A 57,671-nucleotide genomic window follows, 5' to 3' on the forward strand; every position below is an offset into this window, starting at 1 on the left:
TGGGGTATCGCCAAGCGGTAAGGCACCAGGTTTTGATCCTGGCATCCCCAGGTTCGAATCCTGGTACCCCAGCCATCCTTCTCTCTCTTCCTGATATAATTTTTTCAATTCTCTTATTTTGATTATCACTTTTATTGATAAATTAAACCAAGTTTAAAAAATTAGGTGATAAATCCATTTTTTTTACTGAATCCCATTTTTTTGCACAGTTATTTGCATGTTTATGCATATTTTCAGTCGAAACGCACCCTTTATTAGTACTTTTTATTTTATTAAATCCCGCGCTTACTAATTAACCAGTAGCTTAATCGTTTAAAATGTTAACCATGCAACATTTCACCTATAAAATTTACCTTTACATAACTTTTCTATTAAATCTGTGACTTTAATCATTTCTATTTAACTGTTGAAAGTGGTAATCTGCGCTCGAATTGTAGTTAGGTATGATTGGTGGCTAAAAGGTTTATACACTTAAGTCGCCAGAAAACTCACTCCCATCTTCCGTTCCATTAATTAGTTCTCAAAAACTCAAATAAAAGTTTTAAACCTAATAATTATAAATTGCCAAAACGCAACATTTTTACAGAGAAAATTTATGCGAAACATGATAAAGCAACCAATATATAAAATCTTATATGTTCAGGTCATCGTAGCCATCGCCTTAGGTATCGCGCTAGGCCACTTTTTCCCAGACATCGGAGAATCATTAAAACCACTTGGTGATGCATTCATCAAAATCGTTAAAATGATTATCGCGCCTGTTATCTTCTTAACTGTGGTAACGGGTATTTCAGGCATGTCAAATATGAAGGCTGTGGGTAGCGTTGCGGGTAAAGCAATGCTTTATTTCATTACCTTCTCAACTATTGCACTCATCATTGGTCTCATCGTGGCGAACGTTATTCGTCCCGGTGATGGCTTAAATATAGACCCTGCAACCCTTGATAGTGCCAAGGTAGCAGGTTACGTTGCCAAAGCACACGAATCTTCTATTGTTGGCTTCTTGATGAATATCATCCCTGATACCGTCATTAGCCCATTGGTAAACGGTAACATTCTTCAAGTTCTGTTCATTGCGGTTATCTTCGGATTAGCATTAGCAGCAACAGGCAAGCACGGCGAGCCAATTGTTAAGTTACTGCAAAACTTCTCTGAGCCCGTCTTCAAAATGGTTGCGATGTTAATGAAACTCGCACCAATCGGGGCATTCGGTGCAATGGCGTTTACCATTGGTAAATATGGAATTTCATCTATCGGTAACTTAATGATGCTGATAATGACGTTCTATATTACCTCTCTCCTGTTTGTCATTTTAGTCTTAGGCGCAGTTGCGAAATATAACGGCTTCTCAATCATTGAATTGATTAAATACATCAAAGATGAGTTGTGGTTAGTTTTAGGTACCTCTTCTTCTGAAGCGGCACTGCCAAGCTTAATGAGAAAAATGGAGCACGCAGGGTGTGAAAAATCCGTTGTGGGCTTAGTGATCCCAACCGGTTATTCATTCAACCTTGATGGTACCAACATCTATATGACTATGGCGGCACTGTTTATCGCACAAGCCACCAATATTGAGCTCACCATTTGGGAACAAATCTCCTTGCTGCTCGTTGCCATGATCAGTTCAAAAGGTGCCGCAGGCGTAACAGGTGCAGGGTTCATTACCTTAGCCGCAACGCTGATGGTTGTGCCGAGCATTCCAGTTGCAGGTATGGCCTTGATTCTTGGGATTGACCGCTTCATGTCAGAGTGTCGAGCATTAACCAACTTAGTCGGTAATGCCTGTGCATGTATCGTGGTTGCTCGTTGGGAAAAAGAGTTAGACACCGAGAAACTAGCGCATGCATTCTCAGCGAAAAATGAAACGTTAGACTCCGTTATCACTGAAGATGACAGTATCAACACAGATGTGCCAAACGTTCAGCCTGTTGATTTAGCAAATAATAAATAATCTGCTGGATTGATAAACAAATAGGCCGCTAATCAGCGGCCTATTTTTATTGTTGGTGGTTATTTATAACCCTAGCGCATATTTTAGCGCGAGTTTTTTCGCTTCACCGGCCCTTTGAGCCGCCATCAACCCAAGGTTTCTAAACATTTTTAAGCCGGGTAGATTCTCGCTAAATGCCATATAAAATACATCCATCCCTGCTTGCATCACCAAATTATCAGGCAAACGGCGGCGCTGGTAGCGTTTTAAAACATCCACTGAATACCAAGGCTGCAAATATTCACGCGCATAGCTCACCACATCCAGCAAACTCTCTACATCACGGTAGCCTAAATTAACCCCTTGCCCTGCTAACGGGTTGATCGTATGCGCAGCATCACCAATCAGCGCTAAGCCATCCATCACATAGCGGTTAGCATGGTGGCGCGTTAAGGGGAATGCCCCTGATGCAATCGCAGTCACCTTACCCAAGCGCTCAGGAAACGCTTCAGAAATCGCACCAGTGAGTTGTTCCATGGACATACTCTGTAAGCGCCTGATCTTTGCAGGGCTGTCATACCAAACCAATGAAGCCCAATTATCATATAACGGTAAAAATGCACGCGGCCCTGAGGGAAAAAACTGCTGCCATGTTTTGTCTTGCTGAGGTTGTTCGGTTTGAATGGTAATCAACATACAAGATTGGCGATACTGCCAGCCGCGGCTACCGATCCCTGCCATTTTGCGCACTTGGGAGTTTGCGCCATCTGCACCCACAACCAATTTCGCCTCTAACAGGCGGTTATCATCAAGCGCTAATCGCCACTCTTTTTGGTTTTTAGGTTGATATAAATTCACCAACTTTGCAGGGCAAACTAACTCTAAGTTGCTATATTTTTCGCATTCCTGCCACAAAGCGAGCTGTAACACTCGGTTTTCAACCATAAAACCGAGCTCAGGTAAACCTAAGCTTTGGGCGTCAAACACCACATTGCTTTCAGGCTCCTCCCATGTTTCCAACTGGCGATAAGGAACACTGCGCATGGCTTCAACATGCTGCCATGCACCGAGTTGCTTTAATAATTCGACGGATGCACGGCTAATCGCCGAAATGCGAACATCTGGGGTACTGTGTGGCTCAAATAGTGCAGGTTGTGCCTTTTCAAGCAAAGCCACCTTCATCCCTTCTTGGGCAAAGCCCAATGCCGCCGCTGCGCCTGTCATTCCCGCGCCGACTACGACAACATCATAAGATTCGATTTGTTTATTCATCACATTGGCCACTATTTACGAATTGATTGCCGTATTGTATCGAAAATTTATTGCCCTCGCAGACAATATCTCCACTTGAACTCTAGTCACTGAAGCCCCAAATGAATACAATACGTCCTAATTTTTAAAACAATAGGCAAATTGCCTGCCCTTAAATTTCGTGAAGTGATATTATTTCTCGCTATCTTTGCATTTATTCCATCATACAATGATGTCCTTAATCAAAATGCAAACGAGTTCCCAAAAGAGGGTAGGACTTTGGATTTACAACGCGTTTCGGGGTCCATTACACTAGCCGCTTCGAAAACACCGGATATACGACATGTCGACGAATAAAAAGTTATACATTAAAACGTGGGGCTGCCAAATGAATGAGTATGACTCATCCAAAATGGTCTCTTTATTAGAAAGCACCCACGGTTATCAGCTAACTGAAGTTGCTGAAGAAGCAGATTTACTCCTGCTTAACACCTGCTCAATTCGGGAAAAAGCCCAAGAAAAAGTCTTCCACCAGCTTGGTCGTTGGAAGTTTTTTAAAGATAAAAACCCTGACATCATTATTGGTGTCGGTGGCTGCGTGGCATCCCAAGAAGGGGATTTTATCCGCCAGCGTGCGCCAAGTGTTGACATTGTTTTTGGTCCACAGACATTGCACCGCCTGCCTGAAATGATCAACCAAGTACAAGGTACTCGCAGCCCAGTTATTGATATCAGCTTCCCTGAAATTGAGAAATTTGATCGCCTACCAGAACCGCGTGCTGAAGGCCCAACCGCATTCGTTTCTATTATGGAAGGCTGTAATAAATACTGCACTTTCTGTGTGGTGCCTTACACCCGTGGTGAAGAAGTCAGCCGCCCTTGTGACGATATCTTATTTGAAATCGCACAGTTAGCCGCACAAGGCGTACGTGAAGTTAACTTGCTGGGTCAGAACGTTAATGCTTATCGCGGTGAAACTTTTGACGGCGAAATTTGCTCATTTGCAGAATTACTGCGTTTAGTCGCCGCTATTGATGGTATCGACCGTGTTCGCTTTACCACTAGCCACCCAATTGAATTTACTGACGATATCATCGAAGTTTACCGTGATACGCCTGAATTAGTCAGCTTCTTGCACCTGCCTGTACAAAGTGGTTCTGACCGCGTTCTGACAATGATGAAACGCGCTCACACTGCACTCGAATATAAAGCCATTATTCGCAAACTGCGCGAAGCGCGTCCGGGTATTCTGATCAGTTCTGACTTTATTGTTGGTTTCCCGGGTGAAACGACTGATGATTTTGAAAGAACCATGAAACTGATTGCAGACGTCAATTTTGACATGAGCTACAGCTTTGTCTATTCAGCACGCCCAGGTACGCCAGCGGCAGATTTACCTGACGATGTTACTGAAGATGAGAAAAAACAGCGTCTATACTTACTGCAACAACGTATTAATCAGCAGGCATTGAGCTTCAGCCGCCAAATGGTGGGCACCGTTCAACGTATTTTAGTTGAAGGAACATCCCGTAAAAACGTGATGGAGCTTTCTGGTCGTACCGAAAATAACCGCGTGGTAAATTTTGAAGGTACCCCGGATATGATCGGTAAATTTGTGGATGTTGAAATTGTGGATGTCTATACCAACTCATTACGCGGTAAAGTCATTCGTACAGAAGATCAAATGGGTCTTCGCGTTCATGAATCGCCAGCGTCTGTTATTGCACGTACCCGTAAAGAAGATGAGCTAGGTGTTGGTCGTTTTCAACCCTAAGCCACAACCATAGGATATTCAGTGACTGAGACAAAAAATTTGCAAATCGCAACACAAGAAATCTTTCTAGAACCCGCAGATAACCAACGTTTAATGAGCCTCTGCGGGCCATTTGACGATAATATCAAGCAGCTAGAACGCCGCCTTGCTATCGAAATTAATCGCCGTGATAACCGCTTTAAGTTATCGGGTAAGCCGCTGAATGTTCAAGCGGCAAGCAAAATTTTGCGTCAACTGTATGTCGATACCGCGCCTGTGCGCGGTGTTATTCCTGATATCGACCCTGAAAACATTCACTTAGCCATTTTGGATAGTCGCGTTTTAGAGCAATCCGCCGAAAGCGTTCCAGACTACGGCAAGGCGGTGAATATCAAAACCAAACGTGGCGTGATAAAACCTCGCACACCAAACCAAGCGCAATACATTGCCAATATTTTGGATCATGATATTACCTTTGGTATTGGCCCTGCGGGAACGGGGAAAACCTATTTAGCGGTCGCTGCCGCGGTCGATGCCTTAGAACGCCAAGAGGTTCGCCGCATTCTGCTTACGCGCCCAGCGGTTGAAGCGGGTGAAAAGCTCGGTTTCTTACCCGGAGATTTAAGCCAGAAAGTCGACCCGTATTTACGCCCGCTTTATGATGCCCTGTTTGAAATGTTAGGCTTTGAAAAGGTTGAAAAACTGATTGAGCGCAACGTTATTGAAGTGGCCCCACTGGCGTATATGCGCGGTCGGACATTAAATGATGCGTTTATTATTTTAGATGAAAGCCAAAACACCACCATCGAACAGATGAAAATGTTTTTGACGCGAATTGGGTTTAACTCCAAAGCGGTTGTGACTGGGGATATCACCCAAGTCGACTTACCGCGCGGCAGTAAATCAGGTCTGCGTCACGCTATTGAAGTGCTGTCTGGCGTAGATGATTTAAGCTTTAATTTCTTCCACAGTGAAGACGTGGTTCGCCACCCTGTCGTTGCCAAGGTTGTTATGGCCTACGAAGCGTGGGAAGAGCAAGATAGCAAGCGTCGCCAACAATTACGTGAAGAAAAAGAACAGCAAAAAGAGCTGGAAAAGCAGGAAAACCAATAAATGAGTGACGTCATTCTCGATTTACAAATTGCGTGTGAAAACCCTGAAGGTTTGCCTTCTGAAGCACTTTTTGAGCGCTGGTTAGCCGCTGTATTACCTAAATTTCAAGCACAAAGTGAAGTTACAATTCGTATTGTGGATGAAGCGGAAAGCCACCATTTAAACCTGACTTATCGCGGAAAAGATAAACCAACCAACGTGTTATCTTTTCCTTTTGAAGCGCCACCTGAAATTGAACTTCCCCTGCTCGGCGATTTAATTATTTGCCGCCAAGTGGTTGAGCAAGAAGCCATTGAACAACAAAAAAGTGCCGAAGAACATTGGGCACATATGGTGGTTCACGGCTGCTTGCATTTGTTAGGTTATGACCATATCGAAGATGATGAAGCCGAGGAAATGGAAGGTTTAGAAACGGAAATCTTGGCAGAATTGGGTTATGAAGACCCCTATCTTGCGGAAAAAGAGTGACCTAACTATAATTTTTTCAGGTGTCTTTGACGAAGAAAGCATTATTTTACAAAAAACTGACGGTAATTTTGCAGATAAACCGTCGGTTTTATGCTAAAAAAGAATGAAGTAAGCTGTTTTTATTAACTAACCAACACTCTAAATACTTTATGTGCTCACTTTTTGTTTAACAAAATAGCACAAGCCAGCCAACAACGCTGCGGTTCGATATATGACGAGTAACGACTATTTAATACTCTAAATAATTCGGATTGCGGCTAGGCGGCCAGCGAGGATACCCGATGAGCATACATAAGTATGTGATTCGGGTAGCCGAGTGCAGCCAACAACGCTGCGGTTCGAAGTATGACGAGTATTTTTTGAGGAAAAAAAAATTAACCGCCATGAGCGACGATAACTCTTCGAGTAGCGATAACCCCGGTCCTAAGAAAGGGTTCTTTGCACTGTTAAATCACCTTTTCCATGGTGAACCTAAAAATCGTGATGATTTAGTCGAATTAATCCGCGACTCAGAACAAAACGATTTAATCGATCCTGATACCCGTGAAATGCTTGAAGGGGTTATGGATATCGCGGATCAGCGCGTGCGCGACATTATGATCCCGCGTTCCCAAATTGTTACCTTAAAACGTAACCAAACGCTTGATGAGTGCTTGGATGTCATTATTGACTCTGCTCACTCGCGCTTCCCTGTTATCAGCGAAGACAAAGACCACATTGAAGGGCTATTAATGGCAAAAGACTTACTGCCATTTATGCGTACAGATGCTGAGCCTTTTAGTATCGACAAAGTCTTGCGCCAAGCGGTTGTTGTCCCTGAAAGTAAACGAGTAGACCGATTACTCAAAGAGTTCCGTTCCCAACGCTACCATATGGCTATCGTTATCGATGAGTTTGGTGGTGTTTCTGGTCTTGTGACCATTGAAGATATTTTAGAGTTGATTGTGGGTGAAATTGAAGACGAATATGACGATCAAGACGACGTCGATGTTCGCCAGTTGAGCCGTCATTCTTATTCTGTCCGTGCATTAACGCAGATTGAAGATTTCAATGACGCTTTCAATACTCATTTTAGTGATGACGAAGTGGATACCGTTGGTGGGTTGGTCATGCAAGCCTTTGGTCATTTGCCTTCCCGCGGAGAAACCATCACAATAGATAATTATCAGTTTAAAGTTGCTATGGCAGACAGTCGCCGAATTCTTCTGCTTCACGTGAAAATTCCAGACGATGCGCCAGTTCCTACTTTGGAAGAAGAACAGACTTAATGAACTCAACGTCTATGTATCAAAGTCAGTGGTTGCGGTTACTTCTGGCTTTATTATTCGGAGCCAGTGGAACACTGGCTTTTTCGCCTTTTGACATCTGGCCTGCCGCACTTCTCTCAATTCTATTTCTCCAGCTGCTCACCTTAGAGCGCAATGCAAAACAATCTTTTGCGATTGGTTTTGCATGGGGGCTTGGCCTGTTTGGCAGTGGCGTCAATTGGGTTTATGTCAGCATCGCTGATTTTGGTGGAATGCCGGGGCCGATCAACGTCTTTATTGTTATTTTATTAGCTGCTTACCTTTCCCTTTATACTGGCCTATTTGGCAGTTTATTGGCCAAACTTGCCCCTAAAGCCAATATTTGGCGTTTAGTTTTTGTCGCCCCTGCTCTATGGCAAGTCACTGAATTTCTGCGTGGTTGGGTATTAACTGGCTTTCCATGGCTACAATTTGGTTATAGCCAAATTGATGGGCCGATGAAAGCTCTTGCCCCTGTATTTGGGGTAGAAATGATTACATTGCTGTTATTTAGCATCAGTGGTCTGTTAGTGCTCGCTATCCTGCGCCGCAGCTTTATCGCGCTCGCTGTGGCTGCTGTCTTAATTTTTGCTCCATTAATTGCCAAAAATGTTCAATGGTTTACCCCCCTTGAAGACAAAAAAATGGAAGTGGCACTGGTTCAAGGCAATATTCCCCAATCGATGAAATGGGAAGCCAGCTTTTTACAAAAAACCAAAGACACCTATATGGAGCTTTCTCGCCCTTATATTGGTAAAGCGTCTTTGATTATTTGGCCTGAATCGGCAGTGCCTTCCGTTGAGCTCGACAACCAAACATGGCTAAAATCCCTCGACCAATTATTAGCAGAGTCGAACACTCAGTTAATCACAGGTATTGTCGATGCACGTCCGATGGACGGTGAATACACTTTCTATAATACAATCATTGTATTAGGGGATAAAAAACCGTATTTATATCCGTCTAAAAACCGTTATAACAAACACCATTTAGTGCCATTTGGTGAATATGTGCCTTTAGAAGATTTACTTCGCCCTATCGCCCCGTTCTTTAACTTGCCAATGTCGGGTTTTAGTCGTGGCGATTATGAACAAGCGCAATTAGCAGTAGGTAATATTCATCTAACGGCGGCTATTTGTTATGAGATTATTTTAGGTACGCAGGTCAGGGATAACTTTAAACCTGATAGCGACTACTTACTTACTGTTTCAAATGACGCGTGGTTTGGAAAATCTATTGGCCCTTGGCAGCACTTCCAGATGGCACGGATGCGTTCTTTGGAATTGGGTCGCCCACTGTTACGCTCAACCAATAACGGTATTACTGCGGTGATTAGTGCGGATGGTTCTATTCAGGATATGCTTCCTCAATTCAAAACTGCCACACTTGCTACAGAAGTAACGCCTACGACAGGGTTAACCCCTTATGCACGTTGGAGTAACTACCCAATGTGGGGAACGGTTGTTGTGTTTGGTGTGCTTGGTTTTGCGATGAACCGACGCCGTAAGCACTGAGTTATTAATCAGCCTCAATAGTCAATAAGCATCTATTGAGGCTGATGATATTAAACTAAGCAATGAGTTGTCCTTGTATATCCGCAATCCCCACTGTCACAATACACCCCGCGTTAAATTGCAAAAAATCCTCTTCAATGCCATCTGAAAAAATCACGCCGTTATCAGGCATTAGAGACTCCAGTGATAACGGGCTATTAGGCTCTATCGTTCCAAACACCCACTTTGTACCCGTTGTTTTACTTAAGAATGGCTCTCTCACGCTAAACTGTAACTTGCTCTCTCCCCATGCAAACCCATTCCCAAGCGGGTGGTTTTTTGTGCCTGTAATAGCTTGAGCGCCTGCTAAAATAGATTGAAACCACCCTGTTGACCCAAGACCTGTCGAAATAATGATCCCTGACGAAGACTGAAACTCTTGCTCGCCTTGCCAGTTAAGCAAATACCGCGCTGATGTATGGCTTTTCGGGCCAATAAATAAGTCATTTACCGCTAATAAAAACTGCCCATCGTTCGTTTTCGCCTCAGCAAAAGTCACCGATTTTTGTGCCATTTTCCCTTTTAATGTCTGAGTCACCACATCCCTTAATTGACCGATTTCAAAGGGCAACAACTTACCATCCCACCTTGCAGGGTCTGGGTTGATGGCAATCACAGGTTGACCTTGCAAGTACTTCAATGTGTTCGCAACCAAGCCATCTTGCCCGATAACCACCACAATATCTTGTTTAGAAAATTGGTAACTGGGTAATAATTTTCTTTCTAATAATTGAAATCGACCTAGTGATTTTAATACAGATTCCGCTTGAACTAATTGCCGTTGATATAAATCATGTTCATGTAAGTAATCATCAACCTCGACATGATTATGCTCTAAATAGAATTTGGCTTGCGGCCATGTATTAAAACGTTCAATCAGCTCTTGTAAACGAGTCTTACGCATGACCAAGACAAAACGCGCATCATCAATTCCTTTCATCATTTAGCCCCTTTTTTCATTAATTGGCCGAATAAATCAGGGGAGATATTAAGCTCACCAATTTTTCCTGCATTTTGTGCTAGTGATTCAAACGCCATCGCCATTAACTGTTCTGGTCCCATTTTGGCCAGCGCTAACGCTTTTAAGTTCTCCACCGGTAACTGGCTGTAGGCTTTCATTTTCGATTCAATGGCATATGCATCCGCATCGGATTGAATACGTTGATTCCCAACACTGAGCGCCACCAATTCTTGGCGTTTCTCTTCGGCATTCACTTGCGCGGTTAGCTCTTCTTGTTCGATTTCAGCGCGTTCACGTAATAATCGACGTTCATTGTCTAACCGCGCCTCTTCGATTTGCTGCTCTTTCGCTTGGACGGAAAGATCAGTTTCTAATTCGGCCTCTTTGATCGTCCTTTCTTGCTCAACAGAGAATTTGCGCCTTGCGTAAATCGCATCATCCGCCTCTTTTAGAATGGACTCCCTCGCCTGCGCTTCAAGTGCTTTCAAGGTTTCCGGTGATGGTGTAATCGCCGCAATAGAGACCTCAAGAATATCTATCCCTAATGAATTGATAACCGACTGTTCTGCTAGCTGCTGGGAAACCAACGTAACTAATGAACGACTAATTAATAATGCATCACGTAATGATGTGCTTTGTATTTTCGCTTGGATCACGGTTTGCGCCGCTCGCACCACTCTGTCACTCATTTTTAACGGGTCTTCGGATGAATAACCTTTCCCGTCTTTGGTTAAGTTAAAATTTAACACATCAGCCGTTTTCTCTGGCTCTTTGACTTGAAATGAGATTTGCCCCTGTACTCGTAAGCTTTGAAAATCAGCGGTTTGCAGATTAAATATAAACGGTGCCTCTTGTGCATTCAGTGGCAAAGCGGCAATCGATGTTTTGTCTGCGTTATACCAAAAACTGATCCCTTTGCCTTGCTTACGTACCTTTCCATTCACTGATTGAATAACAAAAGTGGATGAGTCTGCTTTGAAATATTTAAAGTTAATCATAGTGGAACCCTCATTAATGTCTTTGTGACTTTAATTAATTATTGTCTTATAGACATAAACAAGTCAAGCATTAAATGTCTTAATGACAATAACTTTTTTTGCGTGTATGATTTATCCCTATACTTCATCTTTAACGTTGAGTGGTAACAATATGAATAAAAAAGAGTTTCTTGCTAGCTATGACAGAAAAGATTACTTATCGCCTTTACTCACTGTCGATGCCGTTTTGTTTACTTACCATGAAAACACGTTGAAGGTATTACTGGTTGAACGAGCAAGTTTCCCCGAAAAAGGGAAATGGGGCTTACCGGGGGGATTTATTGATGAGCAAAATGATCAAACCTTAGAAGAGACGGTGTTACGCAAACTAAAAGAAAAAACAGGCGTGATCCCCCCTTATATTGAGCAACTTTGTACAGTCGGCAACCACCAACGCGATCCGCGCGGTTGGTCAGTGACGGTGTGTTATACCGCGTTGATCGCTTACCAAGCCTGCGAAGCGCATATTGAAACGGTAGATTCCGTCAAATGGGTGGCGATTGATGAGATTGAGCAGCGCCCCCTCGCATTCGATCACCTTGAACTTTACCAACAAGCCAGAGCACGTTTAACACAAAAATCCCTGTACTCCATTGTGCCGGGTTTTGCCCTGCCAGATGTATTTACCTTGGCAGAGTTACAACACGTACATGAGGTTTTGATTGGTAAGCCTTTGCAAAATAAATCTTTTCGGCGACGTTTGGAGCAAGCCGATTTATTGATTGATACTGGTGAAAAGCGCCATGAACGGGGTCGTCCTGCTAATTTATATCGTCTAAAGTCTCAATCAGCTGATTACCGGTTTATTCGCAATTTAGAATTTTAGCTATTGATACGCCTGATAAAAACATTATCAGGCGCTATAAAAAAGATTAGTGGCAAATAGCAGGGGTCACTATGTAGGTGAAAACCAATTTATCTGACTTATGGTAATTGTGCGTGATCCCTTCAGGGAACATTTCATGCAGCATTTTCATACCTGCATCTTTACCACAATAGTTTTTATTTAAGATTTCACGCATATTTTGCTGCCAGCTCTTACCTTCTAGAACATCATCAGGAATGCCCTTGATGGTGTATTGGTAAAACAACATACCATTTTGGTTAGCGGTAACTTCCGTCAATAATGTGACGTCGTCAATCAACATCGGCAATGCTTTTGCCATTTCAGTCAAGAAAACATCACGTAATAACGTTGGGTCATCGTCCCCTTTGGCGTTAAATGCATTAATTTTCTCTTCCGTTGAATTGGCTTTTATCTCATCATAGCGTTGTTTTAATTCTGAATTCGCAGTCGTTCCAGATGTTTGTTCAACCGGTTTTTTCTCTTCCACATCAGGGGAACATCCCGCGATTAATACAGCCCCTAACAGTAATCCAACCACTTTTTTAAACATAACCATCCCATTCACCTATTTTATTATTTATATAGCTGAATGAGTCTACCATAATGATATGTATGGCTTATAGGCAGAAAAGTCCCCTTTTTCAATCTAAAGGGGACAATGAAAATATTAGAATGATGCCAACCACATGCGCATTTTTAAGCCATAAGAGCTCGTCCAGCCCGAGGTAAAGCTGACTAACTCACCGTTATCAATCACCATAAATGTTGGCGTTGCACTGACTCCCACGGCATTAGAAAGCTGTCCGTTGATGTCGTTGATGACAGGGAAGGTGAGTTCTTTCTTTGCCATTCCATTGATTAAACGCGGTGTTTCCCCCGAACGTATTGCAACGGAGATAATCGGCATGCCTGATTGACTTAAATCGGATACCGTTGGCGAAGTTAAATTGCAGACCCCACACCATGTTGCCCAGAAATAAACCAATATCGGTTTTTCCTTGCTTAGCTCTGCCAATGAAACGGTTTCACCATTAACTAAAGTGTGTTGCTCTAATAATATGGGCGCAAGGGTTTGTGGTTTGCGCCACAAGTCCATCACTGTAAAAGCAATAAATAAAATAATTGCCAAAACAATAATTTCTTTAGACCACTTTTTCAGTCTATTCATAAGGTTATTAACCACTTAGTTTTCAAACAGCTCAAATTTAATGTATAGGAAACCGAAGCATTTAATCGAAATTAATGCTTTGCTATTTAGAAAAAATAATTGTTTCCTAATGCTTTTCCCTCAAGCTTATCCTCTAAATAATTCGGGTTGTGGCTAGCCGGCAAGTGAAACTAAGCCCTAGGAGCATACATAAGTATGTGACTAGGGTTAGTAAACGAAGCCAACAACGCCACAGCACGAAGTATGACGAGGATAGCCAACAACGCCACAGCGCGAACTATGACGAGGATAACGAGGAGGACTATTTGAGCTTGGCCAACTGCTCCTTCACCACCGCCTCAAACTGCTGAGCATCAATAGCCCCTGGGATCATCTCATCGCCCACCAGCGTTGCTGGCGTTCCATTCACCCCAAGTTTTTCCGCTAACATCATGTTTGTGCGGATGCCTTCACGGCTTTTCTCACTCGCTTTTAGCTTGTCATTACCCGTTGCTTTGAGTGCGTCTTTGATATTAGCATCTGACAACATGCCTTGCTTTTGCATAAATTTATGATGCAGCGCTTCGAATGCTTTCGGGTCTTCTTGCCAGAGAGTCATCGTCAGTTGTGCTGAATCTAATGATGTTTGGCCTTTAAATGGTAAATACTTGATCACTACCGCTACGTCATCTGGGTATTTTTTCACGATATCCATCAGTTGCGGGTCAAAACGTTTGCAATATGGGCAGTTAAAATCGGTAAAGTTAACTAACACCAATTTGGCATCTTTTTTACCTATGCGCGGGCTTGTTGGGTCGTTAAATAAGGCATCTTTCTCTGCTTTTAACGTTTCTTTCATCTGTGCTTGTTGTTTCTCGCCTTGCTTTGCTTGCAGTGCGACAATAGCTTCTTCTAGAATTTCTGGGTTTTCAACTAAGGTATCACGCACTAACTTACGCACTTGCGCTTCTTGATCTGCCGTTAATGGGGCGGCTTGTGCTGTTGCACCCATCATAAGTGATGAGAACAGAACGGCTAAAATTGTTTTTTTCATTTTGTGGCTCCTTTGGCCTGATTCATAACTGAGATTAACGATTCACGGTCAAGTATTGTTGACAGCACCTCGCCGTCGGCCAAGTTAGGGCCATAAATCTGATTAAACGGAACTGCGACTTGCCCACGTTTTTGCAAGAATGCAGTGATTTCAGGAGACGGTTTCGTCCAATCTCCCCGCAATGCGACAACATCCGGCTCACCTAACAGCTGCTGAATATCATCTCTTAACAATACATTATATTTGTTCGCCTTACAGGTCACGCACCACTCTGCAGTGACATCAATAAAGACGCGCTTGTTTTGCGCTAGCGCATCGGTGATGGCCTGCTCAGTCAACGGTTGCCAATTTACGGTATCTTTCACTAATGAACGGCTTCCAGCCTGCTGCCCTTGGGTCATCCAAACAAAAGCGCCCGCAAACAGTGCAAATAACACCAAAGGAAAAATAGCTGCTTTTATCCCTTTTTTGATAGCAATAAATACCACCAATAAAACCAAGAATGCGAGTGCAATCGCGGTAGAATATGTTGCACCAAAATGGGGAATTAATAAGCTAATTAACCAAAGGCTAGACACCAACATCATCAGACCAAGCACAGCGCGCAATTTCAGCATCCATGTGCCAGGTTTCGGAAGTAATTTCGCAATAGCTGGGAAAGCGGCAATCAACAACCAAGGTAAGCTCATCCCAACGCCCAGTGCAGTGAAAATTAACCATAATTCACTCATTGGTGCGGCAAGGGCAAAAGCCACTGCGGTGCCCAAAAATGGTGCAGAACACGGTGTCGCTAATAAGGTAGCAAATACCCCTTGCCAGAAATGCCCACTGTTACCATGGCCACCTGCTGTCGCAAGGCGTGTGTTCGCTTTACTGCCGAGGTTGATTTCGAATAAACCGAATAAATTCGCCGTAAACAACGCGGTAACTAACACCATAAAGCCAATAAACCACGGATTTTGGAATTGAATTCCCCAGCCAACGGCTTGCTGGCCAACACGTAACAGGGTCATCAACAGGGCGAGTAACCAGAAGGAGACTAAGATCCCAGAAGAAGAGAGTAAAAACTGGCGGCGAATGGTCTTTTGCTCACCTTGTGGCACCATCAGCACGGAGCCTAGCTTCATTGCCAGCACAGGAAGCACACACGGCATTAAGTTAAGAATTAACCCGCCAACCACCGCAAACAATACCACTTGCCACAACGAAATTGCACTGCCCCCACCATTTTGGCTAATTGAACCAGTAAATGGTGTTACTTCACTGCTTATTTGCTGGGAAATATCACCGTCGGTGACCACAAATGATACGGTTTTGCCTGTTAAGTTAGGCGATGCATCCCCCCAGTCATCACTTACATCTATAATTGCAGTAAGACTGTTCCCTGATGTTTTGATCACTGGCACACCTAAAACAGCGCCATCGACTACATCAGTGAAAATATTGGGTTTAATCCATGCACTATCTGAATTTTTTTGCAGCTCAATAACCAGTTTTTCATCCGCAAAACCCGCTTTGGCTTGCTCGACTAAGCCACTCGTAGGTGGTACGGCGCCTTTGGCTTGGTTAAAGGCCCACGTAAAATCAGCAGGCGCTGGCTCGGTTAAATCGAGTTCGAAAGGGTAATCCGTTAAAATACAGACATTGCTACAGGTCGACAGTGTTAACACACCCGATAGTTTATCGAGTTTGTCTGAACTAGTGACTGTAATAGGGAAAACAATATCCCCCATATAGCCTTGGGTTGATACCCCTGCCACATCAAAACGCCCCGGCGCAGGCCATTTCCAATCTGTTGTTTCAACAGGACTCGACCAAACAATCTCAGGTGCAACGCCCCCCTCTCCCGGCGAGCGCCAGTATGTTTTCCAACCCTCATCAAGTTTCACATCCAGCAAAATATCAATTTTGCCATCGTCCTGTTGAGTCGAGCTTAGTAAACGCACTTGTGCATGCATTGGGGTGTTATCACTCATCCACCCAGTTTTTGCAGGTTGCAGCCACCCCGTATCCGCAGCCTGTAAGCTGCTGGAAAATAGAGCAAATAAAATCAAAAATGAATTAATTAAAAAACGCATTGTTTCCTCCAGAATAAATTACACAAACGAATTGAAGTTCGTTGTGCGCTAATTCCGAAGATTACAAAACTGTAAGTGTCGTCTGACTCTTGGAGGGGCATGTTTTTCTTCATTGTTTGCTCTAGATATAAATAGATTAGTGCAAAATACCATTAATGCAGCTAAAGCAAGGAACATAAAGAAAAAAGGTTCAATAACAGCAGGTAGCATAGTCATTAATGATTTTGCACTAAGCTCGCAACTGGAAAGATGCGCACTGTTATCACTCTGTTCTAATTGAGATTTATCTATATAAGAAAGGTTAGAACCCGCATTATTTTGTGCTTGTACTAAAACATTTGGCACAAAAAAATTGGCAAATAAACGCTCTCCAACGGCTCGCTGGTTCATGCAAACCAACACCATCAGACAGGCGAATATCACTAATCCTTTACCTAATTTTAAATGCCTGCTCATGCGTTTCTCGGTATATCTTCCTGAAATAACACCAATTAAACAACTTTAGCAACAATATCGATAAAAATCGAACTTTGACTAAAACCGCTATGCCATCTATAAGTTAAATAGAGGTTACATCTTACACAGCAAAACATTCCATACAAGTAGCATCATCTAACTTTACAAATACATTTCCCTTTTTGATAAACAAAAATTTACCTATCTCTAAAACTCGGCACAGAAATTGCTACATCTTATGCAGGAATGAAAGTGGCGATAGTTTGCACCCAGACAGTGCACGACTATCAGTTTTAAGCAATTTTTAGTCGTTATTCATCATATTAGTGCGCTGATTCAAGAATGCACCAAATAATATGCGAGATAGCTCCCGAAATTGAAACAATCCATTTTCATTAATTAACAAATTTAATTACTTTTTAACAATAATAAAACATACAGCCGATGATCGTGGTGTTATCAAAATCCTCGATACATCAGCAAACACAACACAACAAAGCCAACGTCATTCAAGTGTGACCTCGTCCCATGACAGGGAACCTTTGAAATATGGCGGGTTTACACCGATGTTCTAAAGGAGCTGTAATTATGCGTATAAGTAAGCTTGTATTATCGATGATGATTTTAGGTGCAACCTGCGCAGTTCAAGCAGACGAGCTAAACGGTACTCTGAAAAAAATCAAAGACAACGGTGTGATTGTTGTAGGTCACCGTGAGTCCTCCGTGCCATTTTCTTATTATGACAATAACCAAAAAGTCGTTGGCTACTCACAGGACTATTCAAACGAAATCGTTGATGCAGTGAAGAAAAAATTGAACATGCCTGATCTGCAAGTGAAGTTAATCCCAATTACCTCGCAAAACCGTATTCCATTGCTGCAAAATGGCACCTTTGACTTCGAATGTGGTTCAACCACCAATAACGTCGAAAGACAAAAACAAGCAGCGTTCTCCAACACGATTTTCGTCGTCGGTACGCGCTTACTCACTAAGGGCGATTCTGGCGTCAAAGATTTTGCTGACTTAGCAGGGAAAAACGTTGTTGTGACCTCAGGTACAACATCTGAAATCCTGTTAAATCAATTAAATGACGAAAAGAACATGAAAATGCGCATTATCAGCGCCAAAGACCATGGTGATTCATTCCGTACTTTAGAGTCAGGCCGTGCCGTTGCCTTTATGATGGACGATGCATTGTTAGCCGGTGAACGTGCGAAAGCGAAAAAACCTGAAATTTGGGAAATCGTTGGTAAGCCACAAACTGAAGAAGCCTATGGCTGTATGTTGCGCAAAGATGACCCGCAATTCAAAGCGCTGGTCGATGAAACTATCGCAACTGCACAAACCTCAGGCAAAGCTGAAAAATCCTTTGACCGTTGGTTTAACCAACCTATCCCACCAAAAAATCTGAATCTGAAATTTACTTTGTCCGATGAAATGAAAGCACTGTTTAAAGCGCCAAATGACAAAGCACTAAACTAATAAAAAAGACAAACAGGGTGTTACTGGAAGTAAGGGTTGCAAGGCGGTCGTTCCCCGCCTTGCTTACTCTTCGCAGTATTCGGGACAATCTAATTGCCCACAGGAAGTCAAAATTATGTCAATTAATTGGAATTGGGGGATTTTCCTTCAGGAAGCCCCGTTTGGGAATACCACCTATTTAGGGTGGTTAATATCTGGCCTAGAAGTCACTGTCACACTTTCTATTTGCGCATGGATTATCGCATTCTTAGTTGGTTCATTCTTCGGTATTTTACGTACAGTTCCTAATCGCTTTTTAGCCTTTTTAGGTACCGCTTACGTGGAATTATTCCGTAACGTACCACTCATCGTGCAATTCTTCACATGGTATTTAGTGATCCCTGAGCTGCTTCCGCGCTCAATTGGTGATTGGTTTAAAATGGAGTTAGATCCTAACTACCAATTTTTTATTTCCTCAATGTTATGCCTTGGGTTATTTACAGCAGCACGTATGACCGAACAAGTACGCGCCGCAATCCAATCTCTGCCTAGAGGACAAAAAAGTGCGGCGTTAGCCATGGGGCTAACCTTGCCACAAACCTATCGCTACGTGCTATTGCCAAATGCGTATCGCGTGATTTTGCCACCAATGACCTCAGAAATGTTGAACTTGGTGAAAAACTCCGCCATTGCCTCCACCATCGGCTTAGTTGATATGGCGGCGCAAGCGGGTAAGCTGCTCGATTATTCAGCTCACGCATGGGAATCATTCACTGCAATTACATTAGCTTATGTAGGTATTAACGTCGTCATTATGATTTTGATGACGCTATTAGAGCGCAAAGTTCGCTTACCTGGCACATTAGGAGGGCGATAAGATGATTTATGATTTTGATTGGAGCTCAATAGCCCCAAGCATGCCCTTCTTAATTGATGGCTTTATTGTGACAGCTAAAATCACATTAACCGCTATTGTGGTTGGGATTTTATGGGGAACCGTATTAGCAGTCATGCGTTTATCGACTTTCAAGCCAATTAGCTGGTTCGCTGCGCTGTATGTTAATACATTCCGCTCGATTCCACTGGTTATGGTCTTGTTATGGTTCTATTTAATCGTTCCTAGCTTATTGCAAAATGTTCTAGGCTTATCACCAAAAAATGATATTCGTTTGATTTCAGCAATGATAGCCTTCTCTCTTTTTGAAGCGGCTTATTACTCTGAAATCATTCGGGCAGGTATTCAAAGTATTTCCCGAGGTCAAGCCTCTGCCGCATTAGCGCTAGGCATGACTCAAATGCAAACGATGAGACTCGTCGTGCTACCACAAGCGTTTAAAGCGATGGTGCCGCTGTTATTAACGCAAGGCATTGTGTTATTCCAGGATTCATCCCTTGTGTATGTCCTGAGTTTAACCGACTTCTTCCGTACCGCCACCAACATTGGTGAGCGAGATGGCACGCAGGTAGAGATGGTACTGTTTGCAGGTCTGGTGTACTTTATTATCAGTTTTGGCGCTTCAATGTTAGTGAATTATCTTAAGAAAAGGACTGTTTCATGATTACCCTGAAAAATGTCTCTAAATGGTATGGCCAATTTCAGGTGCTGACAGACTGCACAACTGAAGTTAAAAAAGGCGAAGTTGTGGTAGTTTGCGGGCCATCTGGTTCGGGTAAATCCACATTAATAAAAACAGTGAATGGTTTGGAACCTATTCAGCAGGGTGAGATTTTTGTGAATGATATTCAGGTCAATAGCAAAAAAACAGACCTTGCAAAACTGCGTTCTAAAGTAGGAATGGTATTCCAACACTTTGAATTATTCCCACATTTATCCATTATTGAAAACTTAACACTGGCGCAAGTCAAAGTGCTTAACCGTGATAAAAAAGCCGCGGAAGCAAAAGCATTGAAACTGTTGGAGCGTGTTGGCTTATCCAGCCATGCCAATAAGTTCCCAGCACAGCTTTCAGGTGGTCAGCAGCAACGTGTCGCTATCGCTCGCGCGCTTTGTATGGACCCAATTGCGATGCTGTTTGATGAACCAACATCTGCACTTGACCCTGAAATGATCAACGAAGTGCTTGATGTTATGGTGGAACTCGCCAATGAGGGCATGACCATGATGGTGGTTACGCACGAAATGGGCTTCGCCAAAAAAGTGGCCAACCGCGTGATCTTTATGGATGAAGGTAAGATTGTTGAAGACAGCAAAAAAGAAGATTTCTTTGCTAACCCACAATCTGACCGCGCCAAAGATTTCTTAGCGAAAATTCTGCATTAATTTTTGATAGGGAGCCATTTGGCTCCCGCCTCTCCAGATTGCAATTTCACGCCGATTCACACACTAAATTGCGATTATCCGCGAATAAAAATCCCCAACAACTCGCTGAATTTGAAATAGTTCAAGAAACCACTACCATTTGCCTGACTTTTTAGTTAAGTTGTTTGGTTATCAGAGTAAAATATTCTGACTCCGTTCCCCGAAAAGCAATATCCAGCTTCCCCCGTAGGTTCAGCTAATCAACTATTGTTGTTTTCGGTGAGGATCCGCTATGCTATGCGGATCTTAATTAAGAAAGACATTCACGCTACAGATGTAGCCTTTATTCACCATAGGATTATCGGTGCCATGCAAGAACAATATCGTCCAGAAGATATAGAGCCTAAAGTACAGCGTCACTGGGATGAAAAAGCAACTTTCAAAGTGACTGAAGACAACAGCAAAGAGAAATACTACTGCCTGTCCATGCTACCTTACCCTTCTGGTCGACTACACATGGGCCACGTACGTAACTACACCATAGGTGACGTGATTTCCCGTTACCAACGCATGTTGGGGAAAAACGTTCTTCAGCCGATTGGTTGGGATGCGTTTGGTCTACCCGCTGAAGGCGCTGCGGTTAAAAACAACACTGCACCTGCACCTTGGACATACGCCAATATTGATTACATGAAAGGCCAACTGAAAATGTTGGGCTTTGGTTATGATTGGGATCGCGAAGTTACCACTTGTACCCCTGAATATTACCGTTGGGAACAATGGTTCTTCACTAAGTTATATGAAAAAGGCTTAGTGTATAAAAAAACTTCAGCGGTTAACTGGTGCCCACATGACTTAACCGTTCTGGCGAACGAGCAAGTGGTTGATGGCTGCTGCTGGCGTTGCGATACCCCAGTTGAACGTAAAGAAATCCCACAGTGGTTTATTAAAATCACCGATTACGCAGAAGAGCTGCTCAACGATCTGGATAAATTAGAAGATTGGCCTGAGCAAGTTAAAACCATGCAACGTAACTGGATTGGCCGCTCTGAAGGAACTGAAATTACCTTTAACGTCGCGGATCGTGCTGAAACCTTAACCGTTTACACCACCCGTCCAGATACCTTTATGGGTGCGACTTATGTCGCTGTTGCTGCTGGCCATCCATTAGCCAAAGAAGCGGCTGCAAACAATGCTGAATTAACGCAATTTATCGATGAATGCCGTAACACCAAAACCGCGGAAGCGGATATGGCGACCATGGATAAAAAAGGCATGGCGACAGGTTTATACGTTATCCATCCATTAACCCAAGAAAAATTACCGATTTGGGTCGCTAACTTCGTGTTAATGGAATACGGCACCGGTGCGGTCATGGCGGTTCCTGCTCACGATCAACGTGACTGGGAATTTGCTCATAAATACAACCTGCCAATCAAAGCAGTCATTGCGGATGCAGAAGGTAACGAACCTGATTTATCTGAAGAAGCCATGACAGAGAAAAATTCCCTGATTAACTCAGGTGAATTTAGTGGCTTAGATCACGAAGCTGGCTTTAATGCGATTTCTGACAAACTGGTTGCTTTGGGTGCTGGCCAACGCAAAGTGAATTATCGCTTACGCGACTGGGGCGTTTCTCGTCAACGTTACTGGGGCGCACCAATCCCAATGGCAACATTGGAAGATGGCACTGTCGTTCCTGTTCCTGAAGATCAACTGCCGGTCATTTTACCTGAAGACGTTGTGATGAATGGTATCACCAGCCCGATTAAAGCGGATCCTGAGTGGGCAAAAATCACCATTGATGGCCAGCCAGCGCTGCGTGAAACTGATACCTTCGATACCTTTATGGAATCGTCTTGGTACTACGCACGTTATACTTGCCCACAACACGATGAAGGCATGTTAGACCCAACCGCGGCAAACTATTGGTTACCTGTTGACCAATATATCGGTGGTATCGAACACGCTATCATGCACTTAATGTATTTCCGCTTCTTCCACAAACTGATGCGTGATGCAGGCTTAGTAAACTCCGATGAACCCGCTAAACGCCTACTGTGCCAAGGCATGGTATTAGCTGATGCGTTCTATTACACCGGAAGTGACGGCCAACGTGTTTGGGTTTCTCCAGCAGAAGCGATTGTTGAACGTGATGATAAAAACCGTATTGTTAAAGCCGTAGATGCCGAAGGCCATGAACTGGTTTATACCGGTATGAGCAAAATGTCTAAGTCGAAAAACAACGGTATTGACCCGCAATTAATGGTCGAAAAATACGGTGCTGATACTGTTCGCCTGTTTATGATGTTCGCTGCACCACCTGAGTTAACCCTTGAGTGGCAAGAGTCGAGCGTTGAAGGGGCTAACCGCTTCGTTCGCCGCGTCTGGCGTTTAGTGCATGAACACACACAAAAAGGTGCAGTTTCACCTTTAGATATCAATGCATTAACCCCTGAACAAAAAGATTTACGCCGTGACTTACACAAAACTATCGCAAAAGTCACCGATGACGTGGGTCGCCGTTATGCATTCAACACTGCTATCGCTGCTATCATGGAATTCATGAACAAATTGGTTCGTGCACCACAAGAAAGCGAGCAAGACCGCGCATTAGTGCAAGAGTCTCTTGAAGCGATTACCTTGATGCTTAACCCTATTATTCCACACGTTTGCTTCGAGATGTGGAAAGCGCTGGGTCATCAAGAAGACGTTGATTTTGCAAACTGGCCTATCGCTGATGAAAAAGCCATGATTGATGACACCAAATTGGTTGTCGTTCAGGTCAATGGTAAAGTCCGCGGGCGTATTACCGTACCAGCTGATGCAAATCAGGAATTTGTTTTAGATATGGCTCAAAAAGAGTCAAGCGTCGCGAAATACCTTGAAGAAGTGAGTATTCGCAAAGTAATCTATGTACCAGGCAAATTGCTGAACCTTGTTGTAGGTTGATATTAGGTTGTTGGCTGATAAGGAGGCCAGGTGCGTTATCTGATAACTTTATTTTTGAGTCTTGCGGTGCTAGTCACCGCAGGTTGCGGGTTTCGTTTACAAGGAACAACACAAATTCCTGAAGAATTGAAAACATTGCAACTGAGTTCAAACGACCCATACGGCTACCTTACGCGTGCGCTTCGGGAACAATTGCGTCTCAATAACGTGACAATTCTCGAAACAGGCAACGCGAGCGTCCCGATTTTGAAAATCACCAGTTCCAGTGAAAACACTGAAACGGTCTCGATTTATCAAGATGGTAAAGCTGCCGAGAAACAATTAACGTTCACTATGAATGCACAAGTTTTGATGCCAGATGGCGCGATTTACCCGCTGCAAAGCCGCGTAGAACGCACTTTCTTCGACAACCCGTTAGAAGCGCTTGCAAAAGATGCAGAAAAAGAGATTGTTAGGCAAGAAATGCAAGAGCAAGCGGCACGTAACATCGTCCGTAAGTTACTGTTGGTTCACTCAGCTGAACTTGAAAAAGCAAAAACTCAAGCCGCTGAAGCTAACACTCAACCATAATGACGCGTATTTACCCTGAACAGCTGGCCTCTTCGTTACAAGAGTCTCTAAGAGGCCGCTATTTAATTTGGGGCAATGAGCCCCTCCTTCTTCAAGAAAGTCAGGATGCGATTCGCAAAGCCGCTATTGAGCAGGGTTTCGAAGAGCATTTTACTTTCACCCTTGAGCAAAATACGGATTGGGATGAAATTTTTAGCCTGTGCCAAGCACTGAGCTTATTCGCCAGCCGTCAAACGCTCACCTTACTGCTCCCTGAAAATGGCCCCAATGCGGCTATGGCAGAAAAATTAAACCAGCTTTCCCAATTATTGCATGCTGATTTACTGTTGGTATTGCGTGGGCACAAGTTAACCAAAGCCCAAGAAAACAGTGCATGGTTTAAGGCAATTAGCCAAGATGCGATTTATGTCAGTTGTTTAACACCTGAATACCAACGCTTACCTCAATGGGTATCTAAACGCGCTTACAGTATGCGGTTATCCCTCGAAGCAGAAGCAAACCAATTGCTTTGCTATTGTTATGAAGGGAATTTATTAGGATTAGCACAAGCCCTTGAGCGACTTTCATTACTCTATCCAGACGGAAAATTGACCTACCCACGAGTCGAAAGTGCCGTGAATGATTCCGCTCACTTCACGCCGTTTCATTGGGTTGATGCCCTCTTAGCGGGCAAATCTCGCCGCTCATGGCATATTCTTGAGCAACTTCAACACGAAGACGTTGAACCTGTTATTTTGCTCCGCTCAATCCAACGTGAGTTAATGCTGTTGATTACCTTAAAACGCCAATCAACAACTACACCATTAAAAACCTTATTTGACCAACATAAAGTCTGGCAAAACCGCCGTGGCGTGATGACTGAAGCCTTGCAACGTTTGAGCTTGCATCAATTACAATCGGCTTTGATGTTACTTACCCAAGCAGAAGTTCATATTAAACAAGATTTTAGCCATTCTGCATGGCCTGATCTTCAATCACTGTCTATGTTGCTATGTGGCAAAGCATTCGCAGAGAATTTTATTCATGGCTAATAATCACCCCCCCAAAGAAAATACGCTTGGCTTGCAAGCATTGTTTGGCGGGACATTCGACCCAATCCATTTTGGTCATTTGCGCCCAGTTCAAGCACTCGCAGAGCAAGTTGGATTGCAAAAGGTTCTTTTGCTGCCGAACCACGTTCCGCCACATCGCCCACAACCAGAAGCAAGCCCGTCCCAACGGTTGGAGATGGTAAAATTAGCCATTCAGGACAACCCGTTATTTACCATTGATACACGGGAACTCGAAAAAAATTCGCCCTCTTATACCATTGAAACACTAACCGAATTACGCCAAGAAATGGGAGCTACCCAACCTTTAGCTTTTATTATTGGGCAAGATTCGTTGCTTTCCATTAATACATGGCATGGGTGGGATAAAATATTAGATAACTGCCATTTATTGGTTTGCTCACGTCCAGGGTATGCAACACAATTTACCGACCCGCAAATGCATGCGTGGCTTTCACAACATAAAACAGCGCAGCCTGAAAAATTACGCAGCACCCCTCATGGTTATATTTTTTTAGGGGATACGCCGCTTATTAATATTTCTGCTACAGATATCCGCCAAAGATTAATGGCTGGCGATAGCTGTCGCGATTTAATTCCAGAAGCTGTTTTGCAGTATATTCACCAACAAGGCCTTTACCAGCGATAAGGGCTTTCCCTTAATACATCGCAGTTAGGGTAGGGCTCAAAAAAATATTGTTTTTGAAGGTAATCATCAGGATATTGCTGAAGTAATTGTTGCATCATCATTAATGGCCGATTAATAGGCAAATTCCCTTCTCGATAATCATTAATTAGCCACAGCAACCGTTTTTTTTCATCCTGCGTAGCTTTGTGTTTAAAATACCCTTGCATATGGCTAAGCGCATTTACTTGAATATTTTTAGGCGCTACGGTCGCAAATATTTCCATCAAGCACGCTTTATATTGATTAAAAAATAACGTCAGGTCACTGCCTTTGCGAATATTCGCCACGAAGCGGCCTGTTAATTGGTACCCTACTGGGGAGTACGCCATAATCAAATATTTATGACGACTATGAAATTGGATTATTTCATGATGAGTTAAATTTCGTTGTAAATACTCAAGGCGCTGCAAAGTATATAACTGCGTTAAAAAAGCATCCCAGTGTTCTATATCTTGCAATTTATCCCCCGTTAAAATGGGTATATTGGCAGGGAATAAACTGATTAATTGCGACAGGTTCTGTGGTGTACAAATCAACCCCAACACCGTATCTGTACAAGAAACACTCGATAGATTGATTATGGATTCCACAATAGAAGCTATGTCATTCTGCATTTTTGCCGGGATGGGATTAATCCCTTCAAATATAAAAACTTGTGGCTTAATTATTTGCACTCTCTCCATCCCATTCTAAAATATTTGTTAGGGTAAGAATTTCTTTTGTTATTTTGTAAAGTTAACACAAACTTCTTGCCCAAATGAGCAGATATCCCTATAAATTTCACTTCAAAATGAATAAAAAAGAATTTAGCCGATTTTTCTTAAAATCTAGGGTAAAATGACTCTGCTGAAAATGAGTCTAATTCGTTTATTGGCAGCAAACTATTTGTCTATAAACTACAAACAGTATTTAACATTCTATTCTGTTTGTTTGAATAAAAGGTGAACCTTTTGCAAGGAATTGAACTTCAAAAATTTATTATCGAAAGTCTTGATGATGCGAAAGCTGAAGACATCATCACTATCGATGTCCAAGGGAAATCAAGTATTACCGACCAGATGATCATCTGCACAGGGACTTCAAGCCGCCATTTGATGTCCGTTGCTGACAGGTTGATTGACGCTTGCCGTAAAAATGGGTTAATGCCGTTAGGTGTTGAAGGGCAAGGTATTTCTGATTGGATTGTTGTTGATCTTGGCGATGCCATTGTTCACATCATGCAAGATGAAAGTCGCCGTATGTATGAATTAGAAAAACTCTGGAGCTGAGGTTGAAATTACAGCTCATCGCCGTTGGAACAAAAATGCCGGACTGGGTTCAGACCGGCTTTATGGATTATCTCCACCGCTTTCCTAAAGATATGCCGTTTGAATTAACGGAAGTGCCTGCTGGAAAACGGGGGAAAAATGCAGATATCAAGCGCATATTGGAAAAAGAAGGTGAGTTAATGCTTGCCGCTGTGGGAAAAGGCAATCGCATTGTCACACTGGATATTCCAGGGGATCGCTGGGATACCCCAAAACTGGCTGTCCAGCTTGATAAATGGAAACAAGATGGTCGCAATGTGAGTTTGTTGATTGGTGGCCCAGAAGGCCTTGCGCCTGCCTGTAAAGAAGCGGCTGAGCAAAGTTGGTCATTATCACCACTAACACTACCACACCCTCTGGTTCGAGTCCTTGTTGCCGAAAGTCTTTATCGGGCATGGAGTATTACGACTAATCACCCTTACCACCGGGAATAGTCAGGTTTGAATATGTTCAAAATGGCAATGGGATGAAAACACAACGCACCCCTTTTCGCGATCATACCGCTGAGTCTGTCTTATTTATTCGCCGAGCGCTGATTGCCTTCGGCGTGATTGTTATTTTGACCGCTATTCTTGTCACCAATTTACATCACCTGCAAATTGTTCGTCATGAAGACTACCAAACTCGCTCAAATGATAACCGAATCAAATTAGTGCCTATTGCACCAAGCCGCGGAATTATTTATGACCGACGTGGTACGCAGCTTGCACTTAACAGTACCTTTTACCAGCTTGAGATCGTCCCTGAAAAAGTTGGCGACTTAAAAGAAACGCTTGAAAAACTGCGTGGTGTCGTCGATTTAACTGATGAAGACATTACTAATTTTGAAAAAGAGCGTAAACGCTCGCGCCGTTTTACCTCTATCGCACTGAAAACTCAGCTTAATGAAGTGCAAGTTGCACGTTTTGCCGTTAACCAGTACCGTTTTCCGGGTCTAGAGGTTAAGAGCTATCAGCGCCGCTCTTATCCTTACGGTTCTGCATTAACTCACGTCATTGGCTACGTCGCAAAAATTAATGATAAAGACGTTGAACGCCTTGATAAAGAAGGGTTATTACCAAACTATGCAGCTAGCCATGATATCGGTAAGTTAGGCATAGAACGGTATTATGAAGATATTTTGCACGGTAAAACAGGTTATGAAGAGGTCGAAGTCAATAGCCGCGGCCGCGTGATCCGCCAGTTACATGAGCAACCGCCTCAAGCTGGTCGCGATATCTACCTGACTATCGACCTAGAACTGCAAACTTATATTGAAAAACTGTTAACCACCAGCCGTGCTGCTGTCGTCGTCACGGATCCACGCAACGGTGAAATACTGGCATTGGTGTCAAACCCAAGCTATGACTCAAACTTATTTGTTAATGGTATCTCGAGCAAAGATTATCAGGCGCTGCTAAATAACCCAGATAGACCGCTGATTAACCGTACCACTCAGGGTCTCTATCCACCTGCATCAACGGTAAAACCATTTATTTCGGTCGCGGCTTTAAGTGAAAAAGTAATCACACCAAATACCACTATTTTTGACCCTGGTTGGTGGCAACTTCCTGGCTCTGAAAAACGTTATCGTGACTGGAAACGTTGGGGACATGGCAAATTGAATGTCGTCAAATCCATTGTTGAATCGGCGGATACTTTCTTCTACCAAGTTGCTTACGATATGGGGATAGACCGTCTTTCTGCGTGGATGACACGTTTTGGTTTTGGGGAATATACGGGGATTGACCTTGCCGAAGAACGTTCAGGCATCATGCCAACTCGCGAGTGGAAACAAAAGCGCTATAAAAAGCCATGGTACCAAGGAGATACCATCCCTGTTGGTATCGGGCAAGGTTATTGGACTGCAACTCCAATCCAGATGTCTAAAGCATTGATGACGCTAATCAATGATGGGCAAGTGAAAACCCCTCACTTGCTGTATGGTACAAAGTTAGGTAACGCGATGGTGCCGTACGAAGACAAAGAAACCAAGCAAATTGGTGATATCCACTCAGGGTATTGGGAACTTGCCAAACACGGTATGTATGGCGTTGCCAATGCGCCTAACGGTACAGGCCGACGCAGTTTTATTGGCACCCCCTATAAAGTGGCGGCAAAATCAGGGACTGCGCAGGTATTCAGTTACGAAACGTATAATGCAAGTAAGCTGGCGGAACATTTACGTGACCACAAATTAATGATTGCCTATGCGCCTTATGATAAACCTACCATTGCTGTCGCGATTATTTTAGAAAACGGCGGTGCAGGCCCTGCAGTCGGTGATATTGTTCGCCAAATATTTGACCATGTTCTGCTCGGTGATAACCGAACTGAAGTGGTCTCATCGACAGCGGGAGCTGGGGAAGATCGCTAATGCGTATTTTAAGAACCTTTTTTGTGAGCAATAAAGATTATGACTGACGATAAGAGAAAAAATTCATTATCAACACGTCTACACATAGATGTGCCTATGTTATTGATCATTATTGCCTTACTTGCTTACAGTGCATTTATTATGTGGAGCGCTAGTGGGCAAGACCCTGAAATGATGGAAAGAAAGCTTGGGCAAATCGCTACTGGCTTTATTGTCATGATTGTAATGGCGCAGATCCCTCCACGAATGTATGAAAGCTGGGCACCACATTTATTTATTTTTTGTGTCATTCTACTGATTTTCGTGGATGTATTTGGCCAAATCAGTAAAGGGGCTCAACGCTGGTTAGATTTAGGCTTTGTGCGTTTTCAGCCTTCCGAAATCGCCAAAATAGCCGTGCCATTGATGGTGGCGCGCTTTATGAACCGCGACTCATGCCCGCCTTCATTTAAAAATACGCTGGTAGCCTTGGTACTTATTTTTGTTCCAACACTGTTAGTTGCCGCACAGCCTGACCTTGGAACCTCCATTTTAGTTGCCGCCTCAGGGCTGTTCGTTCTATTCCTTGCGGGTATGAGCTGGCGGCTTATAGCTGTCGCAGCCATCGCACTAGCCGCCTTTATCCCGCTGTTATGGTTCTTCTTGATGCATGATTATCAAAGAGCCCGTGTAATGATGCTACTCGACCCTGAAACTGACCCATTGGGTGCAGGCTACCATATCATTCAATCTAAAATCGCCATTGGCTCCGGCGGGCTTATGGGCAAAGGTTGGTTGCACGGTACGCAATCTCAACTTGAGTTCCTACCAGAAAGGCACACCGACTTTATTTTTGCTGTGCTGGCAGAAGAACTTGGTTTAGTGGGGGTTCTTATCCTTCTAGGGCTGTATATCCTGCTGATCATCCGCGGCCTGTATATCGCAGCAAGTGCACAGAATACATTTGGCCGAGTTATGGTTGGCGGGTTGATATTGATCCTTTTTGTTTATGTATTTGTTAATATTGGCATGGTAAGTGGTATATTACCGGTAGTTGGCGTCCCTCTCCCCTTAGTGAGTTACGGAGGGTCTGCATTAATTGTCTTAATGGCTGGGTTCGGTATTATCATGTCGATACATACACACCGAAAATTTCTATCCAAAAGTTTATAAAATGAGGCTTAGTATGCGTTTACAATGGATAATGCTTGGCATGACTGCCGCGCTACTCAGTGGCTGTGTGACAGAAGAAGTTAAGCAGGCACCGCAAGTGCCCACAAATGTGCCAACACAAGATGTGCTAGGTGCAGAGCCTCATTATGAGCCATATCACCCAACGGCAAATAACGATTATTCCCGTAATGGTCAGCAATATCAAATTGTTCGCGACCCTGCTCAATTTTCACAAGTCGGTTATGCGTCAATTTACGGCGCTGAATCTACGGGTAACATGACCGCAATTGGCGAACGCATAAACCCTGTAGAATTAACCGCGGCACACCCGACTTTACCCATCCCAAGCTACGTTCGCATTACCAATATGATGAATGGCCGTATGATGGTGGTTCGTGTTAATGACCGCGGCCCCTACGTTCCGGGTAAAAGCATTGCAGTTTCCCGTGCAACGGCAGATCGCTTAAATTTAATGCCGACGACAAAAATTAAAATTGATGCAATTTCGGTCGCGCAAGATGGCAGTTTATCAGGCGTAGGCACCATCGGCTCCAACTTTGTCAAACAAAGCTACGCCCTACCGGGTCGCCCACAATTAGGCTCAGGTCCAATGGGCACGCCTGTAATGGAAAACTTACCAACGCCAGAAAATGCATTGCCTGTTCAACAGCCTAAAGAGCCAATGCAGCCAACTATGCCTGACATGAACTTGCAAACACCTGCACCGACACCAGCGCCTCAAGCCGCTAATGAAGAAGCAGTACCTGAACGAGGCTTTTTAGTTCAAGCAGGGGCAATTAGTAGCCAAACCAATGCACAATCGATGCTGAATGAGTTAAAAACTCAGTTTAATGTGCCCGGTCGCCTACAGCCTTACAATGGTATTTATCGCGTACAATTAGGGCCATTTAGCACCAGACAACAAGCTGTCGAGGTTCAAGGGCGTTTGCAGTCCGAACGAAACCAAGCGTCGATGGTTGTCGCACCTTAAGACTTCAAATACGTGAAGTGGTGTGAAATAACGCCACTTCGGGTATGAAAAAGATAAAATGCAATAAAATGATTGGCGCAATGTAAAAGGGGCATTTTTGTTCACTCACTCTTTTGCTACACTGCGCCTCCTTGTGTTAACCGAATTTCGGATGTAATGGTACAACCATGAATAATGTCGCTCCATCACGCATCGTGCGTCATACTGTGCTGGGTTCCGCACTGCTGCTTTTGACTGCCAATATTGCAACTGCTAATGAAACTTTTCCAAACACCTCAATTCCTGCGGCACCACCTATCGATGCTGAAGCTTACATTCTGATTGATTATAATTCAGGAAAAGTCCTCGCTGAAAGTAATGCAGATCAGCGCCGCGATCCTGCTAGTTTAACCAAAATGATGACGAGCTACGTGATTGGTCAAGCGATTAAATCAGGTAAAATCGGTGCAAATGACATGGTCACAGTAGGTGAAGATGCTTGGGCAACCGGAAACCCTGTGTTTAAAGGCTCCTCATTGATGTTTTTAAAACCAGGTGATCGCGTCAGTGTTTCTCAGCTAACTCGCGGTATCAACCTGCAATCCGGTAACGATGCCTGTGTTGCAATGGCGGATCATATCGCTGGGGATCAAACCAATTTCGTCCAGCTGATGAATGGTTATGTGAATAAACTGGGCTTGAAAAACACCCATTTCCAAACCGTTCATGGCTTAGATGCCGATGGTCAATACAGTTCAGCGCGTGATATGGCACTGATTGGCCAAGCGCTGGTGCGTGATGTCCCTGAAGAATATGCCATTTACAAAGAAAAAGAATTTACCTTCAACAATATCCGCCAAACAAACCGCAATGGTCTATTGTGGGATAAGAGCCTCGCGGTTGATGGGATCAAAACAGGCCACACCAATGCCGCAGGTTATAACCTTGTCGCTTCAGCGACTGAAGGTGACATGCGTTTAATTTCTGTTGTTATGGGCGGTAAAAGCAGTAAAGGCCGTGACGCAGAAAGTAAAAAATTATTAACTTACGGCTTTCGTTTCTATGAAACAGTCAAACCGTTACAAGCAGGTGTTGATTTTGCCAGTGCGCCTGTCTGGTTTGGTGATGAAAATGAGGTCAAACTCGGTGTTGTGGAAGACCTCTACCTGACTATCCCACGCGGCCGTTTAAAAGACTTAAAAGCCAGCTATGAATTATCCACAACTGAGTTGCAAGCCCCATTAACGAAAGGCCAGCAAGTGGGTACAATTAGCTTCCAATTAGATGGTAAAACAATCGAGCAACACCCTCTAGCAGTACTGAAAGACGTTGAAGAAGGTGGCTTTTTCAGCCGTTTAATCGACTACATTAAACTGTTATTCCATCGCTGGTTCGGCTAGCCCTTGAAACGAAAATAAGTCATCCCCATATAGTAAGTATCAATATGTTTGTTGGATGAAGACAACTCATTGGCTGGTTTGATACCAGCCAATCTTTTTCAACCAGCGACACAATTTTAAAAAATTAGGAGTGCCCATGAAAACGAAATTAGGTGAACTGCTTGAGTTCCCATGTCCATTAACTTACAAAGTAATGGGCTTGGCACAGCCTGAACTGGTTGATCAAGTGATTGAAGTGGTACAGCGCCACGCACCGGGTGATTATGCCCCTGATGTCAAACCAAGCAGCAAAGGTAACTATCACTCAGTGTCCATTACCATTAATGCCACCCATATCGAACAAGTTGAAACCTTGTATAGTGAATTAGGTGCATTAGAATTAGTGAAAGTTGTTCTTTAATGAACGCTTAACTAAAAAACCGAATAGCGTCACAGCTGTTCGGTTTTTTTTGTTTTATGCATTAGATAAATAACAAATTAATAACAAAGCGAACTGGAGATATGCTTTTTGCGGAGTTATACTGCCCTCATTTGAACCGTTGGACACTATATTTTGTCAGATAAAAGCATCATTATTCGCCAACTTGGCCATGCGCCTTATCAAACGGTTTCTGATGCGATGCACCAATTTACTGAGTGTCGCACCGCTGAAACTCTTGATGAAATCTGGCTCGTCGAGCACCCGCGTGTTTTCACCCAAGGGCAAGCTGGGAAAGCTGAACATGTTTTAGCCCCCGGTGATATTCCTGTTATTCAAAGTGATAGAGGTGGTCAAGTCACCTATCATGGCCCTGGCCAGCAAGTCATGTACGTCATGATTGATTTAAAACGCAATAAAATTGGCGTACGTGAACTCGTCACTGCACTGGAAAACACCGTGGTCAATACCCTCGCCCATTTTAATATTGAAGCTTACCCGCGCCCTGATGCCCCCGGTGTTTATGTTAATGGGGACAAAATTTGTTCTCTAGGATTACGTATTCGCCAAGGTTGCTCATTCCACGGGTTAGCATTGAATATTGATATGGATCTGGAACCATTTAACCGCATAAACCCTTGTGGTTACAGTGAATTAAAAATGACTCAAGTCTGTGACCTCGCCCCCAAAGTGTCATTATCTGATGTTCAGCCTGTGCTAATTAGCCAATTCTGTGACACACTGGGATTTCATATTGTTCAATAATAATGCTATAATTTTTTAACATTTTTAAAAAATATTTTAATGGGTGAGTTACAACGCTCCCGACATTTTATTTAGAATTAGAACTTATCCATCAGCATAAAAGATAACTGGAACCGTCATATTATGAGTAAACCAATTCAGATAGAACGCGGAATTAAATATCGTGACGCCGACAAAATGGCGCTGATCCCTGTCAAAAATGTGGTGACTGAACGCGAGGAAATTCTACGCAAACCTGACTGGATGAAAATTCGACTTCCCGCTGACTCAACGCGTATTCAAGGCATTAAAGCGGCAATGCGTAAAAATGGCCTTCACTCCGTATGTGAGGAAGCCTCTTGCCCAAACCTATCTGAATGCTTTAACCATGGTACGGCTACCTTTATGATCTTAGGGGCTATTTGTACACGCCGTTGCCCGTTCTGTGATGTCGCCCACGGCCGTCCTAATGCTCCTGACGCCAATGAGCCAGAAAAATTAGCGCAAACGATCAAAGATATGGCATTACGTTACGTGGTGATCACTTCCGTTGACCGTGACGATCTTCGTGATGGTGGCGCACAACATTTTGCTGACTGCATCAGTGCAATCCGCGAAAAAAGCCCATCGATCAAAATTGAAACTTTAGTACCCGATTTTCGCGGCCGTATGGATCGCGCATTAGAGATCTTAACCGCAACCCCACCTGATGTATTTAACCACAACCTCGAAAACGTGCCACGTGTTTATCGCCAAGTCCGCCCAGGCGCAAACTATGAGTGGTCACTGAAATTACTCGAAAAATTTAAAGAAGCGCACCCTGATATCCCAACGAAATCGGGTTTGATGGTTGGCCTTGGTGAAACCAATGCTGAAATCATCGAAGTGATGCGTGATTTACGCCGTCATGGCGTGACGATGTTAACCCTTGGGCAATACTTACAACCAAGCCGTCACCATTTACCCGTAAAACGCTACGTAAGCCCTGCTGAGTTTGATGAGATGAAAGAGGAAGCAATGGCAATGGGCTTTACCCATGCCGCTTGTGGGCCTTTTGTGCGCTCTTCTTACCATGCTGACTTGCAAGCCAAAGGCGAAGAAGTGAAATAAGCACTTAATTTATTCACTTAACAACGTTAGAAACCTGATTTGGGCAACTGAGTCGGGTTTTTTATTGTCAATAAATTCTCAATTTTTCCATAAAAAAACTCGCTCTAGTTAACTAGAGCGAGTTTACAGCTGTTCGTTTCTGATTGTTAATTGTTTAAATTACAGAGAGACAACGTTAACAGCAGATGGGCCTTTAGCACCTTCAGTGATTTCAAATTCAACTTTCTGGCCTTCCGCTAAGGTTTTGAAACCTTCGCTAGCAATCGCAGAAAAGTGAACAAATACATCTTTGCTACCATCTTCTGGAGTGATAAAACCAAAACCTTTAGATTCGTTGAACCACTTAACGTTACCTTTAACTTTAGACATCAAATTATTACCTTTAAAATAAAATAGACACACCATCTGTATCGAGTCCAGTACACCAGATATCTGACTTACTTGTCTACAACCTAGATCACGAAAATTGACTAAAATGATAAAAATATATTATTTATTGGTCGGTCTCACTCTAATTTCGACAATTATTCTTATCAATAGCAATTAATGCAACCAATTGTATCAGCTATAGCGAATTATTCAGTTATTACTTCTCATGCAGTAATAACCAATCCTTGATATCTAAGCCTCCCGTGTATCCTACCAGCTTACCATCGTGACCTAATACTCGGTGACAAGGCACAATGAGTGAGATTGGATTACGCGAATTCGCCATTCCCACTGCACGACAATAATTAACTGAGCCTAACTTTAACGCCAAGTCCTTATAACTCCAACGTTCTCCATACGGGATCCCGCATAGATGCTGCCAAACCTTCTTCTGAAACTCCGTCCCCTTTGGGTTTAATGCCACCGTAAACGTTTTTCTTTTGTGATTAAAATATTCTTTTAATTCTTTAGCACATAGCTTGGAGTGATCATTTTTGCTTTCTTTTTCCGTTTTTTCTTCAACAAAATAGATGCTCGTGATCCCGTCATCATCCGCCGTAATATGAACCCACGGCTTAGGAAATTTATCGGGGGTCGCTAAATATTGATGATACATAGTATCTCCTTAAAAGGATTCATTTACCTGATTGTATATACAGTTATAGAGTAAATTATTTCTACTTTGCAATGCTATTTTTTCTTAGTGTGGCTAACGGAATCATTGAATGCCCTATTTTTTTATTTTCAATATAAATAACAACCTAGCTGATAATTAGAATAATTATCATTCAATATTCCTTATTCACTATATATTGTGTGGTTGATAAATTTTAAATCCATATATAGTCTTTAGATATTAAATACCCCATCAAGATACTCTCAGTAATCCAAAAGGTGAATAAGATGAATGAGATTACCATTTATAGTAAGCCCAACTGTGTTCAATGTAATGCCACCTATCAAGCCTTAGATCGCAAAAAAATTGCCTATCAGATAATTGACCTCACAAAGGATAGCCAAGCACTTGAATTAGTTAAAAAATTAGGCTATCAACAAGTGCCTGTCGTCATTGCGGGTGACAGGCATTGGTCTGGTTTTCGCCCGGATATGATAAGCCTTCTTGCGGCATAGGAAATCCCATGGAAACTGAATCATTGATCTATTTTTCAAGCCGTTCAGGGAATTGCCATCGGTTTGTTGAAAAACTGGGATTGCCTGCAACTCGCCTCCCAATCGGGCAACAAGAAGCTAGCCTGATCGCCACAAAGCCTTATGTTCTGCTACTTCCGACCTACGGCGGCGGTGGAACAAAAGGCGCAGTGCCAAAAGAAGTGATTCAGTTTTTAAATATCGAGAAAAACCGTTTATTCATTCGCGGTGTTATTGCTGCGGGGAATACCAATTTTGGCGATGCTTACGCAATTGCGGGGGATATCGTCGCACAAAAGTGCCATGTTCCTTACCTCTACCGCTTTGAGCTCTTAGGCACTGCAAGAGATGTTCAATCGGTTAAAAATGGTCTACAAACGTTCTGGAAACGTGCCCACAACGAGAGCTTTTCATAATGGATACAATACAAAAGAATACCGAAATTGATTACCATGCGCTAAATGCCATGCTGAATTTATATGATAGCAAAGGTCATATTCAGTTTGATAAAGATAAAGAAGCTGCACACCATTATTTTCGCCAGCATGTTAATCAAAACACTGTATTTTTCCATGACTTAAAAGAAAAATTGGATTTTCTTATTCAAGAAAATTACTACGAAAACGACGTATTACAGCAATACAGCTTTGAATTTATTAAAGCACTGTTTCAGCAAGCCTACGCCCACAAATTTCGCTTCCAAACCTTTCTTGGCGCATTCAAATACTACACCAGCTACACGCTAAAAACCTTTGATGGCAAACGCTATTTGGAGCGCTATGAGGATCGCGTTTGCATGGTGGCGCTGACACTCGCACAAGGTTCAGAGCCCCTCGCCAAGCTGTATGTTGATGAAATCATTACAGGGCGCTTCCAGCCCGCGACACCGACATTCCTTAATTGTGGGAAAAAACAACGGGGCGAATTAATTTCCTGCTTCCTATTGCGTATTGAAGACAATATGGAATCCATCGGGCGCTCTGTTAATTCTGCTCTCCAGCTATCCAAACGGGGGGGTGGGGTCGCCTTTATGATGACCAACTTGCGTGAACAAGGCGCCCCCATCAAACTGATTGAAAACCAATCCTCGGGTGTTGTTCCCGTAATGAAAATGCTGGAAGATGCCTTTTCCTATGCGAATCAATTAGGTGCTCGCCAAGGTGCCGGTGCCGTGTATTTACATGCTCATCACCCTGATATTATGCGTTTTCTCGATACAAAACGGGAAAATGCGGATGAAAAAATACGCATAAAGACCTTATCCCTTGGCGTGGTGATCCCAGACATTACCTTCCAGTTAGCGAAAAATAACGAAGATATGTACTTGTTTTCCCCCTATGACGTTCAGCGTGTGTACGGTGTTCCCATGTCTGAAATCAGCGTCTCTGAAAAGTACGCGGAAATGGTGGATAACAAGACGATTAAAAAATACAAAATTAATGCGCGGGAATTTTTCCAGACTTTAGCTGAAATTCAATTTGAATCGGGCTACCCATATATTTTATTTGAAGATACTGCTAATAGGGCCAACCCAATTGCAGGGCGGATTAATATGAGCAACCTGTGCTCAGAAATTCTGCAAGTTAATCGCCCCAGCCTGTATGAAGAGGATTTAAGCTACCAAGAAATTGGTAAAGATATCAGCTGCAATTTAGGGTCGATGAATATTGCCAAAACCATGGATTCACCGAACTTTGCACAATCTATTGAAGCCGCAGTCAGAGCACTTAGCGCCGTCTCCGATATGAGCGATATTCGTTCCGTCCCCTCAATTGCTCAAGGAAACCGTCAGTCCCACGCCATTGGCCTTGGGCAGATGAACCTGCATGGCTATTTAGCTCGTGAGCGTATTCATTATGGCAGTGAAGAAGCGCTTGATTTTACCAATATCTATTTTTATACCGTCACTTATTATGCCCTCAAAACCTCGAACCAATTAGCCATTGAACGCAAAACCGCTTTTGTTGGTTTTGAGCACTCCACTTATGGCTCAGGTGACTATTTTGATAAATATATCAACGATATTTGGTTACCAAAAACACAAACCGTGCAGGAATTATTCCGACGTTCGGGCATCGAAATTCCCACTCGGGAAGACTGGCTGGCCTTAAAACAGTCGGTGATCACCTATGGTATTTACAATCAAAACTTGCAAGCCATTCCACCAACGGGGTCTATTTCCTATATCAATAATTCCACATCTAGCATTCACCCTATTGTTTCTCGTATTGAGATCCGTAAAGAAGGAAAGATTGGTCGAGTCTATTATCCTGCACCATTTATGGATAACGAAAATCTTGAGTTTTACCAAGACGCCTATCAAATCGGCCCTGAAAAAATTATTGATACCTATGCCATGGCCACTCAACACGTCGACCAAGGCTTATCGTTAACGTTATTTTTCAAAGATGATGCCACCACGCGAGATATTAACCGAGCGCAAATTTACGCTTGGAAAAAAGGCATAAAAACGTTGTACTACATACGATTACGTCAAACTGCGTTAGAAGGCACCGAAGTTGACGGCTGCGTATCTTGCACTTTGTGATAGGAATAAGATTATGACCATCAATACATCCGCGACCCCTGTGAAGGCTATCAACTGGAACCGTATTCAAGATGATAAAGATCTTGAGGTTTGGAATCGCCTCACGTCTAACTTTTGGTTACCCGAAAAAGTGCCTTTATCCAATGATATTCCATCGTGGAATACCCTCACTGAAGCAGAAAAAAAGCTGACTATACGTGTCTTTACTGGACTAACACTGCTCGACACTATCCAAAATACGGTGGGTGCCCCCTGTTTAATGCCTGATGCGCAAACCCCCCATGAAGAAGCTGTTTTATCCAATGTGAGCTTTATGGAAGCGGTACATGCACGCTCTTATAGCTCGATTTTCTCCACCTTATGTTCCACCAGCGACGTCGATGAAGCCTTTCGTTGGAGTGAAGAAAATAGTGCATTACAAAATAAAGCTAAAATCATTCTTTCTTATTACTGTGATTCACATCCCTTAAAGAAAAAAGTGGCAAGTGTCTTTTTGGAATCATTTCTATTTTATTCCGGGTTTTATTTACCTATGTATTGGTCAAGTCGCGGTAAGCTCACTAATACTGCGGACTTAATTAGATTGATTATTCGAGATGAAGCGATACATGGCTATTATATTGGTTATAAATTCCAAAAATCATTATTGAATTATGATGAAAAAACGCAGGCAGAAATAAAAGATTTCACCTTCTCATTATTATTCGACTTATATGAAAATGAAGTGAAATATACCCAAGAATTATATGACTCGGTTGGCTGGACAGAAGATGTCAAAAAGTTCTTACATTATAATGCCAATAAAGCCTTAATGAATTTAGGTTATGAAGCCTTATTCCCCGATACCGTCACCGATGTAAGCGCGGCAATATTATCTGCGTTATCCCCCGATGCGAATGAAAATCATGATTTCTTCTCAGGATCAGGTTCTTCTTATATTATTGGCAAAGCGGTCAGTACCGAGGATGATGACTGGAACTTTTAATCAATTGATTAGTTTAATTCACATTTGACTTAAGCTGTCACCGATTTACATACCCTGATGAATAATAACACTTTTATTTTTCAGGGTATTTTTTAGGCTAAAAAACACCCAAATCAGTTCGTTTTTTATAGGGATATCTGTTCAATTATTCATTTTTAATGAATCAATCTGGCATTAATTTCCAATCGCTCATTTTAAAACCCTAAAATAAATTAATAAAATTAATGCTTTTGGCGCTTTGCCTTATTTATTTTCATTCATTATTTACGGCCAAATTATCGATAAAAAATTGTTATCACTAATCCATCTTAAGTCATTTCTTTATTTTCAACTCTGACAAAATAAATACAGCCTCACCAGTAAGTTAACTACTCTAGATAGGTTTTATATTCTTACTCATATTCGCTATTTTCGTTTTCTTATTTAAATCATATTTTACATTTTTTACGGGGATTTTTTTGATTAATTCTACTTAACCAAGGGTTGTCAGCCATTTTTATTATGCTAGGGTTTATTGCTTGCAATTTTTACTAATAATCTAATCAGGAGCATTTGAATTTAAACCATAATGAATAAACCCATTAAATTAAAATAGGAATTTCTGCCCTAATAATTTTCAAACGATAGCCATGGTTTAGGTCTAAATAGGCAAGACTATCATTATTGAATCGACACAATTCATTTTGGGCTCCAACTCTTTTTGTTGATTGAAAATTGGGTAAATAATATATGGCAATAAAATTAGAAGTTAAAAATTTATATAAAATATTTGGGGAAAATCCTGACTCCGCATTTAAGCTTTTAGAATCAGGAATGGACAAAGACGCTATCTTTGAAAAAACAGGCCTCACGGTCGGTGTTCAAGATGTGAATCTGGCGATTGAAGAAGGCGAAATCTTCGTTGTAATGGGGCTTTCGGGTTCAGGGAAGTCCACTTTGGTGCGCCTCCTCAATCGCCTGATTGAACCCACCAGCGGCCAAGTGCTGATTGATGGAGAAGATATCTCTGATATTTCCGACAAAGCCCTGCGTGACGTGCGCCGAACAAAAATCAGCATGGTGTTTCAATCCTTTGCCTTAATGCCTCACATGAATGTGATTGATAATACCGCATTTGGCATGGAGCTTTCGGGCATATCGAAACCAGACCGCCATAAAAAAGCGATGGATGCCCTGAATCAAGTGAACCTCGAAAAGTGGGCTAACTCCTATCCCGACGAGCTTTCTGGTGGGATGCGCCAACGCATTGGCTTAGCAAGAGCACTCGCCAATGACCCTGATATCCTGTTAATGGATGAAGCCTTTTCTGCGCTTGACCCACTTATTCGAACAGAAATGCAAGATGAATTGCTGTCTTTACAAGGGGATAAACAACGCACCATCGTTTTTATCTCCCATGACCTCGATGAAGCCATGCGAATTGGTGACCGCATCGCCATTATGCAAGGCGGTGTTGTCGTTCAGGTCGGCACCCCTGATGAAATACTGAATAACCCAGCTAATGACTATGTCAGAACCTTCTTCCGTGGAGTTGATATTAGCCAAGTGTTCAGTGCCAAAGATATTGCACGAAGGCGCCCCGATGCCCTGCTACATATCGCGCCCGGCTTTGGTCCTCGTTCCGCCCTAAAAGTGCTGAATGATGAAGACCGTTACCATGGCTATTTGCTTTCACGAGGCCATACCTTTGCAGGTGTCGTCTCCGTAGAGTCTTTAGAAAAAGCGTTGCACGACAAAGCCGGGATTGAAGCTGCAATTTTATCAGATATTGAGCCGATTCAAGGTGATACCTCCTTAAATGAAGTTATCTCGACGATTGCACAAGCGCCTTGCGCAGTACCTGTCGTGAATGAAAAAAATCGTTATCTAGGGGTGATTTCGAAAGGCATGCTGCTACAAGCACTGGATAAGGAGACGCCTAATGAGTAAGCAAAATCAAGACAATACCATCGACCAACAAGATCCGTGGGCCGATACTCAAGTTGAGCAAACGCCAGTGCAGACGCCTGATACAACCCAATCTGACGATCCATGGGCGGCAAGTTCCGCGCAAGATCAAAGTGCTGTAGATGATCCGTGGGGTGGCTCATCCGCAACAGACACTACACCAGATACAGGATCCAGTGATTGGCTTGATGCTGCACCAACAGATAGCATCGCACCAGATCAGTTTAATATTATGGATCCCTTCCAGCACACGCTTATCCCGCTTGATTCTTGGGTTGCGCATGCCATCGATTGGGTTGTTCTCAACTTTCGCCCTGTATTCCAAGGCATACGAGCTCCTATCGATTTCATTCTCAGCGGGTTTGAACAATTTCTCACCTCGCTGCCGTCTCCCGTAGCCATTATCATTTTTGCACTACTTGCTTGGCAATTAGCAGGGCGAGCAATGGGCGTGGCGACCTTTATTTCGATGATAGCCATCGGGGCAATTGGTGCTTGGTCGGAAGCGATGGTGACATTATCGCTGGTACTGACCTCATTGCTATTTTGTATTGTGATAGGGCTACCGCTGGGAATTTGGCTGGCTCGTAGCGAAAGAGCAGCCAAAATCATCCGCCCATTACTCGATGCGATGCAAACCACACCGGCATTCGTCTACTTAGTGCCGATTGTCATGTTATTTGGTATCGGTAATGTGCCTGGTGTCGTCGTCACCATTATATTTGCCTTGCCACCTATCATTCGTCTGACCATTTTAGGTATCAAACAAGTCCCTGCCGACTTAATTGAAGCTGCTGAATCATTCGGTGCAAGTCCACGTCAAATGTTATTCAAAGTGCAATTGCCACTCGCAATGCCAACGATCATGGCGGGTGTTAACCAAACGCTTATGTTAGCGCTTTCAATGGTGGTCATAGCGTCGATGATTGCGGTTGGTGGTTTAGGTCAAATGGTATTAAGGGGGATTGGCCGCCTTGATATGGGGCTCGCGTCTGTCGGGGGCGTCGGTATTGTTATTCTCGCTATCATTTTAGACCGCTTCACCCAGTCTTTGGGGCAAGATACCCGTGGTAAAACGCCGATTCGTTGGTATCAAAAAGGCCCTATTGGGCTGGTTTTGCGCCCATTTTGTAAAAAAGCCAATTAATCCATACATCCTCCATTCACCTGAGTGCCATTCATTTGGCACTTAACTTGGCTCTTCCCATTAAGGCCAAGCTCGCTGCGAAATAAAACAGAGGGAACAATATAATGAAACATAAAATCATTCTTGCATCTGCACTGACAGCCATATTTACCATTCCATTGGCAGGTGCTAACGACCTACCGGGTAAAGGGATAAAAATTAACCCTGTACAAAGTACTATCAGCGAAGAAACATTCCAAACACTGATCGTCGCTAAAGCCCTTGAAGAGCTCGGCTATGATGTTCAACCTATCAAAGAGGTCGACTATAACGTGGCTTATGCATCCATAGCGAATGGTGATGCGACATACTTAGCCACCAGCTGGGTTCCTTTGCATAATGCGCAATATGACGCTGCTGGCGGTGATAAAGTATTCTATCGCCAAGGTAATTACGTCGTTAATGCAGCTCAAGGCTACCTCATTGACAAAAAGACCGCAGAAAAATACAACATTACTAATGTTGAGCAACTTAAAGACCCTAAAATTGCCAAACTCTTTGATTCAAATGGCAATGGTAAAGCGGATTTAACTGGATGTAATCCAGGCTGGGGTTGTGAAGCCGCCATCAATAATCATTTAAAAGCCTATGACCTTGAAAAAACAGTCGATCATAATCAAGGGAACTATGCGGCGATGATGGCTGATACCATTACCCGATATAAAGAAGGTAAACCTATTTTATATTATACGTGGACACCTTATTGGATCAGTGATGTGCTCAAACCAGGTCGTGATGTGGTCTGGTTAGAAGTACCTTTCTCTTCAATGCCAAACGGTGAAAAAACAGACACGAAGTTACCTAACGGGAAAAACTATGGTTTCCCACCAAATACCATGCATATCGTCGCTAACAAAAAATGGGCAGCGGATAACCCATCTGCGGCAAAATTATTTGAAGTGATGAAACTGCCTATTGCCGATATCAATGCGCAAAACTTAAGAATGCATAATGGTGAAGCGTCACAAGCGGATATCCAACGCCACACCAATGCTTGGATAAAAGCGCACCAATCCACGTTTGATGGCTGGGTGAAAGCAGCGCAAGAAGCCGCTAAGTAAGCTTAAATCACACAATAAAATAACTAAAGCCACCCGCTAATCTGGGTGGCTTTTTACATCAATGACAAAAAGAAATAAACCAAGGTAATGAATTTTGTTTATAGTAGTCGCCTAGCAAATAATAGGTAACCTACATGAAACAGACCCAAACTGCGGAGCTAACAACGGGCCTCACTATTTTGATGGCCATTGCAACAGGCCTTGTCGTGGCCAGCAATTACTATGCCCAGCCTCTGTTAGACACCATTGCAGCGCAATTTAATCTGACCACCAACATGGCAGGCTTTATTGTCACCGCCGCACAACTTGGCTACGCAGTCGGTTTACTGTTTTTAGTTCCTCTTGGAGACTTATTTGAACGTAAACGCTTAATTTTATTCATGACGTTTCTTTCTGCTTCAGGCTTACTCATTACCGCGCTTTCAACCAACATTTGGCAGATCCTATTAGGTACTGCACTGACCGGGCTGTTTTCTGTTGTTGCTCAAGTGCTGATCCCGATGGCTGCCTCTATCGCGCATCCGAATAAGCGAGGTAAAGCGGTTGGTATCATCATGAGCGGATTATTACTGGGAATTTTACTGGCAAGAACGGTATCTGGTGCTGTAGCAATGGTCGGCGGCTGGCGTGCAATTTATTGGGTCGCCTTTGTTTTATTAATTATCTTATTAATTGTATTAGCGATTAAATTACCTCGCTATCACCAAAAAGCGAATCTTAACTACTTTCAGTTACTTTGCTCTATTGGCCGATTATTTTTTAGTACGCCTGTTTTGGCGGTTAGAGCGTCACTTGGCGCACTCTCTTTTGCTAATTTTGGGCTATTGTGGACAGCAATGGCATTTTTATTGGCGAGCCCGCCATTTAACTATTCTGAGGGGACTATCGGTTTATTTGGCCTTGTTGGTGCTGCGGGAGCATTAATGGCATCACAAGCGGGCCACCTTGTGGATAAAGGCAAAGGTAAAATAATCACGACCGTTGGACTGGTTTTATTGCTGTTATCTTGGTTGCCCATAGGTTTAGCAAAACACTCCTTAGTCGCCTTTGTTATTGGCATTCTGGTACTTGACCTCGCAGTTCAAGCCGTCCATGTTACCAGCCAAAGTACCTTATACCGCATTATGCCTGAAGCGCGTAACCGCCTCACCGCAGGGTATATGACCAGTTATTTTATTGGTGGGGCACTCGGCTCATTATTATCAGGCTATGCCTATGAACGTGCTGGCTGGGAAGGAGTAGCGATTGCAGGCGTTTGTTTAACGGCTCTAAGCTTAGTTATCTGGGCCATTGGTATCCGATTCGATCCCACTATCTCGACGTTAGAAGAGTAATCACTCTCCCCCTTTCTACAGCTGATAATGTTTTTTCTTAAATGTTATCAGCTGCACATTAACACATAAAAAAACATAATATATTCAAAGTGGAACTGTCACTTTTTTTCTTTATTTAAGCGTATAACCCATAAATTAATATCAATAATTCGAGATAATAATAATATATTGTTATAGTTACCACAGCGAAAGTTAGCAAATGACACAGTTAAACAAATACTATATCTCATTTGGACGGTATAATTATTGTTAATTAGGGCAATAATTATTAGCAGAAATAATAATCCAAAAACAAAAAATAGGTATTTTCACCTAATCAATAGCAATATCTATCTAACTTGTAATTATTGGGTAACAAAAAAAATGGTATTGAGTTAATGCGATGTGATTATATATTGTTTTATATGATTTTGTTTGATGTGTAAATTGCATTTTTTTGGCTAATTTATATCCAAATATACTTAGGTAGGCTAAAAATATACATTACGCTATACTGAAACCCATAAATTACATTCATAAAATTTATGAATCATGTATCATTATCAAAATAAAATCATCGATATTAATTAAGTATAATTGCTAATTCTCTCTTTTAATATACCATTTAGATGGTTGATGACAGTTGCAATCTTACCAACTGAAACTAATAAGGTATCCAAATAATGGAAAGTTCATTTACACCGACAGAAGCACTATTAAATGCTCGCGTCGCGCAACAAGATACACATGAAAAACCAATCCCGTATCAAGAGATACTTTTGACTCGCTTATGTATGCATGTTCATGGAAAATTACTTGAATCTCGCAATAGTATGCTACGAGCTCAAGGGATCAATGAAACTCTCTTTATGGCATTAATGATTTTAGATACGAAAGATTCACGCAGTATCCAACCGTCAGAACTCAGTGCCGCACTGGGCTCATCTCGTACCAATGCAACTCGTATTGCAGATGAACTGGAAAAAAATGGCTGGATTGAACGTAAAGAAAGCCACAATGACAGACGTTGTCTACATTTACACCTTACCGAAAAAGGTTCAGAGTTTTTAAGTAGCTTATTGCCACCGCAGCACAGCGCGTTAATCGATATCTGGTCGGCTTTAGATGCTGATGAAAAACAGCAGCTTGATAAACTCATGCGTAAACTACTGACAAAACTGGATACTATAAAAGATTAACCATTTATTTTGTAAGGTTAATGTATTTGAGGCATTCTGATACTCAAAGGCGAAAAAAAACTTTTCAGCCTGTAATATTTCATTATCCTTTTACCTTATGCTTTACGATATTCCCATCAAGCAGCAAAATCATTTGTAGTCTCAGTTTCCAGTGGTTAACTACTAACTACTGGAAACAACCGTGATCCTTATCCATCGAAAATGGAGTAATACCAGTATGAGTTCCCCTGAGGAAATGCAACAAACGCAAGCTCCCCAACGAAATAAAAAAAGACAACGCAGAAATGCTTTGGTCTTTTTAACGTTAATTTTTATTGCTATTGGCGTGGGCTGGGCAGTTTATTGGTATCTGGTACTTCGCCATTATGAATCAACGGATAACGCTTACGTTGCAGGTAATCAAGTACAAATCCAATCCCAAGTATCTGGGAGCGTGATGACCGTTAACGTTGATAATACCGACTTCGTAAAAAGCGGCACGGTACTCGTTGAGCTTGACCCACGGGACGCTGAATTGGCATTGGATAAAGCCAAAACCGAACTGGCAAATAGTGTGCGTCAAACTCGCCAGCACATCATTAACAGCCGCCAGCTACAAGCGAATATTGATGTGAAACGCTCAGAATTGAGCCGTTTACAAAATGACCTAAAACGTCGCGAAGTATTAGGCAACAGCAATTTAATCGGTAAAGAAGAGTTGCAACACGCACGCGAGTCCGTTGTCAGTGCAAAAGCTGCATTAGATATGGCCGTTGAGCAATATAATGCCAACCAAGCAATCGTCCTCAATACCTCCATTGAAAAACAACCTGCGGTTGAGCAAGCTGCGACTCAAGTTCGTAATGCATGGTTAACCTTACAGCGCACCAAAATTGTGAGCCCAGTGGACGGTTATGTTTCTCGCCGTAGCGTGCAAATTGGCTCACAAATCACGCCATCAACCCCATTAATGGCCATTGTGCCATCGAGTGGTATGTGGATTGATGCCAACTTTAAAGAAACACAACTGGCAGATATGCGTATTGGCCAGCCTGCGAAAGTCACAGCCGACTTCTACGGCAAAGACGTGGTCTTTAACGGGACGGTTGTTGGTCTAGATATGGGGACAGGTAGTGCGTTTTCATTATTACCCGCGCAAAATGCGAGTGGAAACTGGATTAAAGTTGTACAGCGCCTCCCCGTACGTATTGCGTTAGACCCTGCACAACTTGAAGAACGCCCATTACGTATCGGTTTATCCACGGAAGTGACGATTGATACCTTAAATAAAGATGGCAAAGTGCTGTCAAAAGGCATGCGTGATGCACCAGCTTACCATACATCTGCATTAGCGGTGGATATGTCTCCTGCCGACAAGATAGTTACTGAGATAATTAATAATAACGCTGGGAACAAATAAGTGGGGGCGCAACACTCATGACCGCACCACTTACAGGTTCAAAACTGGCTTGGATGACCATCGCCCTCTCACTGGCGACGTTCATGCAAGTCCTTGACTCAACCATTGCTAACGTCGCAATCCCAACGATTGCGGGTAACCTTGGCGCATCTAACTCCCAAGGAACGTGGGTGATCACCTCGTTCGGCGTGGCAAATGCAATCTCCATTCCCGTCACGGGTTGGTTGGCACGGCGTATTGGTGAGGTTCGACTATTTCTATGGTCAACGGGTCTCTTTGCCTTAACATCTTGGTTATGCGGTATTTCTGGCAGCTTAGAAATGCTGATTTTATTCCGTGTGCTTCAAGGCTTAGTCGCGGGTCCACTGATCCCTCTATCCCAAAGCTTACTGCTTAATAACTACCCCCCCGCCAAACGCAGTATGGCGCTGGCGCTTTGGTCGATGACCATTGTGGTCGCACCAATTTGCGGGCCTATTCTTGGTGGCTATATCAGTGATAACTACCATTGGGGATGGATATTCTTCATCAACGTTCCATTCAGTATTGCAATTATTTTTGCCATCATGCGTACCTTAAAAGGCCGTGAGACAAAAATTTCTATTCAACGCATTGATACTGTTGGTTTAGTTTTATTAGTTGTTGGGATTGGCGCACTGCAAATCATGCTCGACCAAGGGAAAGAGCTGGATTGGTTTAACTCAACCGAAATCATTGTCTTGACAGTAATTGCCGTTGTAGCGATTGCCTTCTTAATTGTCTGGGAGTTAACCGACGATCACCCCGTCATTGACCTCTCTCTCTTTAAGGAGCGCAATTTTACCATTGGCTGCTTATCCCTCAGCCTCGCCTATATGTTGTACTTTGGTACCATCGTCTTGCTCCCGCAGCTATTGCAAGAGGTTTATGGATATACTGCAACATGGGCGGGATTAGCCTCTGCGCCCGTTGGGTTATTGCCACTACTCATTACCCCCATTATCGGTAAATTTGGTAACCGCATTGATATGCGTTATTTAGTGACATTCAGCTTTATTATCTATGCTGTCTGTTACTACTGGCGTGCTTATACCTTTGAACCGGGTATGGGCTTTGCAGCAGCAGCTTGGCCGCAATTTGTTCAAGGCCTCGCGATTGCCTGCTTCTTTATGCCATTAACCACCATTACCTTGTCGGGGTTACCCCCTGAAAAAATGGCATCGGCATCCAGCTTATCTAACTTTACCCGAACGCTGGCTGGGGCAATTGGTACCTCGATTACCACAACAATGTGGACACAAAGAGAATCCATGCACCATGAAAATCTTGCCGAATTTGTCAATCCGTACAATCCAAATGCGCAGCATATGTACAGTGAATTGGCACAGATTGGCATGAATGAGCAGCAAAGTGCGGCTTACTTAGCGAAAACCATTACAGATCAAGGGCTGATCTTATCGGCAAATGAAATTTTCTGGCTCTCCGCGGGGATCTTTATTTTACTGATGGTGATCGTCTGGTTTGCTAAACCGCCATTTGGTGCGGGGTCGAAAGACGGTGGCGGCGCTCACTAATCTCAATTTAACCCTACATTTCGGTGTGGGGTTATTTTTTGCTTCATTCCTTCCTATCAAATACACTTGTTCAATCATTAACCCGCTCAGGTAAACAATCATGAAATCATGGATTGAAAACAGTCAGGCACTTACTTTGATTAATACCATGGATGAAGCCCAGACAGAGCAATGCCGCGGAAAACTCATTCGCTACATTAATCAGTACCAAGAAGATTATCCATTTGATATTTTGGATGACGTTCAAGCTTATATGCAGCTAAAACTTGATGCTGATGATCTGGATTTTAATACAATTCCCGATGAAATTAAGCAGGCTCTTACTGAAGGTTATTATGAATACTGCATCAGTTTAAACGAAATATCTGCGGCATATATGATAGTAACTCAACCCACGCCATTAACGCGTTTAGATCTTATTCAGTTCACTAATCACTTATTAGAAGCTTATTCATGTAATTATCCAGAAGATGAATTTCTCGTGCCGAAACTTGCTGAGTTTGCAGATTTATTGACTCACTAGCCAAATTTTAGATAGAAAAAAGCCATACGTGAAAACGTATGGCCTTAGAAATCGTATTGATAAACCGATTAGTTAGCTTGGTTTTGCTGCCACCATTGTGCCAACATCACCCCTGTAGCAACAGAGACATTCAGGCTTTCAACTTTGCCCGTTCCGCCGATAAACAGGCTCATATCCCCTTGATCCCACGTGCTATCGCTTAAACCATCACTTTCTTGGCCCAAAACAAGCACCATTTTGGCTGGTAATTTCGCTTTCGCTAAATCTTGGCTGCCTTTATGGCTCGATGTAGTTACAATGGTGTAACCCGCTTTGCGGAATTTATCTAACGTGGACGTTAAGCCGTCAGCATCGATAGCTTTAATGTGCTCAGCACCACCTTCTGCGGTACGAATTGCCGCGCCGGATTCCAACATACCTGCATCTTGCAAAATCACACCTTGCACGCCAAAGTGAGCACAGCTGCGCATGATCCCGCCTAAGTTATGTGGGTTACCAACATCTTCCAGCGCTAATACACAATCTTTTTCTGCGGCTTGCTCTAAATACGCGTCTGCGCTCATGCCACCACGCTTTTTGATGATAAAACACACACCACCATGGTGTTCTGTTCCAGAGGCTTTCGATAACTCTTCATCATCAACAACATGATAGGCTTTGCGGTTTGCCGCCATCCATTTCAGGGCATCACGAAAACGAGGCGTGACAGATTGTAAAAACCATGCGCGAACAATGGCGTCTGGGCGGTTTTTAAACATCGCTTGGCACGCATTTTCGCCGTAAATACGGGTCTCTTCTTGGCGTTGTTTACGCAGTTGCTCAGGGTCGATTTGGCTTTTACCAACAATCCCACCATGATCATTTTCAAATTCTTCGCTATTCGGTTTAGAAACCGTACGCCACGGGGAACGCTCACGTGGTGCGCTATCACGGTTATCAGAGCGGCGTTCCTGACGACCACCTTCAGGGCGATTTGAACGACCCCCTCTTTCTTGGCGGCCACCATCACGTCGGTCACCACCGCGCTTATCATTTCCGCCACGTCTATCATCGCGACCACCGTCACGACCGCCACGGCGTTTATCGTTACCTTTGTTGCTGTCCTGCTCTTCGCTGCGGACATACATCACTTTTACTTTGCCGTTTTTACCACTAAAATCATTCGAGTCGTTCATCACTATCCCCTACTAAGCTATGGCGCGAAGATTACATGATGTTGCAAGGCTACGCTACCGATTCGCACTATTATCTCACCGAAAAGTTATTGAATATACCTCTATCGCATAGAAATCGTTTTGCGTACAATATGCGGCTTATTTTATGGTCTGCAAAACAGTAATCAAACATGACACCTAATGCCGTTTATCACCTCCGCCAGCAACGCCTCGCTTTATCGACAAAACCTTTTAAAGCAAGGGGCTGTCGTGTAAAACGCTGCCAATATTGCTTGTTACCTGTTCCACAATGCCTGTGCCAAGAAACGGTATCAACCCAAGCGAAAAGTCAATTTTGCTTGATCATGTTTGATGGTGAAGTGTTTAAACCCAGCAATACAGGAAAACTGATTGCTGATGTCCTCCCTGAGACACTCGCTTTTCAGTGGTCAAGGACCGATCCAGATGCACAGCTTTTAGCAGCCTTACAGGATGATACTCGCCAGCCTTACCTGATTTTCCCTGAAAGCTATGCGCAAGAAAATCGTGTTGTTGTGAATGAACCTAGCATCTCTGATAAACCTGCTTTATTTATTTTATTGGATGGAACCTGGCCTGAAGCACGCAAAATGTTCCGTAAGAGCCCGTATCTCAATAACATTCCAATGCTATCCATCAACACAAAAGCGCGGACGGACTACCTGTTACGCACACCATCCCGTGAAGAACAACATTGCACCGCAGAGGTTGCCGCTACAGTGCTAGAGCTTGCTGGTGATATCCAAGCCTCACAGCAGTTATTTAGTCATTTTAGTCTATTTCGCCAAAAATACCTTGAGGGGAAACCCCATCACCCAGTAGCCCAAATGGTGTTAAACGCAACGGCTTCCTAACTATTTTTAGGGACTGTTTTCACGCTTTTTTTCGTAAATAGTTCCAAGAAATAGTCACTTTCGGATAATCGTCATCCTAAAACGTGAAGGTGCTTGTATAAATTAATTAAATCCGCAGGATAAACTAGCGCAATATAAAAGATAGGGCATAGTATTCATAAGTATTACTTAGCCTCTTTTTATCTCTTGAACGATTATGCCGTTCACCAAGCGAAGGGTTATCTCTATGGGTTTAGTGAGTCAGTTAGAATCTTTATTCAGGCCAAAATCAATCGTGGTCATTGGCGCCTCTGAAAACCCGAGCCGTGCAGGTTCGGTTATGATGAAAAACCTTCTCACCAGCGGCTTTAAAGGGCCGATTCTCCCAGTCAATCCAAATCGTAGCTCCGTCTTGGGCGTACTGGCCTACCCTTCTATTGATAAGCTTCCACTCAAACCTGACCTTGCGGTAATTTGTACACATCATTCACGAAATATTAGCTGTTTACTGCAACTTGGTGAAGCAGGCTGCAAAGTTGTGATTATCTTATCATCCCCTTCGATTCAATTTAATGAATTAAAAAAGGTGGCTCAGCAATATCAAATTCGCCTTTTGGGTCCTAATAGTTTAGGGTTTTTAGCACCATGGCAAGGTTTAAATGCCAGCTTTTCACCTATCCCAATACTCAAAGGCAAACTGGCTTTTATTTCCCAATCTGCGGCAGTTTCTAATACCGTGCTTGATTGGGCAAGGCATCGTGATATCGGTTTCTCCTACTTTATCGCCCTGGGTGATAGTATCGATATTGATATTGATGACTTACTGGATTACTTAGCCCGCGATAGCAAAACCAGTGCAATTTTGCTTTACCTTGAAAACATCAGTGATGCGCGGCGCTTTTTATCGTCATCACGCAGTGCATCACGCAACAAGCCTATTCTCGTCATAAAAAGTGGTCGAACACGCAAAGCCCAAGAACTTTTAGGGGAAAAACCCAGTTTGGATGCCGCTTATGATGCTGCAATTCAACGGGCAGGCCTTTTGCGGGTGCAAGATACCCATGAAATGTTTTCTGCTGTTGAAACATTAAGCTATATGACCCCATTACGGGGTGAACGTTTATCAATTATGAGCAATGGTGCTGCCCCCGCCGCCATGGCTTTGGATGAACTTCTTCTGCGTAATGGTAAGCTGGCTACACTCAGTATTGAAACCGAAAATGAACTCAGTGCCCTGCTTCCACTTGATCTCTCCACACAAAATCCGATTGATTTGGGTGATGATTCCACGGTAGAGCGCTATATTAACGTATTAAACAAGATGCTCGATAGCCATGATCATGACGCACTTTTATTGATCCACACCCCCAGTGCGATCACGGAAAGCAAATCCATGGCAGAAAAAATTATCAAAACCATCAAGCAGCACCCTCGTGGAAAATGGCTCACTATTTTAACCAACTGGTGTGGTGAATATTCTTCTCAAGAATCACGGCGTTTGTTTAGTGAAGCAGGGATCCCGACTTATCGAACCCCTGAAGGGGCAATTACAGCCTATATGCACATGGTGGAATACCGCCGTAACCAAAAACAGTTAAAAGAGACGCCAGCACTTCCAGTGGGGATTACTGCCAATACACAGCAAGCACATGAATATATTCAGCAAGCATTGAAAAACAATAACTTGCATTTAGATACGCATGAAGTGCAGCCTATTTTAAAAGCCTATGGGCTGCATAGTTTGCCAACTTGGATTGCTCATTCAAGTGAGGAAGCAATTGAAATTGCTGAAAAAATTGGTTATCCCGTTGCTTTAAAGCTACGTTCACCCGATATTGTGCATAAATCAGAAGTTCAAGGTGTCATGCTGTATCTGAGAAACGCAAAAGAGGTTGAAGATGCAGCAAAAGCAATTATTGAACGTGTTTCCACCAATTTCCCGAACGCTCGCATTGAAGGTTTATTAGTGCAAAGCATGGCAAACCGAGCAGGCGCACAAGAATTGCGTATTGCGGTAGAACTCGACCCAGTATTTGGCCTGCTAATAATGTTAGGTGAAGGGGGAATTGAATGGCAGCAAGAAAGCCAAGCTGCTGTTGCCTTACCGCCATTAAATATGGCGCTCGCACGTTACCTCGTCATTAACGCCATCAAAGGCTATAAAATTAAGTCGCGTAGTGCATTAGAACCACTGAATATCTTAGGCCTCTCCAGTTTATTAGTGAGAGTTTCAAACCTAATCATCGATTGCCCAAATATTACACGCTTAGATATACACCCACTATTAGCCTCTGGCGATGAATTTACCTTGTTAGATGTTTCTATGACACTCAGCCCTAATGATGGTGTGGCAAGCTCAAGGCTTGCTATTCGCCCTTATCCAAGCGAGTTAGAAGAAACAATTCATTTAAAAGAAGATTTAAACTGCTTATTACGCCCAATACTTCCCGAAGATGAACCACTATTGAAGTCTTTTATCGAGCAGGTCACAAAAGAAGATCTCTATTATCGGTATTTTAGTGAGATTAGTGAGTTTACCCATGACGACCTCGCTAATATGACGCAAATAGATTACGACCGTGAAATGGCCTTTGTGGCAGTAAAAAATCAAAGTACAAGCCCTGAAATCATCGGTGTTGTTCGTGCAATGGCAGACCCAGATAATCAAGAGGCTGAATTTGCTGTTTTAGTTCGTTCTGATATGAAAGGGCAAACACTGGGTTATCAGCTTATGCAAAAATTGCTTAACTATACTCGCGGCCATGGCATCAAAAAATTAACTGCTATCACCATGCCTGAAAACCGCAACATGATCAGCTTAGCGAAAAAATTAGGGTTTGAGGTTGAAGTGCAATTTGAAGATGGTGTTGTGAACCTCACTCTTCACCTTTAAAAAGGTGATGGAGCGTGGCATAACCTGTATGGGAATTAAACAGATATGCAATTTATTCTAAATGCTTTGACTAAATATGCTATCATTCACTGATCATTCGCTTAAAAATGTGTGCAAAGCGATTTGCTATTAGACTAATAAGAGAAAATTCGCACTGTGATGTTGTCAAAACTAAAACAAGCAAAACATCAACAATATTTGGTAAGTTTACCTAAACTGTCTCAAGATGTTGCTGATGTCAAAACGCTATATAAGACAGAAGATTTTCGTGATGAACTGCTTAAGCAAATATCTCTCGCTCAAAATACTATCTACATTACGGCCTTGTATTTAGAGAAAGATGACGCAGGTAAAGACATTCTTCATGCGCTGTATGCGGCAAAACAAGCTAATACATCATTAGATATCAAAATTCTCGTCGACTGGCATCGGGCTCAACGAGGGCGTATTGGTGCTGCTGCAAATGCCACCAACGCGGATTGGTATTACGATGTCTCGCAACAGTATCCAGATGTTGACATTCCAATCTATGGTATTCCCGTCAATACTCGGGAAGCTTTAGGTGTCTTACATCTAAAAGGCTTTCTGTTTGATGATACCCTGCTGTATAGCGGAGCAAGCATCAATGATGTGTATTTACAACGACATGAAAAATATCGTTATGACCGATATCACCTTATTAAAAATAGCCAGCTAGCAGCATCAATGCGAAAATTCATTGATGATTCACTATTACCTACTGATGCTATTCATCGTCTAAATACAGAAACGCGCCCTAAAACAGCTGAATTTAAGCACCTAATAAAACAGTTCCGTTTAGGACTTAGAGGGTCTTCTTACCAGTTTACTGGTAATGCATCTAATGATGAATTATCGGTAACACCTTTTGTTGGCTTAGGTAAGAAAAACGATCTTAACCGAGTGATCACCCATTTAATGGGTTCAACCAGTGATAAACTAACTATTTGTACGCCATACTTTAACCTTCCAGCGGTATTAGTGCGGATCATCAGCCGATTACTACGTGATGGCAAACAGGTTGAAATTATTATTGGTGATAAAACCGCTAACGATTTTTATATTCCACCAGAAGAGCCTTTCAAAATTATTGGCGCACTTCCTTATCTATATGAAATCAACTTACGCCGATTTGTTAGTCGCTTACAGCGCTTTATTGACAGTAAACAGTTGACGGTTAGGCTTTGGAAAGATGGTGATAATACTTATCACTTGAAAGGTATGTGGGTCGATAACCAGTGGCAACTGATCACGGGTAATAACTTAAATCCACGCGCATGGGGCTTAGATCTGGAAAACGCAGTTTTAATTCATGATCCTAAACAACAGCTTCAAGACCAACGTCATCATGAATTGGAATGCATTCGCACTCATACTAAAGTCGTTAATCACTACAGGGAGTTAGACAGCATTCAAACTTACCCTGTTAAAGTGAAAAAGTTAATTCGTAGGCTGAGACGCATACGTGTTGATCGGCTGATCAGTCGGATCTTATAAGTTTACAAAAAAGCGTCACTTTAAAGTGGCGCTTTTCAATTTTGGTAACCAATTAATGAAGGCCAATACGGTAAAAATAGTAATTATTAGCTCATTGATGTTATTAACAACAGGGTGTGCTGGTTTTCATTGGTCGAATGACAATTGGAAAGGAAAAGACAAAGCACAGCACTTTGCATTTTCCGCTGCCATGGCAGCAGCAGGCAATGCTTATGCGGACAGGCAGAATATGTCCCATCGTCATGCAGCTCAATTTGGCCTATTATTTTCTATTTCGCTTGGTGCTGCAAAAGAGCTTTATGATAGTCGCCCTGAAGGAACAGGCTGGAGCTGGCACGACTTTGCTTACGACGTTGCAGGTGCCGCTGCTGGCTACAGTTTATACCAATCTCTTAAGTAACCCTTCCTTACTCTATTATTATCTTCCTTAATACTTCGCCCATCATCGAAGTATTGCTTAATGAAAAGCTTATAGTTGTGCTTTCTACATTAAGGAGAATTCTATGATTGCCGTGATCTTTGAAGCTATTCCAATTCCCGAACAAAAAGCGCGTTATTTTGAACTTGCCGCAAA

At 42.9% G+C, this 57,671-nt stretch carries 53 protein-coding genes and 1 tRNA gene (1 of these 54 running past the window's edge); 42 read left to right on the forward strand and 12 right to left on the reverse strand.

The window, feature by feature from the left end; genetic code table 11:
• Window positions 1-75 (forward strand) — tRNA-Gln (locus tag AC4IFT_RS20210).
• A 520-nt stretch (window positions 76-595) separates the two neighbouring features.
• Complete coding sequence (locus AC4IFT_RS20215; protein ID WP_490736558.1) at window positions 596-1,951, forward strand: dicarboxylate/amino acid:cation symporter; 1,356 nt, start codon at window positions 596-598, stop codon at window positions 1,949-1,951.
• A 63-nt stretch (window positions 1,952-2,014) separates the two neighbouring features.
• Here AC4IFT_RS20215 and ubiF read toward each other — a convergent pair whose 3' ends face one another.
• Window positions 2,015-3,202, reverse strand: coding sequence for a 3-demethoxyubiquinol 3-hydroxylase (gene ubiF, locus AC4IFT_RS20220; RefSeq protein WP_490752534.1), 1,188 nt, complete (start codon window positions 3,200-3,202; stop codon window positions 2,015-2,017).
• Window positions 3,203-3,524: 322 nt separating this feature from the next.
• Here ubiF and miaB point away from each other — a divergent pair, with 322 nt between their 5' ends.
• The 5 genes from miaB (at window position 3,525) to lnt (ending at window position 9,315) form a co-directional block, all read left to right on the forward strand.
• Window positions 3,525-4,955: a tRNA (N6-isopentenyl adenosine(37)-C2)-methylthiotransferase MiaB gene (miaB, locus tag AC4IFT_RS20225; RefSeq protein ID WP_490736554.1), complete on the forward strand. Its 1,431-nt coding sequence runs from the start codon at window positions 3,525-3,527 to the stop codon at window positions 4,953-4,955.
• Between the two features lie 93 nt (window positions 4,956-5,048).
• The gene (locus AC4IFT_RS20230; protein WP_490736570.1) at window positions 5,049-6,047 is read left to right on the forward strand and encodes a PhoH family protein; all 999 of its coding nucleotides are present in this window, start codon (window positions 5,049-5,051) and stop codon (window positions 6,045-6,047) included.
• Window positions 6,048-6,515 carry an rRNA maturation RNase YbeY gene (gene ybeY, locus AC4IFT_RS20235; RefSeq protein ID WP_219244320.1) on the forward strand — a complete coding sequence of 156 codons (468 nt, stop codon included), beginning with the start codon at window positions 6,048-6,050 and terminating at the stop codon, window positions 6,513-6,515. It abuts the gene before it with no gap.
• 383 nt (window positions 6,516-6,898) lie between these two features.
• On the forward strand, window positions 6,899-7,783 hold the full coding sequence (gene corC, locus AC4IFT_RS20240) for a CNNM family magnesium/cobalt transport protein CorC (RefSeq protein WP_219249496.1): 885 nt from the start codon (window positions 6,899-6,901) through the stop codon (window positions 7,781-7,783).
• Complete coding sequence (lnt, locus tag AC4IFT_RS20245) at window positions 7,783-9,315, forward strand: apolipoprotein N-acyltransferase (protein ID WP_490752536.1); 1,533 nt, start codon at window positions 7,783-7,785, stop codon at window positions 9,313-9,315. Before corC ends, lnt begins: the two co-directional genes overlap by 1 nt.
• Window positions 9,316-9,370: 55 nt before the next feature.
• On the opposite strand, the gene AC4IFT_RS20250 is transcribed toward lnt, so the two are convergent.
• Window positions 9,371-10,294: a diacylglycerol kinase catalytic domain-containing protein gene (locus tag AC4IFT_RS20250; RefSeq protein WP_490752561.1), complete on the reverse strand. Its 924-nt coding sequence runs from the start codon at window positions 10,292-10,294 to the stop codon at window positions 9,371-9,373.
• Window positions 10,294-11,313, reverse strand: coding sequence for an SPFH domain-containing protein (locus AC4IFT_RS20255; RefSeq protein WP_273827577.1), 1,020 nt, complete (start codon window positions 11,311-11,313; stop codon window positions 10,294-10,296). Before AC4IFT_RS20255 ends, AC4IFT_RS20250 begins: the two co-directional genes overlap by 1 nt.
• 151 nt (window positions 11,314-11,464) lie before the next feature.
• Between AC4IFT_RS20255 and AC4IFT_RS20260 the strand changes: the two genes are divergently transcribed.
• Window positions 11,465-12,178, forward strand: coding sequence for an NUDIX hydrolase (locus tag AC4IFT_RS20260; RefSeq protein ID WP_490752537.1), 714 nt, complete (start codon window positions 11,465-11,467; stop codon window positions 12,176-12,178).
• Between the two features lie 46 nt (window positions 12,179-12,224).
• Here AC4IFT_RS20260 and AC4IFT_RS20265 read toward each other — a convergent pair whose 3' ends face one another.
• The 5 genes from AC4IFT_RS20265 to AC4IFT_RS20285 form a co-directional block, all read right to left on the reverse strand.
• Window positions 12,225-12,755 carry a protein K gene (locus AC4IFT_RS20265; protein ID WP_490736545.1) on the reverse strand — a complete coding sequence of 177 codons (531 nt, stop codon included), beginning with the start codon at window positions 12,753-12,755 and terminating at the stop codon, window positions 12,225-12,227.
• 111 nt (window positions 12,756-12,866) lie between these two features.
• On the reverse strand, window positions 12,867-13,367 hold the full coding sequence (locus AC4IFT_RS20270; RefSeq protein ID WP_490736543.1) for a protein disulfide oxidoreductase: 501 nt from the start codon (window positions 13,365-13,367) through the stop codon (window positions 12,867-12,869).
• Window positions 13,368-13,668: 301 nt separating this feature from the next.
• Window positions 13,669-14,400: a DsbA family protein gene (locus AC4IFT_RS20275; RefSeq protein ID WP_490736541.1), complete on the reverse strand. Its 732-nt coding sequence runs from the start codon at window positions 14,398-14,400 to the stop codon at window positions 13,669-13,671.
• Entirely contained in the window at window positions 14,397-16,478 is a 2,082-nt protein-coding gene (locus tag AC4IFT_RS20280) for a protein-disulfide reductase DsbD family protein (protein WP_490752538.1), read from the reverse strand. Before AC4IFT_RS20280 ends, AC4IFT_RS20275 begins: the two co-directional genes overlap by 4 nt.
• 48 nt (window positions 16,479-16,526) lie before the next feature.
• Window positions 16,527-16,868, reverse strand: coding sequence for a metal resistance protein (locus tag AC4IFT_RS20285; RefSeq protein WP_490736537.1), 342 nt, complete (start codon window positions 16,866-16,868; stop codon window positions 16,527-16,529).
• A 654-nt stretch (window positions 16,869-17,522) separates the two neighbouring features.
• Between AC4IFT_RS20285 and AC4IFT_RS20290 the strand changes: the two genes are divergently transcribed.
• From AC4IFT_RS20290 to nadD, 8 genes are all read left to right on the forward strand, one after another.
• The gene (locus tag AC4IFT_RS20290; RefSeq protein WP_353243848.1) at window positions 17,523-18,416 is read left to right on the forward strand and encodes an amino acid ABC transporter substrate-binding protein; all 894 of its coding nucleotides are present in this window, start codon (window positions 17,523-17,525) and stop codon (window positions 18,414-18,416) included.
• Window positions 18,417-18,531: 115 nt separating this feature from the next.
• Window positions 18,532-19,272 carry an amino acid ABC transporter permease gene (locus AC4IFT_RS20295; protein WP_219244330.1) on the forward strand — a complete coding sequence of 247 codons (741 nt, stop codon included), beginning with the start codon at window positions 18,532-18,534 and terminating at the stop codon, window positions 19,270-19,272.
• Window positions 19,273-19,276: 4 nt separating this feature from the next.
• On the forward strand, window positions 19,277-19,954 hold the full coding sequence (gene gltK, locus AC4IFT_RS20300) for a glutamate/aspartate ABC transporter permease GltK (RefSeq protein WP_206085472.1): 678 nt from the start codon (window positions 19,277-19,279) through the stop codon (window positions 19,952-19,954).
• Window positions 19,951-20,676 (forward strand): amino acid ABC transporter ATP-binding protein, encoded by a 726-nt coding sequence (locus tag AC4IFT_RS20305; protein WP_490736535.1) that lies wholly within the window; start codon window positions 19,951-19,953, stop codon window positions 20,674-20,676. Before gltK ends, AC4IFT_RS20305 begins: the two co-directional genes overlap by 4 nt.
• A gap of 348 nt (window positions 20,677-21,024) precedes the next feature.
• On the forward strand, window positions 21,025-23,607 hold the full coding sequence (gene leuS, locus AC4IFT_RS20310) for a leucine--tRNA ligase (RefSeq protein WP_490752563.1): 2,583 nt from the start codon (window positions 21,025-21,027) through the stop codon (window positions 23,605-23,607).
• 30 nt (window positions 23,608-23,637) lie between these two features.
• The gene (lptE, locus tag AC4IFT_RS20315) at window positions 23,638-24,177 is read left to right on the forward strand and encodes an LPS assembly lipoprotein LptE (RefSeq protein ID WP_490736534.1); all 540 of its coding nucleotides are present in this window, start codon (window positions 23,638-23,640) and stop codon (window positions 24,175-24,177) included.
• Window positions 24,177-25,208: a DNA polymerase III subunit delta gene (holA, locus tag AC4IFT_RS20320; RefSeq protein ID WP_490752540.1), complete on the forward strand. Its 1,032-nt coding sequence runs from the start codon at window positions 24,177-24,179 to the stop codon at window positions 25,206-25,208. The genes lptE and holA overlap by 1 nt, the downstream gene beginning before the upstream one ends.
• The gene (gene nadD, locus AC4IFT_RS20325) at window positions 25,201-25,875 is read left to right on the forward strand and encodes a nicotinate-nucleotide adenylyltransferase (RefSeq protein WP_490752542.1); all 675 of its coding nucleotides are present in this window, start codon (window positions 25,201-25,203) and stop codon (window positions 25,873-25,875) included. The genes holA and nadD overlap by 8 nt, the downstream gene beginning before the upstream one ends.
• Here the strand turns inward: nadD and AC4IFT_RS20330 are convergent.
• On the reverse strand, window positions 25,863-26,588 hold the full coding sequence (locus tag AC4IFT_RS20330; RefSeq protein ID WP_490752544.1) for a DUF1722 domain-containing protein: 726 nt from the start codon (window positions 26,586-26,588) through the stop codon (window positions 25,863-25,865). The genes nadD and AC4IFT_RS20330 overlap by 13 nt on opposite strands.
• A 267-nt stretch (window positions 26,589-26,855) precedes the next feature.
• Between AC4IFT_RS20330 and rsfS the strand changes: the two genes are divergently transcribed.
• From rsfS to lipA, 9 genes are all read left to right on the forward strand, one after another.
• Window positions 26,856-27,182 carry a ribosome silencing factor gene (rsfS, locus tag AC4IFT_RS20335; protein WP_490736530.1) on the forward strand — a complete coding sequence of 109 codons (327 nt, stop codon included), beginning with the start codon at window positions 26,856-26,858 and terminating at the stop codon, window positions 27,180-27,182.
• Window positions 27,183-27,184: 2 nt separating this feature from the next.
• Window positions 27,185-27,655, forward strand: a complete 471-nt coding sequence (gene rlmH, locus AC4IFT_RS20340) for a 23S rRNA (pseudouridine(1915)-N(3))-methyltransferase RlmH (protein WP_273827574.1) — start codon at window positions 27,185-27,187, stop codon at window positions 27,653-27,655.
• A 32-nt stretch (window positions 27,656-27,687) separates the two neighbouring features.
• Window positions 27,688-29,577 carry a peptidoglycan DD-transpeptidase MrdA gene (mrdA, locus tag AC4IFT_RS20345; protein ID WP_490752546.1) on the forward strand — a complete coding sequence of 630 codons (1,890 nt, stop codon included), beginning with the start codon at window positions 27,688-27,690 and terminating at the stop codon, window positions 29,575-29,577.
• 39 nt (window positions 29,578-29,616) lie between these two features.
• Window positions 29,617-30,729, forward strand: a complete 1,113-nt coding sequence (gene mrdB / locus AC4IFT_RS20350; protein WP_490736528.1) for a peptidoglycan glycosyltransferase MrdB — start codon at window positions 29,617-29,619, stop codon at window positions 30,727-30,729.
• Window positions 30,730-30,742: 13 nt separating this feature from the next.
• On the forward strand, window positions 30,743-31,720 hold the full coding sequence (gene rlpA / locus AC4IFT_RS20355; protein ID WP_490736527.1) for an endolytic peptidoglycan transglycosylase RlpA: 978 nt from the start codon (window positions 30,743-30,745) through the stop codon (window positions 31,718-31,720).
• Between the two features lie 167 nt (window positions 31,721-31,887).
• Window positions 31,888-33,099 (forward strand): D-alanyl-D-alanine carboxypeptidase DacA, encoded by a 1,212-nt coding sequence (gene dacA, locus AC4IFT_RS20360; protein ID WP_206085256.1) that lies wholly within the window; start codon window positions 31,888-31,890, stop codon window positions 33,097-33,099.
• A 136-nt stretch (window positions 33,100-33,235) separates the two neighbouring features.
• Window positions 33,236-33,499, forward strand: a complete 264-nt coding sequence (gene ybeD / locus AC4IFT_RS20365) for a DUF493 family protein YbeD (RefSeq protein WP_047756149.1) — start codon at window positions 33,236-33,238, stop codon at window positions 33,497-33,499.
• A 219-nt stretch (window positions 33,500-33,718) separates the two neighbouring features.
• Entirely contained in the window at window positions 33,719-34,282 is a 564-nt protein-coding gene (gene lipB / locus AC4IFT_RS20370) for a lipoyl(octanoyl) transferase LipB (RefSeq protein ID WP_490736564.1), read from the forward strand.
• Window positions 34,283-34,405: 123 nt separating this feature from the next.
• Complete coding sequence (gene lipA, locus AC4IFT_RS20375; protein WP_206085254.1) at window positions 34,406-35,371, forward strand: lipoyl synthase; 966 nt, start codon at window positions 34,406-34,408, stop codon at window positions 35,369-35,371.
• Window positions 35,372-35,530: 159 nt separating this feature from the next.
• On the opposite strand, the gene cspE is transcribed toward lipA, so the two are convergent.
• Window positions 35,531-35,740, reverse strand: a complete 210-nt coding sequence (gene cspE, locus AC4IFT_RS20380; protein WP_014657708.1) for a transcription antiterminator/RNA stability regulator CspE — start codon at window positions 35,738-35,740, stop codon at window positions 35,531-35,533.
• 217 nt (window positions 35,741-35,957) lie between these two features.
• Entirely contained in the window at window positions 35,958-36,416 is a 459-nt protein-coding gene (locus AC4IFT_RS20385) for a methylated-DNA--[protein]-cysteine S-methyltransferase (RefSeq protein ID WP_490736525.1), read from the reverse strand.
• Window positions 36,417-36,703: 287 nt separating this feature from the next.
• Between AC4IFT_RS20385 and nrdH the strand changes: the two genes are divergently transcribed.
• The 12 genes from nrdH (at window position 36,704) to AC4IFT_RS20445 (ending at window position 50,663) form a co-directional block, all read left to right on the forward strand.
• Window positions 36,704-36,931, forward strand: coding sequence for a glutaredoxin-like protein NrdH (gene nrdH, locus AC4IFT_RS20390; protein ID WP_490736523.1), 228 nt, complete (start codon window positions 36,704-36,706; stop codon window positions 36,929-36,931).
• 8 nt (window positions 36,932-36,939) lie between these two features.
• Window positions 36,940-37,365 carry a class Ib ribonucleoside-diphosphate reductase assembly flavoprotein NrdI gene (gene nrdI, locus AC4IFT_RS20395; RefSeq protein WP_490752548.1) on the forward strand — a complete coding sequence of 142 codons (426 nt, stop codon included), beginning with the start codon at window positions 36,940-36,942 and terminating at the stop codon, window positions 37,363-37,365.
• A complete protein-coding gene (gene nrdE, locus AC4IFT_RS20400; RefSeq protein WP_490752550.1) occupies window positions 37,365-39,497 on the forward strand; it encodes a class 1b ribonucleoside-diphosphate reductase subunit alpha in 2,133 nt (710 codons plus the stop codon). The genes nrdI and nrdE overlap by 1 nt, the downstream gene beginning before the upstream one ends.
• Before the next feature lie 13 nt (window positions 39,498-39,510).
• The gene (gene nrdF / locus AC4IFT_RS20405) at window positions 39,511-40,482 is read left to right on the forward strand and encodes a class 1b ribonucleoside-diphosphate reductase subunit beta (RefSeq protein ID WP_490752552.1); all 972 of its coding nucleotides are present in this window, start codon (window positions 39,511-39,513) and stop codon (window positions 40,480-40,482) included.
• A 729-nt stretch (window positions 40,483-41,211) separates the two neighbouring features.
• Complete coding sequence (gene proV / locus AC4IFT_RS20410; RefSeq protein ID WP_490736516.1) at window positions 41,212-42,411, forward strand: glycine betaine/L-proline ABC transporter ATP-binding protein ProV; 1,200 nt, start codon at window positions 41,212-41,214, stop codon at window positions 42,409-42,411.
• The gene (gene proW / locus AC4IFT_RS20415) at window positions 42,404-43,576 is read left to right on the forward strand and encodes a glycine betaine/L-proline ABC transporter permease ProW (RefSeq protein ID WP_490752553.1); all 1,173 of its coding nucleotides are present in this window, start codon (window positions 42,404-42,406) and stop codon (window positions 43,574-43,576) included. Before proV ends, proW begins: the two co-directional genes overlap by 8 nt.
• A gap of 104 nt (window positions 43,577-43,680) precedes the next feature.
• Entirely contained in the window at window positions 43,681-44,676 is a 996-nt protein-coding gene (gene proX / locus AC4IFT_RS20420; RefSeq protein ID WP_490736512.1) for a glycine betaine/L-proline ABC transporter substrate-binding protein ProX, read from the forward strand.
• Between the two features lie 134 nt (window positions 44,677-44,810).
• Entirely contained in the window at window positions 44,811-46,010 is a 1,200-nt protein-coding gene (locus AC4IFT_RS20425; RefSeq protein ID WP_490736510.1) for an MFS transporter, read from the forward strand.
• A 662-nt stretch (window positions 46,011-46,672) separates the two neighbouring features.
• Window positions 46,673-47,188 carry a transcriptional repressor MprA gene (gene mprA, locus AC4IFT_RS20430; RefSeq protein WP_273804625.1) on the forward strand — a complete coding sequence of 172 codons (516 nt, stop codon included), beginning with the start codon at window positions 46,673-46,675 and terminating at the stop codon, window positions 47,186-47,188.
• 217 nt (window positions 47,189-47,405) lie between these two features.
• Window positions 47,406-48,587, forward strand: a complete 1,182-nt coding sequence (emrA, locus tag AC4IFT_RS20435; protein WP_490752555.1) for a multidrug efflux MFS transporter periplasmic adaptor subunit EmrA — start codon at window positions 47,406-47,408, stop codon at window positions 48,585-48,587.
• A 17-nt stretch (window positions 48,588-48,604) separates the two neighbouring features.
• Window positions 48,605-50,140 (forward strand): multidrug efflux MFS transporter permease subunit EmrB, encoded by a 1,536-nt coding sequence (emrB, locus tag AC4IFT_RS20440; RefSeq protein ID WP_273827655.1) that lies wholly within the window; start codon window positions 48,605-48,607, stop codon window positions 50,138-50,140.
• Between the two features lie 100 nt (window positions 50,141-50,240).
• A complete protein-coding gene (locus AC4IFT_RS20445) occupies window positions 50,241-50,663 on the forward strand; it encodes a hypothetical protein (RefSeq protein ID WP_490736505.1) in 423 nt (140 codons plus the stop codon).
• 68 nt (window positions 50,664-50,731) lie between these two features.
• On the opposite strand, the gene AC4IFT_RS20450 is transcribed toward AC4IFT_RS20445, so the two are convergent.
• On the reverse strand, window positions 50,732-51,838 hold the full coding sequence (locus AC4IFT_RS20450) for a tRNA/rRNA methyltransferase (protein ID WP_490752557.1): 1,107 nt from the start codon (window positions 51,836-51,838) through the stop codon (window positions 50,732-50,734).
• A gap of 170 nt (window positions 51,839-52,008) precedes the next feature.
• Between AC4IFT_RS20450 and AC4IFT_RS20455 the strand changes: the two genes are divergently transcribed.
• The 5 genes from AC4IFT_RS20455 to AC4IFT_RS20475 form a co-directional block, all read left to right on the forward strand.
• Window positions 52,009-52,710: a tRNA-uridine aminocarboxypropyltransferase gene (locus AC4IFT_RS20455; protein WP_490736501.1), complete on the forward strand. Its 702-nt coding sequence runs from the start codon at window positions 52,009-52,011 to the stop codon at window positions 52,708-52,710.
• Between the two features lie 226 nt (window positions 52,711-52,936).
• Window positions 52,937-55,582 carry a bifunctional acetate--CoA ligase family protein/GNAT family N-acetyltransferase gene (locus AC4IFT_RS20460; RefSeq protein WP_490736499.1) on the forward strand — a complete coding sequence of 882 codons (2,646 nt, stop codon included), beginning with the start codon at window positions 52,937-52,939 and terminating at the stop codon, window positions 55,580-55,582.
• Between the two features lie 159 nt (window positions 55,583-55,741).
• Window positions 55,742-57,097 carry a CDP-diacylglycerol--serine O-phosphatidyltransferase gene (gene pssA / locus AC4IFT_RS20465; RefSeq protein WP_490736562.1) on the forward strand — a complete coding sequence of 452 codons (1,356 nt, stop codon included), beginning with the start codon at window positions 55,742-55,744 and terminating at the stop codon, window positions 57,095-57,097.
• A 55-nt stretch (window positions 57,098-57,152) separates the two neighbouring features.
• Window positions 57,153-57,497: a YfiM family lipoprotein gene (locus AC4IFT_RS20470; RefSeq protein ID WP_490736560.1), complete on the forward strand. Its 345-nt coding sequence runs from the start codon at window positions 57,153-57,155 to the stop codon at window positions 57,495-57,497.
• Between the two features lie 103 nt (window positions 57,498-57,600).
• Window positions 57,601-57,671 carry the beginning of an antibiotic biosynthesis monooxygenase family protein gene (locus AC4IFT_RS20475; RefSeq protein ID WP_273804633.1) on the forward strand. The gene runs 253 nt beyond the window's last position, so only the first 71 of its 324 coding nucleotides appear in the window; the start codon lies at window positions 57,601-57,603; its stop codon lies beyond the right edge, outside the window.

This window comes from Providencia sp. UF-183 (assembly GCF_058246155.1).

Coding starts and splice junctions, on each gene's coding strand:
- ybeD (WP_047756149.1), top strand. CDS start 33,236: ATGAAAACGAAATTAGGTGAACTGCTTGAGTTCCCATGTCCATTAACT.
- AC4IFT_RS20280 (WP_490752538.1), bottom strand. CDS start 16,478: ATGCGTTTTTTAATTAATTCATTTTTGATTTTATTTGCTCTATTTTCC.
- AC4IFT_RS20230 (WP_490736570.1), top strand. CDS start 5,049: ATGAGCCTCTGCGGGCCATTTGACGATAATATCAAGCAGCTAGAACGC.
- nrdI (WP_490752548.1), top strand. CDS start 36,940: ATGGAAACTGAATCATTGATCTATTTTTCAAGCCGTTCAGGGAATTGC.
- lipB (WP_490736564.1), top strand. CDS start 33,719: ATGCACCAATTTACTGAGTGTCGCACCGCTGAAACTCTTGATGAAATC.
- AC4IFT_RS20275 (WP_490736541.1), bottom strand. CDS start 14,400: ATGAAAAAAACAATTTTAGCCGTTCTGTTCTCATCACTTATGATGGGT.
- mrdB (WP_490736528.1), top strand. CDS start 29,617: ATGACTGACGATAAGAGAAAAAATTCATTATCAACACGTCTACACATA.
- AC4IFT_RS20425 (WP_490736510.1), top strand. CDS start 44,811: ATGAAACAGACCCAAACTGCGGAGCTAACAACGGGCCTCACTATTTTG.
- AC4IFT_RS20270 (WP_490736543.1), bottom strand. CDS start 13,367: ATGAATAGACTGAAAAAGTGGTCTAAAGAAATTATTGTTTTGGCAATT.
- nadD (WP_490752542.1), top strand. CDS start 25,201: ATGGCTAATAATCACCCCCCCAAAGAAAATACGCTTGGCTTGCAAGCA.
- AC4IFT_RS20455 (WP_490736501.1), top strand. CDS start 52,009: ATGACACCTAATGCCGTTTATCACCTCCGCCAGCAACGCCTCGCTTTA.
- ubiF (WP_490752534.1), bottom strand. CDS start 3,202: ATGAATAAACAAATCGAATCTTATGATGTTGTCGTAGTCGGCGCGGGA.
- AC4IFT_RS20460 (WP_490736499.1), top strand. CDS start 52,937: ATGGGTTTAGTGAGTCAGTTAGAATCTTTATTCAGGCCAAAATCAATC.
- AC4IFT_RS20305 (WP_490736535.1), top strand. CDS start 19,951: ATGATTACCCTGAAAAATGTCTCTAAATGGTATGGCCAATTTCAGGTG.
- miaB (WP_490736554.1), top strand. CDS start 3,525: ATGTCGACGAATAAAAAGTTATACATTAAAACGTGGGGCTGCCAAATG.
- emrA (WP_490752555.1), top strand. CDS start 47,406: ATGAGTTCCCCTGAGGAAATGCAACAAACGCAAGCTCCCCAACGAAAT.
- ybeY (WP_219244320.1), top strand. CDS start 6,048: ATGAGTGACGTCATTCTCGATTTACAAATTGCGTGTGAAAACCCTGAA.
- dacA (WP_206085256.1), top strand. CDS start 31,888: ATGAATAATGTCGCTCCATCACGCATCGTGCGTCATACTGTGCTGGGT.
- pssA (WP_490736562.1), top strand. CDS start 55,742: ATGTTGTCAAAACTAAAACAAGCAAAACATCAACAATATTTGGTAAGT.
- nrdH (WP_490736523.1), top strand. CDS start 36,704: ATGAATGAGATTACCATTTATAGTAAGCCCAACTGTGTTCAATGTAAT.
- AC4IFT_RS20260 (WP_490752537.1), top strand. CDS start 11,465: ATGAATAAAAAAGAGTTTCTTGCTAGCTATGACAGAAAAGATTACTTA.
- nrdE (WP_490752550.1), top strand. CDS start 37,365: ATGGATACAATACAAAAGAATACCGAAATTGATTACCATGCGCTAAAT.
- emrB (WP_273827655.1), top strand. CDS start 48,605: ATGACCGCACCACTTACAGGTTCAAAACTGGCTTGGATGACCATCGCC.
- AC4IFT_RS20445 (WP_490736505.1), top strand. CDS start 50,241: ATGAAATCATGGATTGAAAACAGTCAGGCACTTACTTTGATTAATACC.
- AC4IFT_RS20295 (WP_219244330.1), top strand. CDS start 18,532: ATGTCAATTAATTGGAATTGGGGGATTTTCCTTCAGGAAGCCCCGTTT.
- AC4IFT_RS20265 (WP_490736545.1), bottom strand. CDS start 12,755: ATGGTTATGTTTAAAAAAGTGGTTGGATTACTGTTAGGGGCTGTATTA.
- corC (WP_219249496.1), top strand. CDS start 6,899: ATGAGCGACGATAACTCTTCGAGTAGCGATAACCCCGGTCCTAAGAAA.
- cspE (WP_014657708.1), bottom strand. CDS start 35,740: ATGTCTAAAGTTAAAGGTAACGTTAAGTGGTTCAACGAATCTAAAGGT.
- mrdA (WP_490752546.1), top strand. CDS start 27,688: ATGAAAACACAACGCACCCCTTTTCGCGATCATACCGCTGAGTCTGTC.
- AC4IFT_RS20290 (WP_353243848.1), top strand. CDS start 17,523: ATGCGTATAAGTAAGCTTGTATTATCGATGATGATTTTAGGTGCAACC.
- proX (WP_490736512.1), top strand. CDS start 43,681: ATGAAACATAAAATCATTCTTGCATCTGCACTGACAGCCATATTTACC.
- rlpA (WP_490736527.1), top strand. CDS start 30,743: ATGCGTTTACAATGGATAATGCTTGGCATGACTGCCGCGCTACTCAGT.
- AC4IFT_RS20285 (WP_490736537.1), bottom strand. CDS start 16,868: ATGAACCAGCGAGCCGTTGGAGAGCGTTTATTTGCCAATTTTTTTGTG.
- AC4IFT_RS20250 (WP_490752561.1), bottom strand. CDS start 10,294: ATGAAAGGAATTGATGATGCGCGTTTTGTCTTGGTCATGCGTAAGACT.
- holA (WP_490752540.1), top strand. CDS start 24,177: ATGACGCGTATTTACCCTGAACAGCTGGCCTCTTCGTTACAAGAGTCT.
- lipA (WP_206085254.1), top strand. CDS start 34,406: ATGAGTAAACCAATTCAGATAGAACGCGGAATTAAATATCGTGACGCC.
- leuS (WP_490752563.1), top strand. CDS start 21,025: ATGCAAGAACAATATCGTCCAGAAGATATAGAGCCTAAAGTACAGCGT.
- lnt (WP_490752536.1), top strand. CDS start 7,783: ATGAACTCAACGTCTATGTATCAAAGTCAGTGGTTGCGGTTACTTCTG.
- mprA (WP_273804625.1), top strand. CDS start 46,673: ATGGAAAGTTCATTTACACCGACAGAAGCACTATTAAATGCTCGCGTC.
- AC4IFT_RS20385 (WP_490736525.1), bottom strand. CDS start 36,416: ATGTATCATCAATATTTAGCGACCCCCGATAAATTTCCTAAGCCGTGG.
- AC4IFT_RS20470 (WP_490736560.1), top strand. CDS start 57,153: ATGAAGGCCAATACGGTAAAAATAGTAATTATTAGCTCATTGATGTTA.
- AC4IFT_RS20450 (WP_490752557.1), bottom strand. CDS start 51,838: ATGAACGACTCGAATGATTTTAGTGGTAAAAACGGCAAAGTAAAAGTG.
- AC4IFT_RS20255 (WP_273827577.1), bottom strand. CDS start 11,313: ATGATTAACTTTAAATATTTCAAAGCAGACTCATCCACTTTTGTTATT.
- AC4IFT_RS20215 (WP_490736558.1), top strand. CDS start 596: ATGCGAAACATGATAAAGCAACCAATATATAAAATCTTATATGTTCAG.
- nrdF (WP_490752552.1), top strand. CDS start 39,511: ATGACCATCAATACATCCGCGACCCCTGTGAAGGCTATCAACTGGAAC.
- proV (WP_490736516.1), top strand. CDS start 41,212: ATGGCAATAAAATTAGAAGTTAAAAATTTATATAAAATATTTGGGGAA.
- proW (WP_490752553.1), top strand. CDS start 42,404: ATGAGTAAGCAAAATCAAGACAATACCATCGACCAACAAGATCCGTGG.